Origin of the sequence: Micromonospora craterilacus (genome assembly GCF_003236315.1) — a bacterium.
Lineage (GTDB): Bacteria > Actinomycetota > Actinomycetes > Mycobacteriales > Micromonosporaceae > Micromonospora > Micromonospora craterilacus.
Window position 1 is genome coordinate 57,672 of sequence record NZ_POTY01000001.1, and the last position, 57,671, is coordinate 115,342.

46 protein-coding genes (2 of these 46 cut by a window edge) are annotated in these 57,671 nt (G+C 70.7%); 13 read left to right on the top strand and 33 right to left on the bottom strand.

All coding sequences use genetic code 11. The features are described from left to right. The 3 genes from C1I95_RS00230 to C1I95_RS00240 all read right to left on the bottom strand — a co-directional run. Positions 1–239 carry the 5' portion of an SRPBCC family protein gene (locus tag C1I95_RS00230; RefSeq protein WP_111211670.1) on the bottom strand. Its footprint begins 334 nt before the window's first position, so 239 of the gene's 573 nt are visible here — the first part of the coding sequence; the start codon lies at positions 237–239; the stop codon falls past the left edge of the window. A 156-nt stretch (positions 240–395) separates the two neighbouring features. Then, positions 396–956, bottom strand: coding sequence for a copper resistance CopC family protein (locus tag C1I95_RS00235; RefSeq protein ID WP_111211671.1), 561 nt, complete (start codon positions 954–956; stop codon positions 396–398). Positions 957–966: 10 nt separating this feature from the next. Further along, entirely contained in the window at positions 967–1,566 is a 600-nt protein-coding gene (locus C1I95_RS00240; RefSeq protein WP_111211672.1) for a hypothetical protein, read from the bottom strand. Positions 1,567–1,735: 169 nt separating this feature from the next. Here C1I95_RS00240 and C1I95_RS00245 point away from each other — a divergent pair, with 169 nt between their 5' ends. The 10 genes from C1I95_RS00245 to C1I95_RS00290 all read left to right on the top strand — a co-directional run bounded on the left by C1I95_RS00245 (position 1,736) and on the right by C1I95_RS00290 (position 13,950). Then, on the top strand, positions 1,736–2,944 hold the full coding sequence (locus C1I95_RS00245) for a macrolide family glycosyltransferase (protein WP_111211673.1): 1,209 nt from the start codon (positions 1,736–1,738) through the stop codon (positions 2,942–2,944). A 57-nt stretch (positions 2,945–3,001) separates the two neighbouring features. Continuing rightward, on the top strand, positions 3,002–4,498 hold the full coding sequence (locus tag C1I95_RS00250; protein ID WP_111211674.1) for a B12-binding domain-containing radical SAM protein: 1,497 nt from the start codon (positions 3,002–3,004) through the stop codon (positions 4,496–4,498). A gap of 316 nt (positions 4,499–4,814) precedes the next feature. Further along, entirely contained in the window at positions 4,815–5,765 is a 951-nt protein-coding gene (locus tag C1I95_RS00255) for a helix-turn-helix domain-containing protein (RefSeq protein ID WP_233513165.1), read from the top strand. A gap of 363 nt (positions 5,766–6,128) precedes the next feature. Next, on the top strand, positions 6,129–7,469 hold the full coding sequence (locus C1I95_RS00260; RefSeq protein WP_111211718.1) for a cytochrome P450: 1,341 nt from the start codon (positions 6,129–6,131) through the stop codon (positions 7,467–7,469). Between the two features lie 10 nt (positions 7,470–7,479). Further along, positions 7,480–8,379 carry a terpene synthase family protein gene (locus C1I95_RS00265; RefSeq protein ID WP_111211676.1) on the top strand — a complete coding sequence of 300 codons (900 nt, stop codon included), beginning with the start codon at positions 7,480–7,482 and terminating at the stop codon, positions 8,377–8,379. Further along, a complete protein-coding gene (locus C1I95_RS00270) occupies positions 8,376–9,962 on the top strand; it encodes a prenyltransferase/squalene oxidase repeat-containing protein (RefSeq protein ID WP_233513161.1) in 1,587 nt (528 codons plus the stop codon). Before C1I95_RS00265 ends, C1I95_RS00270 begins: the two co-directional genes overlap by 4 nt. A gap of 182 nt (positions 9,963–10,144) precedes the next feature. Beyond that, the gene (locus tag C1I95_RS00275) at positions 10,145–12,538 is read left to right on the top strand and encodes a sensor histidine kinase (protein ID WP_111211677.1); all 2,394 of its coding nucleotides are present in this window, start codon (positions 10,145–10,147) and stop codon (positions 12,536–12,538) included. Positions 12,539–12,555: 17 nt separating this feature from the next. Beyond that, positions 12,556–12,972, top strand: coding sequence for a roadblock/LC7 domain-containing protein (locus C1I95_RS00280; protein WP_111211678.1), 417 nt, complete (start codon positions 12,556–12,558; stop codon positions 12,970–12,972). 8 nt (positions 12,973–12,980) lie between these two features. After that, positions 12,981–13,358 carry a DUF742 domain-containing protein gene (locus tag C1I95_RS00285; protein WP_111211720.1) on the top strand — a complete coding sequence of 126 codons (378 nt, stop codon included), beginning with the start codon at positions 12,981–12,983 and terminating at the stop codon, positions 13,356–13,358. After that, on the top strand, positions 13,339–13,950 hold the full coding sequence (locus C1I95_RS00290) for a GTP-binding protein (protein ID WP_111211679.1): 612 nt from the start codon (positions 13,339–13,341) through the stop codon (positions 13,948–13,950). The genes C1I95_RS00285 and C1I95_RS00290 overlap by 20 nt, the downstream gene beginning before the upstream one ends. A 366-nt stretch (positions 13,951–14,316) precedes the next feature. On the opposite strand, the gene C1I95_RS00295 is transcribed toward C1I95_RS00290, so the two are convergent. The 8 genes from C1I95_RS00295 to C1I95_RS00330 all read right to left on the bottom strand — a co-directional run bounded on the left by C1I95_RS00295 (position 14,317) and on the right by C1I95_RS00330 (position 28,493). Continuing rightward, entirely contained in the window at positions 14,317–15,381 is a 1,065-nt protein-coding gene (locus C1I95_RS00295) for a M14 family zinc carboxypeptidase (RefSeq protein WP_111211680.1), read from the bottom strand. Positions 15,382–16,117: 736 nt separating this feature from the next. Then, positions 16,118–21,676, bottom strand: a complete 5,559-nt coding sequence (locus tag C1I95_RS00300) for a ThuA domain-containing protein (RefSeq protein WP_111211681.1) — start codon at positions 21,674–21,676, stop codon at positions 16,118–16,120. 99 nt (positions 21,677–21,775) lie between these two features. Continuing rightward, positions 21,776–22,627: a sugar phosphate isomerase/epimerase family protein gene (locus C1I95_RS00305; RefSeq protein ID WP_199523521.1), complete on the bottom strand. Its 852-nt coding sequence runs from the start codon at positions 22,625–22,627 to the stop codon at positions 21,776–21,778. Beyond that, positions 22,624–23,799, bottom strand: a complete 1,176-nt coding sequence (locus tag C1I95_RS00310; protein ID WP_111211682.1) for an ABC transporter substrate-binding protein — start codon at positions 23,797–23,799, stop codon at positions 22,624–22,626. The genes C1I95_RS00305 and C1I95_RS00310 overlap by 4 nt, the downstream gene beginning before the upstream one ends. Positions 23,800–23,831: 32 nt before the next feature. After that, on the bottom strand, positions 23,832–24,848 hold the full coding sequence (locus tag C1I95_RS00315) for an ABC transporter permease (RefSeq protein ID WP_111211683.1): 1,017 nt from the start codon (positions 24,846–24,848) through the stop codon (positions 23,832–23,834). After that, complete coding sequence (locus C1I95_RS00320) at positions 24,845–25,870, bottom strand: ABC transporter permease (protein WP_233513163.1); 1,026 nt, start codon at positions 25,868–25,870, stop codon at positions 24,845–24,847. The genes C1I95_RS00315 and C1I95_RS00320 overlap by 4 nt, the downstream gene beginning before the upstream one ends. Beyond that, positions 25,867–27,369, bottom strand: coding sequence for a sugar ABC transporter ATP-binding protein (locus C1I95_RS36850; protein ID WP_111211723.1), 1,503 nt, complete (start codon positions 27,367–27,369; stop codon positions 25,867–25,869). The genes C1I95_RS00320 and C1I95_RS36850 overlap by 4 nt, the downstream gene beginning before the upstream one ends. After that, positions 27,366–28,493: a Gfo/Idh/MocA family protein gene (locus tag C1I95_RS00330; protein ID WP_111211684.1), complete on the bottom strand. Its 1,128-nt coding sequence runs from the start codon at positions 28,491–28,493 to the stop codon at positions 27,366–27,368. Before C1I95_RS00330 ends, C1I95_RS36850 begins: the two co-directional genes overlap by 4 nt. A gap of 133 nt (positions 28,494–28,626) precedes the next feature. Between C1I95_RS00330 and C1I95_RS00335 the strand changes: the two genes are divergently transcribed. Further along, positions 28,627–29,796: an ROK family transcriptional regulator gene (locus C1I95_RS00335; RefSeq protein ID WP_111211685.1), complete on the top strand. Its 1,170-nt coding sequence runs from the start codon at positions 28,627–28,629 to the stop codon at positions 29,794–29,796. A gap of 49 nt (positions 29,797–29,845) precedes the next feature. Here the strand turns inward: C1I95_RS00335 and C1I95_RS00340 are convergent, their stop codons facing one another. The 11 genes from C1I95_RS00340 to C1I95_RS00390 form a co-directional block, all read right to left on the bottom strand. Further along, on the bottom strand, positions 29,846–30,676 hold the full coding sequence (locus tag C1I95_RS00340; RefSeq protein ID WP_233513164.1) for an amidohydrolase family protein: 831 nt from the start codon (positions 30,674–30,676) through the stop codon (positions 29,846–29,848). Further along, positions 30,673–31,641, bottom strand: a complete 969-nt coding sequence (locus C1I95_RS00345; protein WP_111211686.1) for an aldo/keto reductase — start codon at positions 31,639–31,641, stop codon at positions 30,673–30,675. The genes C1I95_RS00340 and C1I95_RS00345 overlap by 4 nt, the downstream gene beginning before the upstream one ends. An 81-nt stretch (positions 31,642–31,722) precedes the next feature. Beyond that, entirely contained in the window at positions 31,723–32,772 is a 1,050-nt protein-coding gene (locus tag C1I95_RS00350; protein WP_111211687.1) for an ABC transporter permease, read from the bottom strand. Next, positions 32,765–34,282, bottom strand: a complete 1,518-nt coding sequence (locus tag C1I95_RS00355; RefSeq protein WP_111211688.1) for a sugar ABC transporter ATP-binding protein — start codon at positions 34,280–34,282, stop codon at positions 32,765–32,767. The genes C1I95_RS00350 and C1I95_RS00355 overlap by 8 nt, the downstream gene beginning before the upstream one ends. An 81-nt stretch (positions 34,283–34,363) precedes the next feature. Continuing rightward, a complete protein-coding gene (locus C1I95_RS00360; protein ID WP_111211689.1) occupies positions 34,364–35,413 on the bottom strand; it encodes a sugar ABC transporter substrate-binding protein in 1,050 nt (349 codons plus the stop codon). Beyond that, positions 35,410–36,216, bottom strand: a complete 807-nt coding sequence (locus C1I95_RS00365) for an SDR family NAD(P)-dependent oxidoreductase (RefSeq protein ID WP_111211725.1) — start codon at positions 36,214–36,216, stop codon at positions 35,410–35,412. The genes C1I95_RS00360 and C1I95_RS00365 overlap by 4 nt, the downstream gene beginning before the upstream one ends. Next, positions 36,213–37,526: an L-fuconate dehydratase gene (locus tag C1I95_RS00370; protein ID WP_111211690.1), complete on the bottom strand. Its 1,314-nt coding sequence runs from the start codon at positions 37,524–37,526 to the stop codon at positions 36,213–36,215. The genes C1I95_RS00365 and C1I95_RS00370 overlap by 4 nt, the downstream gene beginning before the upstream one ends. Beyond that, the gene (locus C1I95_RS00375; RefSeq protein ID WP_111211691.1) at positions 37,523–38,377 is read right to left on the bottom strand and encodes a fumarylacetoacetate hydrolase family protein; all 855 of its coding nucleotides are present in this window, start codon (positions 38,375–38,377) and stop codon (positions 37,523–37,525) included. The genes C1I95_RS00370 and C1I95_RS00375 overlap by 4 nt, the downstream gene beginning before the upstream one ends. 245 nt (positions 38,378–38,622) lie before the next feature. Then, the gene (locus C1I95_RS00380) at positions 38,623–39,324 is read right to left on the bottom strand and encodes a FadR/GntR family transcriptional regulator (protein WP_111211692.1); all 702 of its coding nucleotides are present in this window, start codon (positions 39,322–39,324) and stop codon (positions 38,623–38,625) included. Between the two features lie 298 nt (positions 39,325–39,622). Next, positions 39,623–40,258 carry a LuxR C-terminal-related transcriptional regulator gene (locus tag C1I95_RS00385; protein ID WP_111211693.1) on the bottom strand — a complete coding sequence of 212 codons (636 nt, stop codon included), beginning with the start codon at positions 40,256–40,258 and terminating at the stop codon, positions 39,623–39,625. Beyond that, the gene (locus C1I95_RS00390; protein ID WP_199523526.1) at positions 40,210–41,511 is read right to left on the bottom strand and encodes a sensor histidine kinase; all 1,302 of its coding nucleotides are present in this window, start codon (positions 41,509–41,511) and stop codon (positions 40,210–40,212) included. The genes C1I95_RS00385 and C1I95_RS00390 overlap by 49 nt, the downstream gene beginning before the upstream one ends. 114 nt (positions 41,512–41,625) lie before the next feature. Here C1I95_RS00390 and C1I95_RS00395 point away from each other — a divergent pair, with 114 nt between their 5' ends. Continuing rightward, positions 41,626–42,663: a fatty acid desaturase family protein gene (locus C1I95_RS00395; RefSeq protein WP_199523522.1), complete on the top strand. Its 1,038-nt coding sequence runs from the start codon at positions 41,626–41,628 to the stop codon at positions 42,661–42,663. 17 nt (positions 42,664–42,680) lie between these two features. Here C1I95_RS00395 and C1I95_RS00400 read toward each other — a convergent pair whose 3' ends face one another. The 3 genes from C1I95_RS00400 to C1I95_RS00410 all read right to left on the bottom strand — a co-directional run bounded on the left by C1I95_RS00400 (position 42,681) and on the right by C1I95_RS00410 (position 46,567). Further along, positions 42,681–44,105 carry a DEAD/DEAH box helicase gene (locus C1I95_RS00400; RefSeq protein ID WP_111211694.1) on the bottom strand — a complete coding sequence of 475 codons (1,425 nt, stop codon included), beginning with the start codon at positions 44,103–44,105 and terminating at the stop codon, positions 42,681–42,683. A gap of 227 nt (positions 44,106–44,332) precedes the next feature. Next, positions 44,333–45,529 carry an NAD(P)/FAD-dependent oxidoreductase gene (locus tag C1I95_RS00405; protein WP_111211695.1) on the bottom strand — a complete coding sequence of 399 codons (1,197 nt, stop codon included), beginning with the start codon at positions 45,527–45,529 and terminating at the stop codon, positions 44,333–44,335. 93 nt (positions 45,530–45,622) lie between these two features. Beyond that, positions 45,623–46,567 carry an RNA polymerase sigma-70 factor gene (locus tag C1I95_RS00410; protein ID WP_111211696.1) on the bottom strand — a complete coding sequence of 315 codons (945 nt, stop codon included), beginning with the start codon at positions 46,565–46,567 and terminating at the stop codon, positions 45,623–45,625. A gap of 213 nt (positions 46,568–46,780) precedes the next feature. Here C1I95_RS00410 and C1I95_RS00415 point away from each other — a divergent pair, with 213 nt between their 5' ends. Continuing rightward, positions 46,781–49,804, top strand: a complete 3,024-nt coding sequence (locus tag C1I95_RS00415; protein WP_158566223.1) for an AfsR/SARP family transcriptional regulator — start codon at positions 46,781–46,783, stop codon at positions 49,802–49,804. On the opposite strand, the gene C1I95_RS00420 is transcribed toward C1I95_RS00415, so the two are convergent. The 8 genes from C1I95_RS00420 to C1I95_RS00455 all read right to left on the bottom strand — a co-directional run. Further along, positions 49,735–50,934 (bottom strand): endonuclease/exonuclease/phosphatase family protein, encoded by a 1,200-nt coding sequence (locus C1I95_RS00420; RefSeq protein WP_111211698.1) that lies wholly within the window; start codon positions 50,932–50,934, stop codon positions 49,735–49,737. The genes C1I95_RS00415 and C1I95_RS00420 overlap by 70 nt on opposite strands. After that, positions 50,931–52,031, bottom strand: a complete 1,101-nt coding sequence (locus C1I95_RS00425; RefSeq protein ID WP_111211699.1) for a glycosyltransferase family 2 protein — start codon at positions 52,029–52,031, stop codon at positions 50,931–50,933. Before C1I95_RS00425 ends, C1I95_RS00420 begins: the two co-directional genes overlap by 4 nt. A 29-nt stretch (positions 52,032–52,060) precedes the next feature. Further along, positions 52,061–53,002, bottom strand: coding sequence for a UbiA prenyltransferase family protein (locus C1I95_RS00430; protein ID WP_111211700.1), 942 nt, complete (start codon positions 53,000–53,002; stop codon positions 52,061–52,063). A gap of 12 nt (positions 53,003–53,014) precedes the next feature. Next, positions 53,015–54,058 carry an NAD-dependent epimerase/dehydratase family protein gene (locus C1I95_RS00435; RefSeq protein WP_111211701.1) on the bottom strand — a complete coding sequence of 348 codons (1,044 nt, stop codon included), beginning with the start codon at positions 54,056–54,058 and terminating at the stop codon, positions 53,015–53,017. Further along, the gene (locus tag C1I95_RS00440; protein WP_199523527.1) at positions 54,052–55,365 is read right to left on the bottom strand and encodes an aspartate aminotransferase family protein; all 1,314 of its coding nucleotides are present in this window, start codon (positions 55,363–55,365) and stop codon (positions 54,052–54,054) included. The genes C1I95_RS00435 and C1I95_RS00440 overlap by 7 nt, the downstream gene beginning before the upstream one ends. A 76-nt stretch (positions 55,366–55,441) precedes the next feature. Continuing rightward, the gene (locus C1I95_RS00445; protein WP_111211703.1) at positions 55,442–56,395 is read right to left on the bottom strand and encodes a lysylphosphatidylglycerol synthase domain-containing protein; all 954 of its coding nucleotides are present in this window, start codon (positions 56,393–56,395) and stop codon (positions 55,442–55,444) included. Next, complete coding sequence (locus C1I95_RS36855; protein WP_111211704.1) at positions 56,392–57,435, bottom strand: glycosyltransferase family 2 protein; 1,044 nt, start codon at positions 57,433–57,435, stop codon at positions 56,392–56,394. The genes C1I95_RS00445 and C1I95_RS36855 overlap by 4 nt, the downstream gene beginning before the upstream one ends. Positions 57,436–57,489: 54 nt before the next feature. Next, positions 57,490–57,671: the 3' portion of a hypothetical protein gene (locus C1I95_RS00455; RefSeq protein ID WP_111211705.1), read on the bottom strand. The gene runs 532 nt beyond the window's last position; the window shows 182 of its 714 coding nt (coding positions 533–714); the start codon falls outside the window, past its right edge; its stop codon occupies positions 57,490–57,492.

Genomic DNA, 57,671 nt, shown 5'->3' on the forward strand with positions numbered 1-57,671 from the left:
CGCTCGCACTGGCGGATCTCGCCACCGGCGTTGCCCTCCAGCTGGAAACGTCCACCGGCCCGCAGGTCGCCGGTGATCGGCAGGAACCAGCGCACCAGACGCTGGGGATCGGTGATGGCGTCCCACAACTCCTCCGGCGACGCGTCGTAGCTGCGCCGAAGCACCAGAACGTGCATGCCGCTCGGGTCGTCCCGCAGCTCGCGGTCGGTGTCCTGGAGGATATCGAATATCTTGTTCATTGCCCTCATGGCCTTCCTGCGGGTGCGCGAGGTCACCGGAGCCCGTCCGGCCGCACGCCGTGGACCTTAGCAGCCATGACTTGCACAACGTCCCATTTGTACCGCGCCGGTAGCCACGAGTCGCCACGCCCGCGCCGCAGGCCGCGCGGGGGCCGGTCAGGTGGCGCCGCGGTTGGGGCGGCGCAGGAGCAGCACCAGCAGGACGAGGAGCACGAGGCCGTCGAGCGCGAGCAGGGCGGCCCCTATCGGGTCCACCCCGTGCGCGTGGGCCGCGGGCTCGGCGGCGCGCGCCGGGGCGTCGGCGGGGGCCGCGGCGCCCGGGGCGCCGACGGTGAGGCGGGCGATGCCGGAGGCGGCACGCCCGTCGCGGGTCACCACGTGGTACGCCACGGCTAGCTGGCCGGGCCGGGAGACGGTGACCTGCTGCCGCAGGCCGTCGTCCCCGTCGGACACGATCGACCCGCTGTCGAGCCGGGTCCGTTCGGCGTCGTACACGGCGATGTGCGAGCGGGTGGGGTCGGGCTGGCCGGCGACCCGGATGCGCACCGTGGTCGGCAGGTCCGGCAGGACCGCGCCGTCGGCCGGCTCCATCGCGAGCACCTCGACCGCCGTCCCCGCACCCGAGTCGGCGTCGATCCGGCCGACCAGCACGAGAACGGCCACCAGCGCCGCCATGCACAGGGCGGCGCCGGCGTAGATCCGTCCGGTGGTGGACATGTCGGGCCGGTCAGTGCCCGGCCACCGGGGCCGGCTGCCGCGGGCCGACCACCCGGTCGGTGCGGCCGGCGCACGAGCAGCGCATCGCGGCCTGCTCGGCGGGGTTGGGGCGCAGGTGCAGGTACATCGCGATCAGCATCGGGATGAAGACGACCGAGTTGTAGAACAGGTGCAGCTCCACCCGGGGCACGACGAGTTGGAGAAGGCTCGTGGGGACCTCAGTGCCGGGGAGCCGGAAGCTGCTGTGCGCCTGGATCAGCAGCAGCGCGTGCTCGATGTGGTGCCAGAACTGCAGGGCGAGGGCGACGGTCCACCACGCCTTGGCCCGGCCAGTGAAGCCGGGCCGGAACAGGAACAGCCCGACCAGCATCACGATCGCGTACCCGTAGTGCAGCCATTCGGAGCTGACCAGCCAGGGGAACGGCATCCCCAGGACGCCGCGCGCCTCCGGCCGCGCCCAGCCGAGCACCCAGATCTGGTACGCCTGCACCAGGTGTTCCGCCCAGTGCGCGACCACCACCGCCATGTAGATGGCAAGTGCGGCACGGTGGTACCGGCCGTTGAGAGACGCGATCAGGCCGGGAGACGCTTTGCTCGCAGCGGTTGCCATGGGTCCTCCACTCCACGCCGGAAGGTGTCCACCACAACGCTAGGAACCTCGACGTCGACGCGTGTCTCTGAGCTTGCCGTGTCTGGCCCGGGCGGTCCCGTACGGCTGGCCCCACTCCCCACACGCTATATACCTTTAAAGCTCATCACCGGATTGCGGGAGTGAGCACATGCACCAGCGGCACATCCTCTTCGCCAACGTCCAGGGGCACGGCCACGTCTACCCCTCGCTCGGTCTGGTGAGCGAGCTCGTCCGGCGCGGGCACCGGGTCAGCTACGTCACGACCCCGCTGTTCGCCGACGCGGTCACCGCCGCCGGCGCCACGGTGGTGCCGTACAAGTCCGAGTTCGACACCTTCCACGTGCCCGAGGTCGTCACCCGGGAGGACGCGGAGACGCAGTTGCACCTGGTGTACGTCCGGGAGAACGAGGCGATCCTGCGCGCCGCGGAGGAGGGGCTCGACGACGACGTGCCGGACCTCGTGGTCTACGACATCTTCCCGTTCATCGCGGGACGGCTGCTGGCCACCCGGTGGCAGCGTCCGGCCGTCCGCCTCAGCGGCGGCTTCGCCGCCAACGAGCACTACTCGCTCTTCGAGGAGCTGTGGAAGAGCCACGGGCAACGCCACCCGGCGGACGTCGCGGCGGTCAACGCGGTGATCGTCGAACTGCTCGCCCGGTACGGGGTCCACACGCCGGTCCGGCAGTTCTGGAACGAGATCGAGGATCTCAACATCGTCTTCCTGCCCAAGTCCTTCCAGCCCTTCGCCGAGACCTTCGACGACGAGCGCTTCGCCTTCGTCGGACCGACGCTGACCCACCGGCCGGTGACCACCGGATGGCAGCCGCCCACCCCGGACACGCCGGTGCTGCTGGTCTCGCTGGGCAACCAGTTCAACGAGCACCCGGAGTTCTTCCGGACCTGCGCCGACGCCTTCGCCGGCACCCCCTGGCAGGTGGTGCTGGCGATCGGCGGGTTCCTCGACCCGGCCACGCTGGAGCCCCTGCCGCCGAACGCGGAGGCCCATGCCTGGATCCCGTTCCACGAGGTCCTGCCGTACGCGGACGCCTGCGTGACCCACGGCACCACCGGCGCGGTGCTGGAGTCCCTGGCCGCGGGCGTGCCGCTGGCCCTGGTGCCGCACTTCGCGACCGAGGCCGCGCCGTCGGCCCGCCGGATCGTCGAGCTGGGCCTCGGCTACGAGCTGACGCCGGACCAGGTCGAGCCGGCCACCATCCGAGCCACTGTGGAGCGGCTGCGCGGCGACGCCGCCCTGCGGGAGCGGGTCGACCGGATGCAGCGCGAGATCCTGGCGGCGGGCGGGCCGCCGAGCGCGGCCGACCGGATCGAACGGCACCTGGAACGGGCCCGGCGCTGACCGTCCAGCACCGACCGTCAACCCTCTTTCCACTTGAAGAAAAGGTAGTATCTGGCCATGGGTCTTCGTGACGTCAGCGTGCTGCTGCTGTACCCACCGAACCAGACCGCGCCGGGCGCTGTGTGCAAGCCGAACGGGTCGCTCGCGTACCCGAACCTCGGTGGCGCCCTGCGGGAGCACGGTGTGCAGGTGCGGGTCTTCGACGCGTGTGTCGGCGATGGCGACGACCCGCTGGACCAGATCTTCGCCAACCCCCGGCCGCTGCCCAGCGGCTTCCTGCGTACCGGGGTGGACGACGAGCGGATCCTCCAGGTGGTGGCCGACCACGACATCGTCGGCATCACGTCGATCTTCACCGACCAGGAGTCGATGGTCCTGCACTGTGCTCGGCTGATCAAGGCCGCGTTCCCGGAGAAGATCCTCGTCTCCGGCGGCGTGAACGCACGGTCCCGGCTACCGCAGTTCTTCGGGGCCGGCTTCGACGTGGTCTGCCTCTCCGAGTCCGAGCACACCATCGTCGACATCGTCGACATCGTCCGCCGGTCGGCCCGCCCGAGCTTCGCCGACCTGCACGGCGTGGCCTTCCTCGACGACGGGCAGATCCGGGTCAAGCCGGCTCGTTCGCAGGACGTGGTGTGGGATCTGGACACCCTGCCCATGCCCGCGTGGGATCTGCTGCCCAACGAACGCTACTGGGCGATCGCCCGGCCGCACTCCGGGCTCTTCGAGCCCGGCAAGGAGCTGCGGTACGCCACCATGATGACCTCGCTGGGCTGCCCGTTCCACTGCGCCTACTGCCACATCGCCGGCGAGCAGGAAGGCAGCCTCAGCGGCCCGATCGGCAAGTTCCGCGTCAAGTCCGACGACCGGGTCCTCGCCGAAATCGAGGCGCTGAAGAACCTCGGCGTCGACAACGTGTTCATCGAGGACGACTCGCTGCTCGGCGACAAACGGCGTGGTCTGCGGCTGCTGGAGAAGATCCAGGGCGCCGGGGTGACCATATGCGACCTCAACGGCATCAACCTCATCCACCTGCTCAAGCGCTGGAAGCCGGATCACGAGGTGCTGGGGGCGCTGGCCGCCGCCGGGTTCACCCAGATCAACATGCCGTTCGAGTCGGGCAACCTGCGGATCATCCGCAAGTACGCCAGCAACAAGATCAATATTGAGAAGGCCGACCTGGTGGGGCTGATCGTCGCCATGAAGGAGTACGGCTTCCAGATCTACGGCAACTACATGATGGGCTATCCGGACGAGACGCTGGAGGAGATCGAGCGGACGATCGCGGTCGCCCGCGAACACGTCTCGTACGGCCTGGACGCGGCGAACTTCTTCCTCGTGGTACCCCTGCCGGGCGCTCCTCTGTTCGAGATGGCGATCGCCGGCGGGCACATCAGCCCGGACTTCGACCCGGACATGATGAACATCTACAACGCCAACATGACCGGCACGCTGGTGCCGTCGAAGGTCCTGGAGGAGCTGCGCGCCCGCGCCTGGGAGGAGGTCAACTCCTCGACCTGGAAGAACGCCAAGAAGGCATGGGCGGCCACCTGACCTCACCCTGGACGCCGAGGGGAAAAGGACCGAGGTTGCCGCACGGGGGGACGGCAACCTCGGTGAGTGCACGATACGTCGATGCCGGCTCGGCCGCCACCGGAACCTTGCACCCTGAATCAGCGGGAAGGCAGAGTGTCCAGAAGAAACTGAATGCTCCTCGTTGGCAGCATTCGTCGCTGCAACGGCCAGGTACGCTCTTGCCGGGCACCTGACCGGCACGCGCCCGAGGAGATGAGCAGCGATCCTCCCCGCCGAGACTCTTGACCTGGCGTACCTACCAGAGCCTGACCGATTCGGCGTCTGGCACGACATCATTTCCCGGGGCACGGCGCCGGCGCGTTTCAGCAGCCCACACGCGGACAATTTCACCGGCTTCGCGCGGGTGGTGGAACTGGGGGTGTCGCGGCTCATCTCGTTCCGCTATCCGGCGATCGAGATGGCCCGTACGGAGCGGATGATCCGGCAGGACGACCCGCAGATGTACGAACTTGCCCTCCCCCTCACCGGCGACAGTGCTCTCATCCAGGAGCGCCGCCAGTGCGTCGTCAAGACGACTGAGTTCACCTTCCTCAGCACCTCACGCCCATACGAGTGCCGGCACTTCCCGCGGCAGGAAGCGCCGACCACGGCGGCATCGGCCGCCGCACAGCCGCCCACGTCGAAGACCATCGCTGTGCTCGTCCCGCAGTCGGCGATCCCGCTGCCGCAGAGCAAGGTCAAGCAGTTGCTCGCCCGACCACTACCGACCGAGGGCATGGCGTCCCTGCTCGCGCAGTTCCTCCTACAGATCACGACGCACCCCGAGCGGTTCCGGGCGACGGACGCCGGGCGGTTGGACGGCATGGCCCTTGACCTGATCTCGGCGACGCTGGCCCAACATCTCGACCTGGAAAGTGCCCTCCCGGTCGAGGTGCAGCAGCAGGCGCTCCGGGCACGCATCGACGCGTTCATCGAGCAGCACCTGGGCGACGTCGACCTGAGCGCACGTACCATCGCCGCCGCCCATCACATCTCCGTGCGCACCCTGTACCGGTTGTGGGAGGGCGAAGACACCACTGTCACCGACCTGATCCGCCGCCGTCGACTGGACCGATGCCGGCGCGACCTGCAGAACCCGCTCCTGGCCAGCCAGTCCATCTACGCCATCGCCGCCCGCTGGGGATTGACCGAGAAGTCCACCTTCGCGCGACTGTTCAAGGCGACCTACGGCACCTCGCCGCAGTCCTACCGACAGCAGCAACCGGCACCCGGGCCGCAACGCTGACGCCGCCGCAGCCGGGCGTCGCTGCCGCCACCGCCTCATAGCAGTCCGACGGGCACCTGCGGGTGTCTCGGGGCCCTGGCATCCGCTGACCCCACCAACCGCCCTGGCCGGTCGACTGTCCGACGGCCAACCGTCCGACTGAGCGGACACTCAGCCGGACGGGTGGTTGAGGTCGAGGTCACGGCCACTTGGCAAGGCCGAGTGACGAAGTCAATCACCCATTGCAATGCTACCCACACGAATTGCACACTGAGGGTCTCTTAAGGCTGACAGTTGCGCGATCCGCAACTGCCAGACCTGGGCAGAAGGGGAGGGTCCACTGTGGCAGTGCCGGAGGCGAGACCAGGAGCCAGAGGCAAGACCATTCCTGTGTGGACGGCGCTGCCTCAGGCGATCCGCGGCGCACACCAAGCGCTTGTCGACGTCGGCAACGCGTCCGGGGGTGAGGTCGTCCGTCTCGGGCTGGGAGTTTCAAGCCCGTACCTCGTGACCAACCCCGAGCACGTACAGCAGATCCTGCAGGACAGGGCGGCCAACTACCCGCGGGGCGACGACACCGCGCTGTGGCGCTCGGTGCGCAAGCTCGTCGGCGATGGCATCCTCGCCGAAGGCGACACCTGGATGGCCTCTCGCAAGACGTTGGCCCCGCTGTTCCGGCGGGGTCGCATCGACGGGCTGACCGACACGATGGCCGACGCGATCGACGAGGCGACCAGCCGGCTCGACGAGGTGGCCGGTACGGGCACCGTCGTCGACATCGGCGCCGAACTGTCCCGCATCGTCTGCGCCGCCATCATGAGGGTGTTCTTCGACTCCCGGGTGTCCGTCGACGACGCGCTCCGCATCATGGCGGCGCAGGAGGCCATCGTCACCGCCATGGCGCCACGGATCCTCGCCCCCTTCGTGCCGTGGTGGGTTCCGATGCCGGGCGACCGTCGTTTCCACCGCGCCGTGCAGACCATCGACGACATCCTGCTCCCCGTCCTCCGTGAGGCGCTGCGCCAGCCAGGCGACGGCGACGATGTGCTGTCGACCCTGGCCCGCGCCCGACGCGACGGGCAACCGCTGACCGAGCGGCAGATGCGCGACGATCTGGTCTCCATGGTCGCGGTCACCACCGAGACAAGTTATGTCGTGTTGACCTGGCTGTGGCCGGTCCTCGCCAACCATCCGGACGTCGCGAGCCGGCTGTACGCCGAGATCAACGACGTCGTCGACGGCGGCCCGGTCCGCGCCGAGCACCTGCCTCAGCTGACGTACACCAAGATGGTCCTGGACGAACTCCTGCGTCTGTACCCCGCCGGCTGGATCGTCCCGCGCCGCGCGGTGGCGGCGGATGTGCTGGGCGGCGTGCGGATCGACAAGGGCGCAACGGTGATCCTCTCCCCCTACGCCACCCAGCGCATGACGGCCTACTGGGGTCCAGACGCCGAGGACTTCGACCCGGAACGGTTCGCCCCGGGGCGCGCCGACACGGAGCGGCACCGCCAGGCCTACTACCCGTTCGGCATCGGAATGCACCGGTGCCTGGGGGAGCATCTGTTCCACCTGGAAGCTTTGTTGATCGTGGCGAGCTTGTTGAGTAAGTTCGATTTCACGCTGACCGACGAGTCAGTGCCGGGACCAAGGGTCGCCGCGTCGCTGCGTCCACGACGGAGGGTTGAGCTGACCTTGACACGTCTTGAGCGTTCCGTCGCGCGGTAGGAGCCCATACATGCCCCCATACCCCCCGGCTTCCGCGTTCGCGCAAGCCGCCGAACAGGGACGCGTCTGTGTCCTGGCGGCCAAGGGCCAACGTGACCTGCAAGAGCGCGTCGCCACCTACCGCAGCCTCTTCCCCGACCCGCCGGTCGACGGGGCGATGCTGAGCGCGCTGGCGATGTCCACCGCGTTCATCGCCCCGTGGTGCAGCGCCGCCGACCTGCGCACCGCGAACCGCACCTCGCTGTGGGTCACCGCCGAGGACTGGCAGATCGACTCCGTGGCCACCTCGATGGAGGCGGCCACCGCCGTCGCCAAAGCCTGCCTGTCCGTCGCGGCCGGAGCCGAACCGGCCACCGACGACCTGCTTGGACGGTTCCTCGCCGACATCCGCGACGATCTCGCGGCCCGGCCGGCATTCCACCGTCTCGGCCAACTGTGGCAGGACGAGCTACGGCGGATGCTCGATGCCGAGCTGCGGGAGTGGCAGTGGAGAGCTGCCCGGGAAGCCGACCCGGCAGATCTTCCCGCCGCTGACGACTACCTGGCCAACGCCGCCGGCTACGGTGCGACCTGGGTGAACGTCTCCCATTGGATCGCCACCGGCGCCGTGGACACCGAGGCCCAGCTCACCGAGCTGGTCACCGCGAGCAAAGAGGTGGAGCAGGTACTGCGTCTGGTCAACGACCTGGCCAGCTATGACCGCGACGTCAAGGCCGGCGACCTGAACATCCTGCTGCTGGGCGTCGACCGGGAGGAGGTGCGCCAGCAGGTCACCGACCGGCTCGACCGGTGCGAGAAGCTGCTGCACCCGCTTGAACGCACCTGCCCGCAGGAGGCCGTCTACCTACGGCGTGAGCTCGGCTTCACCACCGGTTTCTACCACGGCACCGACTTCTGGGGCGCACCGTGACAACCGTTGACGGGTGGGCCGTCGCGCAGACCCCGACCGAGACCCGCGCTGACGTACATGGTGCGGCCGACGACCTCGTCGCCGAGATGATGCGCGAGCCGGATGGGCGTACCTCGCCCTCCGTCTACGAGACCGCGCGGCTGGTGAGCCTCGCCCCGTGGCTGGCCGGTCATGCCGAACGGGTGTGGTACCTCCTCGACACCCAACGCCCGGACGGCGGCTGGGGGCCGCCCGGAGGCTACGCCCTCGTCCCCACCCTGAGCGCGACGGAGGCCCTGACCACGGCTCTGCGGTCGCCGCCCTCAGCGGACGTCCCGACCCTGGCGCGCGCCGTCGAGCGTGGGCTGGACGTGCTGTCCGGCCTGCTGCGCGATACCACTCCCCTGCCGGACACGCCGGCAGTCGACCTGATCGTGCCGGCGCTGATCGACGGGCTCAACCAGCACCTGACGGCCGAGCCGTGGCGATGGCCGGGTCACACCCGACTGGACCTGCCGCCCGGGATGAGCCGCAGGCGGATCGATGCCGTCCGCCAGTTGGTGGCGAGCGGCGCACCGGTGCCCGACAAACTCCTGCACGCCCTGGAGGTGGTGGCCGACCTCGCCCCCCGCGCCCGGCGGGTGGCCCCGGTGCCGCCCGGCACCGTGGGTGCCTCGCCGGCGGCGACCGCGGCATGGCTCGGCGGACCCGACCGCCCTGACGGCAGCGAGGCCTTGGCGTACCTGGAGGACACCGTCCGCTGCTACGGCGGCCCCGTGCCGTGTGCGACGCCGGTCACCGTTTTCGAACGCTCCTGGGTGACCAGCACGCTGGCCCGCTCGGGCATCGCCCTCACCGCTCCCCCGGGCCTGATCAGCAGCCTGACTGCCAACCTCGGTGCGGCGGGAACAGCGACCGGCCCCGGGCTGCCGGCCGATGCCGACACCACCTCCGTCACGCTGGTCGCGCTCGGCCGGCTCGGCGCCCCGGTGCCCGGCGACTGTCTGTGGTCCTACGAGACCGACGAGGGCTTCTGCACCTGGCCGGGTGAGGACGGGTTCAGCGTCACCACGAACGCCCACGTTCTCGACGCGCTCGGCCACCTGGCTGCCCGCGGCGAGGCGGAGCCACGGCACCACGCTGCCGTGCGGCGGCTGGTGACGGCTCTGCCGGAACGCCAGGATCCTCAGGGCAGCTGGTCGGACCGCTGGCATGCCTCGCGTCTCTACGCCACCGCCTGTTGCGTGCTGGCCCTGGCGGAGTTCGGCTCGGCGCATCCCACCACGGCGGAGGCACTCGCCCGTGCCGTCGACTGGACGCTCGCCACCCAACGCGGCGACGGCTCGTGGGGTACCTGGGCCGCCACCGCGGAGGAAACCGCATACGCTGTGCAGATTCTGATGACCGGCGGCCAGCAGCGACCAGCAGTGGTCGAAGCGGTCCGGCGTGGCTACGCGTACCTCTGCCGGACAGACGGGCAGGACGGGCCAGCGCTGTGGCACGACAAGGACCTCTACCAGCCGACGCTGATCGTCCGGGCAACCGTGATCGGGGCCAGGTACCAGGCCCTGGGTTGGCTTTCGTCGCTGCCCGTGTCCGCATGACCGCTGACGGGCACGTCGGAAGGCATGCCCCCAAACAGTTGTCCCTTGTGCACGCGGCCGTTAGCTCCGGTCTTGAGCCAATAGTCTGACAACTGCTAGCGTGCGTCGGTCTGCCTACACCGGCGGCTTGTTCGGCATGCTCCTGCCGGCAAGTTCCTCTCTGCTCGGCATCGGACGGTCAAATGCGGTCTCGCACCACGAATCTGCGCACAAAGGTAATTGCGCTCCTCGCATCGCTCGTTGCTCTCTGGGCGTTCGCCGCGTGGGTGACCCTGCGAGAGGGTGTCAGCCTTCTCGGCGTGCAGACGATCGACAGCCAGATCGTCTCACCCAGCGAGCCGTTGCTGCTTGACCTGCAGGTCGAACGCCGTCTCGCGGTCGCCTACCTCGGCGGCCCGAACGCCGCCCGCAAGGAGGCGCTCGACGCCGCCCGTCAGGCCGTCGACGAGAACGCCGCCGCCTTCAAGAGCAGCGCGCGCAGCTGGCGTGCCAGCCTGGCCGCCGGCGCCACCGCCGAAGAACGCGTCGACGAAGCAATTGCCGAGCTGGACGACCTCGTCGGCGTCCGTGAGTCCATCGACGCGCGCTCTATCGACCGTGCGACCACCGTCAAGACCTACAGCACGCTCATCGAATCGCTGTTTGAGATCTACGACGTCGTCGGCACGCTCGACGATGTCGAAATTCAGCAGGACACGCGTAACCTCATCGAGCTGTACCGCCTCCGAGAACTGATCTCACAAGAGGACGCGCTGCTCTCCGGCGTGCTCGCCGCCGGCCGAATGACGCCTGCGGAGCAGTTCCAGTTCACCGAGCTCGTCATCGCACAGCGGTTCCTCTCGGCTCGGACCCCGAGCCAACTCAACGAGACTGACCGGGCCGACTTCAACCAGGTCATCACCGGGCCGGCGTTCGTGCAGCTGCGCCAACTCGAGAACCGGATACTCGACAGCCGCGACACGACCCGGCCCCCGGTCACCGCCGCCGACTGGAACGACGGCTCCGGCGCCGCACTGACCCACCTTCAGGAGATGGTGCTCGGCAGCGGTGACAACGTGGTGCAACGGGCGGTCCCGGTCGCGGTCGGTGTCATCGTCCGGCTGGTTCTGGCCGCCGGCCTGGGCCTGCTCGCGGTTATCGCGTCGATCATCGTTTCGGTCACCACCGCGCGTGCCCTGGTGGCCCAACTCCAGCGGCTCCGCGACGCGGCCCACCAGCTGGCCGACGACCGGCTGCCCGCGGTGGTGGAACGACTTCAGCACGGCGAGAAGGTCGACATCGCCGCAGAAGCCCCACCTCTCGACTTCGGCGCCGACGAGATCGGGCAGGTGGGTCAAGCCTTCAACCGGGTCCAGGAGACGGCCATCCGTACGGCGGTCGAGCAGGCTGAGCTTCGCCGCAGCGTACGCGATGTGTTCCTGAGCCTGGCCCGGCGTACGCAGGCACTGGTCCACCGCCAACTGACCCTCCTCGACGAGATGGAGCGCCGCGAGCAGGACGCCGACGATCTGGAGAACCTCTTCCGCGTCGACCACCTGGCCACCCGTATGCGGCGCAACGCCGAGAACCTCATCGTCCTGTCCGGTTCCACCCCGGGCCGCGCCTGGCGTCGCGAACTGCCGATGGTCGACATCGCCCGTGGCGCGGTCCAGGAGGTGGAGGACTACACCCGGGTCCGGGTGCTGCCGTTCGGGCAGGTACGAATTGCCGGCCGCGTCGCCGGCGACGTCATCCACCTGCTCGCCGAGCTGATCGAGAACGCCCTGTCCTTCTCGCCTCCGCACACCGAGGTGGAGGTCAGGGGCCAGTCGGTGGCACGCGGCTTCGCCATCGAGATCGAGGACCGCGGCCTGGGCATGAGCGAGGAGGACCTCGCCGCCGCCAACGAACGCATCGCCACCCCCACCGAGTTCAACCTCGACGACGCAAACCAACTCGGCCTGTTCGTCATCAGCCACCTCGCCGTGAAACACGGAATCAGCGTGCGGCTGAAGGCATCTCCGTACGGCGGCACCACCGCCGTGGTACTCATCCCGATGGACCTGGTGAACGACGCCGAGGACGCCACCACGTCGAGCACCGGCGGCGGCAACCCGGGCAGCACCGCCGACCCGGCCATCGCTGGCCATGGCTCACGCGCCGCCGCGCTGAACCCGACGTCGGTCGCCGTCGCGGAGCAGCCCCTGAACCCCCCGACGGTGGAGTTGCCGGCTGTTGCCCGCCCGGCGCAGCTTCGCAAGGCGGCGGATGCCGCCGCCAGCCGCGTGGATGAGCCGGCCAGCGGCACCATCCCCACGGCACAGCCGCCGGCCCCCACCGCAGCGCACACCGAGGGCGGGCTGCCCATGCGGCGCCGTCAGGCCAACCTTGCACCTCAGCTGCGCGACGGTGCCGCGCAGGAAGAGCAAACCCCGGGCGACGCTGACGAGGGTAGGTCGCCGGATGCCGTGCGTAACCTGATGAGCTCCTACCAGAGCGGCACCGTTCGCGGCCGCCGCGACGCCGCGCGTTCGCTCGGCGACGCGGAGCCACACCCTGCCGTCGACGATTCGTCGGCGACCGAAACCGATCGGTAAGAAAGAGGAACGGGCAAGTGCAGCAGAACACTGCGGGGTCCGATCTGACCTGGCTGCTCAACGACCTGGTCGGGCGCGTCAAGCAGACCAAGCATGCCGTCGTGCTGTCAGTCGACGGCCTGCCCATGGCGTCCTCGGACGAGCTCAGCAAGGACGACGCCGACCACCTGGCCGCGATGGCCTCCGGCATTCAGAGCCTCGCCAAGGGCGCAGGCAAGCGGTTTGGCGGCGGTCCGGTGCGCCAGACCATCATCGAGATGCAGTCGTCGTTCCTGTTCGTGTCGGCTGCCGGGAGCGGTGCGTGCCTTGCCGTCCTCGCGGCCGAGGACGCCGACGTCGGCCTGGTCGCCTACGAAATGGCGATGATCGTGACCCGGGCCGGCAAGTTCCTCGCCTCACCATCCAGGTCGAGCATTCAGCCCACCAACAACTAGGGGCCGCCATGACGAAGCCAGACGCCGATCCGCGTTGGATAGACGAGGACGCAGGACCCGTAGTCCGGCCATATGCCATGACCGGCGGGCGGGCCAAGCCGACCAACCGCTTCAACGTGGTCGCGCTGGTGTTCGCCGCACGGCCGGCACCGCCGCTGGAGGTGTGGATGGTGCCGGAGCACACCCAGATCATCGACCTCTGCCAGCGCCCGCTCGCGCTGGCGGAGGTCGCCGCCCACCTCCGGCTACCGCTCGGCACCGTCAATGTCCTGCTCGACGGACTGGTCGCGCGCGGGCTCGTGCAGGTCACCGACCCCCGTCCAGCCGCCACACTTCCCGACGACAGCGTATTCGAGGCGCTCATCCATGGACTACGTAACCTCTGATCGGGAGGGTCAGCGGACTCTCCCCACCGCCGTGAAGATCCTCGTCGCGGGTGGCTTCGGCGTCGGCAAGACCACTCTCGTCGGAGCGGTCAGCGAGACCAAACCCCTGCGTACCGAGGAGGTCCTCTCCGAGCAGGGCGTCGGCGTCGACGACATCACCGGCGTCGAGGCGAAGTCGACCACGACAGTGGCGATGGACTTCGGCCGGATCACGATCAGCGACGACCTTGTTCTGTACCTGTTCGGCACTCCCGGCCAGGACCGGTTCTGGTTCGTCTGGGACGAGCTGGCTCTCGGTGCCCTGGGCGCTGTCGTCCTTGCCGACACCCGTCGGCTCGACGGCTGCTTCCCGTCCATCGACTACTTCGAGCAGGCGGGGCTGCCATTCATCGTCGCCGTCAACTGCTTCGACGGTGCGCGCCGCTACGGGCTGGAGGAGGTGCGGTTGGCGCTGGACCTCGATCCCGGCGTTCCGGTCGTGCTGTGCGATGCGCGCAGCCGACAGTCCTCCAAAGACGCCCTCATCGCCCTGCTTCAGCACGTCATGAAGGGGCGAGGCCTGTCCCGCACGCCGGAGCCGGTGGGTTACTGACCGGGCCTCGGGATGACAGCCCACGGTTGGCGCAGTGCGCACCCTCGATGGCACAAAAAATCAACAGCCTGCGGCAGGCCGACGGAGACCATTGATCGACGAGTGGTCCCGGAGCCAGAGCGAGGAGTCGCGGAACGGGAAGAGTCGACGGGGGTTCGCTCAGCACCGGAACCACGCGCCGCAGCCGCTCCCCGGCGTGTAGCTCGTCACCGCGATCCCCGCCCTGGGGCCACACCTCCCGGGGCGGGGAGCGGCTCCCACCGCGTGCCCGGCAACCGGCGCGTCGTGTCCAAGCCCTTCCGCACAGCGGGGGTCCACCCTCCGGATGGAAGGGTGGACCCCCGCTACCGTCAACTGCGGTCGAGATCAGAACTCACACTGGTTGGGGAACTTGTCACAGGTGGAGATCGTGGCACCCCGTGCCGGGATCTCGTCCCACCGGTCGGCGTCCACGTTCGCGAGCGAACCGTCGCTCATCGAGTCGATGATGGCCCAGAGCCCGTTGACGTTCTGCTTGACGATGTAGCCACTGCTCTTGTGGCCGATGCCGCCGCGCGACTCGAAGAACATCGCGTTGCTACGCCAGTTGACGTACTCGCCCTGCGGCCCCGGCGCGTTGAGCATCGCGGCTGAGGTGACGCCCTCCGGGATGTTGATGTACGGGTAGCGCGTCACGTTGACGACGCCGCTCTTGCCTGCGGCGTCCGCGGCCACGACGCTCATCCGGCGGACCGTGTCCCACTGCTGGGAGGTGAGCATGCCGGGGTCGAGCGAGATGCCGACCGAGAACGTGGTCATCTCGTCGGTGTCGCCGACGTAGTACGTACCCTGGTGGTGCAGGTCGATCATGTGGTGCGGCAGGAAGTCGGCCCAGGCGTACCAGAATGCCCGCGACTCGACGGCGCGGTGCTGGGTGTAGCTGGTGAAGGTCCGCTCAGGAAGCGGGGCCTGACCGAGGCCGGCTCGGACGGAGTTGAGCTGGTCGAAGATCCGGCGGTCGACACCCCAGTCGCGGTTGAGGTCGACGTTGTGGATGCTGTCCTGCCGGCGGAATGCCTCGAAGCCGTCGGGGTTGTAGATCGGGATGATCGCGAAGCTGATCTCCTTCAACACCTCCCGCGCGTGCTTACCACCGGCCACCAGGGTCTTCAGGAAGTCCAGCGACGCTTCGGCGCCATACGGCTCGTTGCCGTGGATCCGACCCTGGATCCAGACCCGGGTGTTGCCGGTGCCGATGTACGCGACGTGCAGTGGACGGCCCTGGCCGCTGCGGCCAACCTCCTCCACCCGGAGTGCGCCCTTGCTGCGGGCCTCCAGCGAGCGGAGTTCGGCGGCAACCTCCGCGGCGCTGAGCATCGAGGAGCGGTTGACGGCCCCCTGGCTCGGCGGCACGAACGGCCCGTCGGCGTTGGCCACCCCCGGCGCGGCCATGGGGGCGATGAGTAACGCGGCAAGCAGGGCAATGTAACGGCGGCGAGGTCTGGACACTTGTGACGTCCCTTCTGGCGGCGACTTTCCTATTCGGAAGGTCAGACGGTCCGATCATTCAACAAGCGACGTTCTCCCAGGTCAAGGGCCAACATCAACTCCCATCGGCGCTCCGCGCCGGTACCGCCGACGCCGCGATGTGGGCCGAAGTGAACCGACTTGTAGTGAAAGGACCGAGGCGCTCAGAGGTCGTTACGGGCCAACTCGGTGGGGATTCTCCGCTTGTGTCGCGGCGGATGGGCGGCGAGGACACCGGGGATCGCTGCAACAAATGTCTGTTGTTCGGCCGCCGCCGGCAGGCCGTCGATCCCGCCCGTCCAGCGGACCAGGACCGCGCACTAAGCGCTACGGTTCAGCGGCGGTGCGGGCCCCGGAAGGCCCAATGCCGGAGCACGCCACGCGTGCTCCGGCATCGGTCGGGAGCCGGCCGGCACCGGCTCGCCGTCCTCCGCTCACAGCTCGGCCCTCAGTTATGCGCCGGCTGCGAGCAGCTAGTGCGGACCGATTCGTCGGGTCTGAGAGCGACCGACAACAGGACTGGCGGGGGCTGCGCCACCACCGCCCTATTGCCGGTCGGTCTTACTCGAACAGGGACAGGGTCAGCGTCGAGGTGTACGCACCCGCGGCGAGCCGCTTAGGACTCCATGTATTCATTCGATCTCTCCGTTGCTGCGTTCAGTTACTGGGCGGCACGCGGGTCGGCGCAGTTGACGGCCGCGTATTCCTTGGTGACCACACTCGTCACGGCCTCACCGTTGAGCGACCCGGTGGCACGGGCCGTCGCCGAACCCGCCGAGACCGCGGTCGCCCGGGTGTTGAACTGCTGGAACGCGTTCCCACCCGGCGCGACGTTGGCGGCGGCCTTGGAGCCGTACGCGCTCTCCAGACCGATGCTCACCGCCGCGTTGTGCTCGTTGTTCGCCTGCACCGCCACGTACGCCTTACCCGCCACACACCGCACCTGCGCGGTCACCGTCAGCGGCAACTCCGTCGCGCCGATTACCCGGAAGTAGTCGAACGCGACGTTGACCGGCTGCGTCTGCTCCGGCCCCAACGCCATCAGACCGAAGGAGGTCATCACGGCGTCGTTGGTGACCGGCTGGCCGAGCGAGGTCCAGTTGATCCCGCCATCGCTGATCTGGGCCGAGTAGGTGTTGCCACTGCGGCTCAGTCGCAGGTGGTACCAGCCGCTCTCGGTCGAATCGGGGATGTCGATCGACCGGTTACCGCCGTTGCCGAACTGTGCGTTGCGTTCCGAGACCAGCTCGGCGCGCAGGTCGGTCGGCGAACCGGCGGCGTTGTTGGCCACCACGTCGAACTTCACGTAGTTGTCGTCGTTGTTGTAGACCAGCAAACCGGCCAGCTGCCACCGGTGCAGCATCGTCGGCGTCAGCCTGGTCTCGATCGTCCAGTCGCCGGCGGCGATGTCAGCGGGGATCTTCTGCAGGATGAAGTTCCGCGGCGAGTTGTCGGTGCCGTTGATGTCGCCCTGCTGGGTCTCGATCCGCAGCGCACCGTTGCTCACCGCGACCTTGGTCGAGTCGTACCGGACCACGGCGTTCCAGCGGCAGCCGTCGACCCCGCTACCGTCGAACTCGTCGCTGGGCGCGCGGACCCCGTCGTCCGTGCCGTCCGGCGTGCTGGTGAAGTGGTCGAACACGGCGTTGGCCTGCGACGTCCCGATGTCCCCGGCGGCCATGGGGCCGACGGTCGCGTTCGGGATGACGGTCGCGGTGCCGGCGAGCGCGGTCCAGGTCTGGCCGTCGGCGGAGTAGGCCGCGGTCAGCCGCTGTCCGTCGCTGACCAGCCGCAGGTGCGCGGTGGTGGGGAAGCTCGCCGGTACGCCCACGTTGGCGTGCCAGGTCCGGGTCCCACCGGCCTCGGTCTGGAACTCCATGATCCGACCGCCCGACGCGTTGCGGGTGAACGCCAGCTTGACGTAGTCGTTGTCACTGCCGTGCATCAGCAGGCCGGCGTGTTGCCACTCGCGATCGTGCGGGATGGTCACCTTCGTGGTGATCGTCCACGGCCCGGTCCGGGCGCGCTGACCGACGTAGCTGATCGGCCCGACGTTGGCCTCGTTGATGTCACCGTTGGTGACCGGCAGCACCAGCCCGCCGTTGGTGACCCGCACCGGCAGGTTCGGCGCGTTCCGTACCGTGGTCCATCGGGTGGTGTTCAGCGTGTCACCGTCGAAGTTGTCCGAGCCGCGGATGGCGCAGCCCGGCGCGGCCTCCGGTGGTGCCGGGTGAATGGCCTCGTTGACCAGCGAGAATCCGGTGAACTTCACCTCGCTGATGGCCGATGCGTGGTGCGCGGTGACCGCGAGGCCGATGTCCTGCTGGCCGGCCGCGCCGGGCAGCGTCACCGGGTCACCGACCGGGGTGAACGACCTCCCGTCCTTGCTCCAGTACCCGTAGTACCTCCCGCCGTCCCGCACGATCCGCACCCAGGACGGGTAGCTCGTCGTGCTGGCACCGGTGCTGGCGTCGAGTTGGCCGTTGCCGTCGGTGTCGCGCAGCCATTCGAATCCGGAGCCCGCCCGCAGCGTCATCGCCGCGTACCCGGGTGAGCTGCCGGGCCGGGTGACGTCGTTGCGGACGATCAGACCGGCCTTGGCGGAGTTGTTCGTGTTCGTCTGGCTTTCGATCTTCACCGTGGCGGTCCAGGTGTTGCCGGCCGCCGCCGGCAGGTACGCCGAGCCGTACTGGTCGGTGCCCTGCCACATGTTCGCGCCGCCGGCCTTGACGATCCAGGTGTCCTGGTCCGGTCGGTCGAACGTGGCGGTGGTGTTGGCGAAGGTCTGCCAGGCGCCGTAGAGGTCACCGACCTCGACCTGGACGATGCGGGACTTCGTCTGGTGGCCCTTGTCGTTGGTCGCGACCGCGGTCAGCTGGTAGCGCTTCTCCGAGGGCGCGTTCCAGGTCACCGAGTACGGGGCGGTGGTGTCGGTGCCGACCGACGTGCCGTCGACGAAGAACTCGACCTTGGTGATGGTGTTCTCCGCGTCGCTCGCGTCGGCGGTCACCTGGATCTCGCCCGGCTCCAGCGGGTCGGCCGGCGTCGGGGAGGTCACCGCGACCTTCGGCTTGCTGGTCGGTGAGACGCCCTTACCGTCGGCCTCGATGAAGTTCAGGCGCCGCTCGCCCGCGCCCGGGAAGACCACGAACAGGGTGAACGTCTCGCCGGGGTCGGACACCTGGACCGGGACGTCGACGTAGCCGCCGCTGGTGGTCGCCGGCACCTGCGCGGTGCCGAGCAACTCACCGTCCGGGGCGTCCCGCCGCAACTCGATCCGGCTCGCGCCGGCGGCCGACGCGCGCAGGATCAGCCGGTCCACGTTGTACAGGCTGACCGGTTCGTACGACGCCCAGGCGCCGTTCTGGCCGGTGATGGAGTCCGTGTGTCCCTCGACGTCCCGTGACGGGGCGACCGTCACGTTCGACGAGTTGGCGAAGAACTCCGCTTCTCGCAGCTTCGGGTACAGCAGGGTGATGTCCGAACCGGTCAGGCTCGGGATGCCCCCGGCACCGCCGGAGTCGGCGTAGCGGCCGTCGAGTACGTAGAAGACATTCATGTCCTCGCCGTGCCCGCCACCGAGGGCGGTGACCACGGAGCCGGTGCGCCCGTGCAGCGGTTCGGCCGGGTGCGCGTGCTCGTCGTGGCCCAACGCCGGCTGGATCACCACGTCGGCGTCGTTGATCTGGGTGTCCTCGGCGTCGCTGACCGACAGGTTCCAGCTGATCTCGTCACCGAAGTCGAAGAACGCCCCGCTGGGCGGCAGGTTGAACTTGACCTCCGGCCGGGTGTTGCCGACCGTGATCGGCACCGTGCTGGTGCCGGTCTTGCCGTGCGGGTCGGTCACCGTGAGCCGAGCGTTGTAGACGCCGTTCGTCGTGTAGGTGAAGGTCGGCTTCAGCTCGGTGGAGTCGACCACGCCGTCGCCGGTGAAGTCCCACTCGTACCGCAGTTGTTCGTTCTCGGGGTCGGTGCTGCCCGAGCCGTCGAACCCCACCTTGAGTGGCGCCTGCCCGGAGTCCGGCGAGGCGTTGATCTTCGCGGTGGGTGAGCGCGATCCGGAGATGTAGTCGATCCGGTACAGTCCCGAGTTCGGGTTGTCACGGCCGAAGCCGCCACCCCAGTCCAGCACGTACATCGAGCCCTCGGGGCCGAACTTGGAGTCGATCGGCGCGAGGAACTGCTGCTGCGGCAGGAACGGGTTGACCTTCTCGACCCCGCCCTGCCCGTTCGGGATGATCGAGTACATCTTGTTCCGCGCCCACTCGTAGAAGAACGGCTTGCCGTCGTAGTACTGCGGGAACTTGGTGTCCGACTCCAGGTCCGGGTCGTACTGGTAGAACGGGCCGCCCATCGGGGCCAGGCCGCCGCCCTGCGGGATGACCGACGGCACCGAGGAACGCTTGTAGCCGTACCACATGTTCGCCGGCTTGGCCGGCGGCAGCTCGGTCAGGCCGGTGTTGCGCACCGAGTCGTTGATCGGGCGGTTGCAGTCGAAGTACGCACCGACGGTGACCGGGTTGGTCCGGTAGTCCACGTCCCGGAACGGCTCGTTGTTGCCCATGCACAGCGGCCAGCCGTAGAAGCCGGGTTCGGTGATGAGGTTCCACTCGGAGATGCCGGCGGGCCCGCGGTCGGGGTTGTCGTTGCTGTTGTCCGGCGAGTAGTCCGCCATCCCGACGTCCCCGGTCTTCGGGTCGACGGAGAAGCGGAACGGGTTGCGGAAGCCCATCGCGTAGATCTCCGGCCGGGTCTTCGCCGTGCCCGGCTCGAACAGGTTGCCCGCGGGGATGGAGTAGGTGCCGTCCGGCTCGGGGCGGATCCGCAGGAGCTTGCCGCGCAGGTCGTTGGTGTTGGCCGAGGTCTCCCGCGCGTCGTGGAAGGTCCCGTTCCGTTCGGACAGTGGCGCGTAACCGCCGGACGGCTCGGAGTGCGGGTTCACGTCGTCGCCGACGCCGAGGTAGAGGTTGCCGTCCGGGTCGAACGCGAGACCGCCACCGGTGTGGCCCGGCTCGTCGGGCAGCCGCCGCGCCGGCACCTCGAGCAGGACCTTCTCGCTGGCCCGGTCGATCTGCGAGCCCGGCCCGACGGTGAGACGGGACAGCCGGTTGAAGAAGTTCGCCGGGTCGCTGTCGTTCGCGCTCGCCGGTGCGTAGTAGATGTAAAGGTGGCCGTTCTCGGCGAAGTTCGGGTCGAGCGCGATGCCGAGCAGGCCGTCCTCACCGCCGGAGTACACCGGGATCGTGATCGCGGTCTTGGTCGTCCTGGTCTGCGGGTCGTACACCCGGATCTGGCCGCGCACCAGCTCGGTGAAGAAGACCCGGCCGTCCGGCGCGACGTCCATGGCGAACGGGGCGCTGGTGTTCTGGTCCAGCGGGACCCGCTCGTAGGTGTTCCAGCTGGTGCCGGAGCAGTCGCCCGGCGCCACCCCGGCAGCCCACTGCACACCACCGAGGATGTGCTTCACCAGCTGGGTCTCGCCGGTGTAGTGGGCGCCGAAGTGGCCCATGCCGGTCATCCAGGCACGGCCGCCGTCGTACGGCTTGCACCAGGAGATCGGGTGGTCGTACCCCATGGCGTTGCCGCCCGGGTTGTAGGTCGTCTCGTCCATCGTCGCGAGCACGTGCGCGTTGCCGCGGACGTTGAGCGAGTAGTTGTACCACTCGTCGGCGCGCTGCCACCGCTGCGGCAGGTGACTGGTCGACGGGTGGCTCTGGTCCTCGACGCGGACGGTGCCCGGCAGGCCGGGGCTGCTGCCGGTGGCGGCGTGACCGGGCATCAGCGCGCCGATCATGTTGTCCCACCACGTGTAGTTCCCGCGCATGTCGGTCGCGTTGTGGATGGCGACGATGCCGTTGCCGGCCTGCATGTAGCGCTCCATCGCCGCCTTCTGGTCGGCGGTCCACGGGTCGCCGGAGGCCTGGAACATCACCAGGGCGTCGAACTGCGCGAGGTCGGCGTCGTTGAAGATCGACGAGTCCTCGGTGTGCTGCGAGGTGATGCCGGCCTCGGCAAAGGCGGCCCGCAGCACGGGTACGCCCTGGTCGATGGCCTCGGTGTGCCGGAATTGGGTGGTCTTGGTGAAGATCAGGACATGGGCTTGGTCTTGCTGGTTCTGTTGGGCGGCCGCCGGCGGTGGGCTGACCATGGCAAGCGCGAGGGCGCCGACAAGGGGTAACGCGAGTATCCGTCCCCACCGGGGACGCCAGGCCACGTTCATGAGATGGGGGACCTCTCTGGGACGCGAGGATCTACTGGTGTTGGCGTGACCGTGCGGCGTGCCGGCGCCGTCGGGCTGGTGTGCAGTTGGCCGTCGGCGTTAGGGCATCACCGCCCTCAGGAACGTCAGGCCGTCCACGGCGATCGCGTCCTGACTTGCGGCGAGTGGACGCCAGATGGAGGCGGCGGTCGCGATCGTCGCGTTCTCCGCGGTGAACGACTCGATGCACAGCGGGCCGGGGTAGCCCGCCTGGTCGAGCGCGGCCAGGATCGCCGGCCAGTCCAGGTGGTCGGCGCCGGGAGTGCCGCGGTCGTTGCCGCACACCTGGACGTGGGCCACCCGGCCGGCGGCCGCGCGGATCGCGGCCGGGATGTCCGTCTCCTCGATGTTCTGGTGGTAGAGGTCGAGCGCGACGCCGCAGTGCGGCAGGTCGCCGATCGCGTCGAGGGTCTGGCCGATGGTGTTGAGCAGGCTCGTCTCGTAGCGGTTGAGCGGCTCGACGGCCACCGTGACGCCGGCCGCGCCCGCGTACTCGACGACGGGGGCGAGGCTCTCCCGCAGCTGCGCGTACGCCGTGGCCCGCTCGGCGGGCGACAGTCGCCAGGTGCGGCCGACCGACGCGTACGCCGGACCGGCGATCACCGGCGAACCGACCGTCGCGGCGGCGTCCACCACGCGCATCAGATAGTCCTGTGTGGACCGGATGGTCTGCGGATCGGCGGCGACCAGCTCACGACCGGGTGGCATGACGAGGCACACGGTGGCGCCGAGTCCGTGGTCGGCGAGCACCTGGGCGGCCCGCTCCGCCGCCCAGTCGCCCGGATTCTCCACCGGGAGTTCGAGCACGTCGAAGCCCCACCCCGCGACCTTGGCCGCGAGGGCGGCCAAGGTCGCGTCGGTCAACGGTGAGTTCCACACCCACGTGTTGACCCCGAGCAGATGCTTGCTCACTTCCACGGCCCCGGGTAGCCCGGCATCTCCTCACAGCCGCACATGGCGTAGTGCAGCGGCGGCATGTCCTGCTTGACGTAGGTGGTGACGTTGTCGCTGGTGATCCGCGGCTGCGGCAGCACCCACTCCTTCGGCACCTGCTCGCCCTTGAGGATCTTCAGCGCCGCGATGACCGGGGTGCGCCACTGGTAGGTGGGATAGGTCGGCGCGACGGCGGTCAGGTTCTCGTCGACCCACAGCCGCAGGAAGTCCTGCTGGTCCTCGCCGACGATGGGGGGTACGGCGACCCCGGCGTCCTGGAACGCCTCGACCGCGGCGACGGCCGTCGCGCCGGCGTCCATCCACACGCCGTCGATCTGGCCGGCGCGCTGGAGGTAGTCGGACACGATGCTCTTGGTCTTGGCGGCGTCGCCGTCGGTGAACTCCACACCGGCCACGTCGAGCTCGCTGCCGGCGAAAATCTCGTTGGCGGCCGCCCACCGCTGTTCGAGCACGTCCACGCCGGGCAGGATGCGCAGGGCGAGGATCTTGCCGCCCGGCTTGACCTTCTCCTTCAGGAACTCCGCACCGTCGGCGCCGAAGGCGAAGCCGCCGATGGGGTGGATGAAGGTGACCGGGCAGGTGGTGTTGACGCCCCGGTCGAACACGATCACCGGCACGCCGGTGCCGCACGCCTGCTCGACGGCCGGCGTCAGCGTGGCGGTGGTGTTCGGCGAGATGATGATCGCGGAGCAGTTCTTGGCCGACAGCGACTGGATGTCGCTGATCTGCTTGTCGTCCTTGGCCTCCGCGTCCAGCACGGTGAACGTGCTGATCTCCGGGTGCAGCTTCACCTCCTCCTGCATGGTCTTGTAGCCCACCTGCCGCCAGGGGTTGTTCACCGCGGCGTTGGAGAAGCAGAGGGTGTAGTTCCCGCCGGGCTTGGCGAACTTCGCGGTGTCGACCAGCTCCGGCTGGAGCATCTGCTCCCACGGCTTGCCGTCCGGGCCCTCCGGGGTGGCGCTGCGGAACGCCAGCTGGCGCTCGTATTCGGCCTGGTCGAAGAACTCCGACTTGGCGGCCTCGGACTTGGACGGCGAGTCGCCGGGGGTGTTGTCGGCGGGCAGGTCGCTGGAGCACCCGGCGAGCGCGAGCGCGCCGGCCACGACCACCACGGACCATCTCTTGGTCATTATCGTTGATCTCCTTACTAGCTGCGCGGACATCAGGAGGAGGAGGCGGGTTGCGCGGGTCGTACGTGGTTCCGCTGTTTCGGCCACAACCGCAGCCGTTGCCGCACACCGCCGCCGAGTGATGCGTAGGCGACGGCGACGATGATGATCACGCCCTGCACGGCTGACTTGAGGGCGCCGCTGACGCCGAGCAGGTTCAGCAGCGTGAACAGGGACTCCAGCGACAGCGCGCCGGCGGCGGCGGCGACCACCGACCCCCGGCCGCCGCCGAGGAGCACGCCGCCCAGCACCACGGCCGTGATCGCCCGGAACTCCAGGCCGTTGCCGACCTGCGCCGAGACGCCGGCGAACCCGCCCAGCAGGATCGCGGCGACCGCGGCGAGCAGCCCGGACAGGGCGAAGGCGAGCAGCCGGAGCCGGTCCACCTGGCCGCCGGACAGTCGTACGGTGGCCTCGTTGTCGCCGACCGCCACCAGGGCCCGACCGGTGCCGCCACGCATGAACAGCACCGCGGCGACCAGGATCGCCAGCAGGATGAGCACCGACCACGGGACCGCGCCGAGCAGCGGAACCTCCGCCGCGCCGCGCCCGAACATCCGGAACCCCTCGGACAGGGCGCCGCGGGGGGCACCACCGGTCCACAGGAACGTCGCGCCGTCGAGCACGAGCAGCATGCCGAGCGTGACGATGAACGACGGGACCAGGAGTTTCGTCGTGATCAGCCCGTTGACCAGGCCGACCAGCAGGCCGAACCCGAGCACGAGCGGGATCACCCAGGCTGCCGCCGACTCGTCACCGTCGATGAGTCGTGCCGCGATGACCACCCCGGCGGTCACCAGCGCGCCCACCGACAGGTCGAATCCGCCGGAGACGATGACGAGGTACTGCCCGATGGCGAGGATCATCAGCGGCGCGGCACGTTTGAGCAACGCCAGGTAGCCGGCGGGCTCGCTGTAGGCCGGTCCGACGATCGCGAGGCCGATGAGCAGCAGGAGCAGGAAGACGAGGGCCGGTGCGGTGCCCTCGGCCAGGCGGGGACGCCAGGTCATGTCAACCTCCCGTGGGCGCGGTTGGCGGTCATCCGCCGGGCGTAGAGCGCGACCGCGGTCACGAGTACGACTCCGCGCACCACGTCCTTGAAGAACGGGTCGACCTCGAGGGCGTCGAAGGTCGTGTCCAAGGTGGCCAGGATGAGGACGCCGCCGATGGTGCCGGCGATGCCGCCCCGGCCACCGGCGAGCAGCGTCCCGCCGAGCACGACGGCGGCGATCGACTCCAGGTCGTAGCCGGCGTCGGTGCCGACGTACGGGGCGCCGGACCCGAGTCGGCTGGCGAGGTAGATGCCGGCGAGGCCGGCGGCGACCGAGCACAGCACGTGCGCGGTGACGATGGTCCGGCGGGTCCGTACCCCGGACAGCCGGGCCACCTCGATGTCGCCGCCGACGGCGTACATGTGGTAGCCGGGGCGGGTCCGCGTGAGGTACCACCAGGCCAGGGCGGCGACGGCAAGCATGAGCAGCGCCGCGACCGGAACCGGGCCGATCCGGTCGTAGCCGAGGTGCTGGAATGCGCGCGGTACGTCGCCGGCCGGCCCGGTGTAGTTGTCCTCGAGGTAGCCGCGCAGGATCAGCGCCACGCCGAGCGTGGCGATGAACGCGTGGGCCTTGAGGACGGTGATGACCAGCCCGTTGACCAGACCGACGCCGGCGGCCACGGCGAGGGCGAGCAGCACGCCGGGCAGGATCATGCCGTCCTGCCCGGCCATCGTCTGTGCGGCGATCAGTGAGGTGAGACCGACCAGGTAGGCGACGGACAGGTCGAGGGATCCGGTGAGGATCACCATCGTCTGTCCTATCGCCACCAGGCCGAGCGCGGTGGCCCGGGTGAGGATGTTGAGGATGCCGTTCTGGTCGAGCAGGACCTCGCCGCGCAGCCCGACGAGCACGCTGCCGACGACCAGCAGCGCGACGAGGGCGAGGTAGACGATGACGGTCGGGTGGAGGCGCCGGTGCACCGCCGCCCGGGTGGTTCTCTGCCTGGCCGGTACGGTGTTCTCCTGAAGTGTGCTCACGCCACCTCACCGATCCCGTGCCCGGTGGCCAGCGCCATCACGGCCCCCTCGCTCGCGCCGGCGGGCAGTTCACCGGCCGGCGCGCCGTCGTGCATGACAAGGATCCGGTCGCTCATCCCGATGAGTTCGGGCAGCTCCGAGGAGATCATCAGCACCGCCACGCCGCGCCGGGCGAGATCGCGCAACATCTCGTGCACGGCCCGCTTCGCGCCGACGTCGATGCCGCGGGTCGGCTCGTCGATGAGCAGCACCGTCGGCTCGACCGCCAGCCACTTGGCGAGCACGACCTTCTGCTGGTTGCCGCCGGACAGGAAGCGCACCTCCTGGTGCTCGCTGCGGGCGACCACGTTCACCTTGTCGAGCAGCGCCGACAGGTCGGACTTCACGCGGGAGCGGGCGCCGCGCAGCGCGGCGCGGCGGACCAGCAGCGTGTTGTCGCGTACGGATTGGCGAAGGGCCAGCCCGTCGCCCTTGCGGTCCTCGGTGACCAGGGCGATCCCGAGGCGCACGGCGGTGCGGGGTCGGGTCACCCGTCGTGCCGACCCGTCCACCTCCATCGCGCCGCGGGTGAACGGCTCGACACCGAACACGGCCCGCGCGACCGCCGAGCGGCCGGAGCCTTGCAGCCCGGCCAGGCCGACGATCTCCCCCGCGCGTACCTCGAGGTTCAGGTCGCGGACGCGGGCGTTGCCGGCGCCGCGCAACGCGAGGCGGACCGGCCCGAGGTCGTCGGGGGTGGCCCGGTCCGGGTAGTACTCGCCCAGGTCGCGGCCCACCATGTGCCGGACGAGGTCCTCCGAGGTCAGTTCGCTGGTCGGGGCGCAGGTGACGAGCTGGCCGTCCTTGAGCACGGTGATCCGGTCGGAGAGGTCGAACACCTCGCGCATGCGGTGTGAGACGTAGAGGATCGCGATGCCCCGCTCGCGCAGTCGGCGCACCAGGTCGTAGAGCAGTTCGACCTCGTGATCGGCGAGCGCGGCGGTGGGCTCGTCCATGCCGAGCACCCGGGCGTCGGTCGACAGCGCCTTGACGATCTCCACGACCTGCCGCTGGGCGACCGACAGCGCCGAGACGGGGTCGGCCGGGTCGATCCCCTCCTCGCCGAGCCAGTCCAGCAGTTCGCGGGTGTCGGCGATCATGCGCCGCCGGTCGACCTGCATCCGCCGTACCGGCTCGCGGCCGAGGTAGACGTTCTCCGCGACGCTGCGGTGCGGCAGCAGGGTGAACTCCTGGTGGATGATCGCGATGCCGGCCCGCTGCGCGTCGGTGGGACTGGCGAAGGACACCTCGCCGCCGTCGACCTCGATGCTGCCGCTGTCTGGTTTGTGGACCCCGGCCAGCACCTTGAGCAGCGTGGACTTGCCCGCGCCGTTCTCGCCCATCACGGCGTGCACCTCGCCGCCGCGCAGTTCCAGGTCCACCCCGTGCAGCACCGGTACGCCGAGGAAGGACTTGGTGATTCCGGTCAGCCGGACGCTGGTCGTTGTGCCGGTTGTCATGCCGGCACCTCGCGCCACGCACCGTCGGTGGCCGCCGAGGCCAGCACCGTGTCGGTGATCCGGACGGCGCGCAGGCCGTCCGCGAACGTGGGCAGACCGTCCGGGGCGTCCTCGCCGTGTACCGCTCGGTAGGTGTCGGCGACGAACGCGTCGAAGCAGTCCTGGTAGCCCTGTGCGTGCCCGGCGGGCAGCCGGACGTAGCGCGCGGCGGAGGGGTGCAGCGTGGCGGGGTCACGCAGCAGCGTCTGGCCGCCCTCGCGCCGGCCGACCCACAGTCGCTCCGGGTCCTCCTGGTCGAAGCCGAAGCTCGCGTCGGTGCCGGAGAGCTCCAGGTGCAGCCGGTTCTTGCGGCCGGCGGCGACCTGCGACACCACCAGTGTGCCGACCATGCCGGCGGCGGTGGTGAAGTGCACGGCGGCCAGGTCCTCGGTGGGTTTCCCGTTGTTGCGGGCGCGTTCGTGCACGACCGCGGTGCGCGCGGACAGGCTGGCGATCCGGTCGCCCGTGACGAACTCGAACAGGTCGCACCAGTGTGAGCCGATGTCGGCGAACGCCCGTGAGGGCCCGCCGAGGGCGGCGTCGACGCGCCAGTCGTCGTCGGACGGGCGGGACAGCCAGTCCTGCAGGTAGCCGCCGGTCACGCTGGCGACGACGCCGGCCTCGCCCGCGGCCAGCCGGGCCCGCAGTTCGCGCACCATCGGGTGGAAGCGGTAGACGAAAGGCACCGTGGCCACCCGGTCGCCGGCCGCCGCCGCGAGCGCCACGGCCTCGGCGCTGTCGGTGGCGAGCGGCTTTTCGCAGATGACGTGCACGCCGGCGGCGAGCGCGGCGGCGGCGACGGGGGCGTGCGACGCGTTGGGTGTGCACACGTGCAGCACGTCGATCTCGGCGTGGTCGAGCAGGGCCGCCAGGTCCGGGTAGCCCTCGTCCGCGCCGACGGCGCGAGCCGCGGCGGCGGCCCCTTCGGGGCGCGATGCCATTGCGGCCACGACGGTCGCCCCGGCGCGCCGGGCCGCTTCCGCGTGCACCTGCCCCATGAACCCCGCGCCTACAACCGCCACGCGCAGCGTCTGCTGCTCGGCTTCGAGCCCGCCAGACGCCGTTATTAGATCGGTCACAGACATGTGACGACGGTAAGGCCGACTTATGGCGATGGTCAACAAAAGTTTGGCCGCCGTCGCCCATAGTGGGATGGCCGCAATCCAAAAGTGGGCCGTCCCGAGCGGCTGGAAGCGCGCGTGCCGCTTTAATTGAGAGATGAACCTTCGGCAGAACGCCGCCCCGACGTCGCCCGGTGAGCTGCTGGGACTGCTGCGCGACGGCCAGGCGCGCACCCGTGCCGAACTGGCCACCGAGACCGGACTGGCCCGGTCGACGGTGCGCCTGCGGCTCGACGCGCTCATGCACGCCGGCCTGGTGAGCGGGGGCAACGACGCCGTCACCGGTGGCCGGCCCGCGAGCCGGTTCGTGTTCAACGCCCGGGCGCGGGTGGTGCTGGCGGCCGACGTCGGCGCCACCCACGCCACCATCGCCGTCACCGACCTGACCGGTGAGCCGCTGACCATGGAGAGGCTCGCGCTGGACATCGCCGACGGCCCCGACGCGGTGCTCGGCCTGCTCATCGACACCTGGCGGCGGATGCGCGCCAGCCACCTCCCCACCGTCCCCATCGCCGGTGTCGGCATCGGGCTGCCCGGCCCGGTCGCGCACTCCACCGGCAAGCCGACCCACCCGCCGATCATGCCGGGCTGGAACGGATACGACGTGCCCGCGCGGATCGCCGCCGACTTCGCCGTGCCGGTCCTGGTGGACAACGAGGTCAACCTGATGGCGCTCGGGGAACACGTCCGCTGCTTCCCCGACGAAGCGCACATGGTCTTCGTCAAGGTCGCGACCGGCATCGGCTCCGGCCTGATCAGCAACGGTCAACTGCACCGCGGCGACGTCGGCGCCGCCGGCGACCTCGGGCACATCCTGGCCCCGCACGGGGGCGACGTGCGGTGCCGCTGCGGCAACAGCGGGTGCCTGGAGGCCGTGGCCAGCGGCCCCGCCATCGCCGCGAAACTGCACGCCGCCGGCCTCGACGCGACGAACAACGCGGACGTGGTGGCTCTCGTGCAGGCCGGCAGCCCGATCGCCGGCCAAGCCGTGCGGCAGGCCGGTCGGGACATCGGTGAGGTGCTGGCCACCTGCGTCAGCCTGTTCAACCCGTCGCTGATCGTGGTCGGCGGGGCGATCGCGGAGGCCGGCGAGATGCTGCTGGCGGGCGTCCGGGAGTCGATCTACCGTCGCTCGCTGCCGCTGGCCACCGAACGCCTGCGCATCGTCACCTCACGGGCCGGCGCGAACGCGGGCGTCGTCGGCGCCGCGTCGATGGTCGTCCAGCATGTGCTGTCCCCGAGCGTGCTGGACCGCGAGCTGGCCTGACCGGGTGCGCGGCGCCAGGTCCTGCGGCTCGGCGGTCCGCACCGGGCGTTCACGGCAGGGCGTAGACGCGGCGGGCGGTGCCGCCCAGCACGGCCGCCCGCTCGGTCGCCGTGCAGCCGGCCAGCAGTTCGTCGGTGAGGGTGAGCACGTCGCGGTAGTCGCCGGCCAGCTCGCACACCGGCCAGTCGGATCCGAACATCACCCGGTCGGCGCCGAAGGTGGCCAGCACGTGCTCGGCGTACGGCCGGATCCGCGCGGTGTCCCAGTCGTCCCAGTCCGCCTCGGTGACCAGCCCGGACAGCTTGCAGACGACGTCTTCGCAGCCGGCCATCGCCACGATCCAGGACGCCCACGGCTCCCACTCCCCCGCCGCGATGGCGGGTTTGCCCGCGTGGTCGACCACGAACCGGACGTCGTCGTGCCGCCGTACGGTGGCGAGGGCGGCGGCCCGTTGCGGGGCGCGTACGAGGAGGTCGTACGCCAGCCCACGAGCGCCCAGCGCGGCGAGTCCGCGGGTGACGTCGTCGCGGAGCAGCCAGTCCGGGGCCGGCTCGTCCTCCACCTGGTGTCGTACCCCGACGAGCGGACCGGCGCGCAGGCGGTCGATCTCGGTGCCGACGTCGGTGCCGGTCAGATCGAGCCAGCCGACGACGCCCGCGACCAGTCCCCCGCTCGTCGCCGCGGTGGCGAGGAACTCCTCGGTCTCGGCCACCGACGACACGGTCTGCACGAGCACGGTCGCGCCGACCTGGTCGCCGGCCGCGGCGCGCAGGTCCGCCACGGTGTAGGCGCGGCGGATCGGGGCGAGGGCGGCGCCGGCCATCCACGGGTAGGGCCGTACCGCGGGATCCCACAGGTGGTGGTGCGCGTCGACGATCACGGCTCGATCAACCCCTCGGTCGTCAGGTCGTCCCAGAACGCGTCGGGCACCGGCTTGGCGAGGAGTTGCGCGTTGCGGACGACCTGCTCGGTGGTCTTCATGCCGACGACCACGGCCGCGACGGCGGGATGTCGGGCCACGAAGGCCATCGCCGCCTGCGGCAGCGTCACCCCGTGGCGGCGGCACACCTCGGCGATCCGGGCCGCCCTTGCGTGCACCGGGTCCGGGACCGGGTGGTAGTCGTACATCCGGCCGGGTGCCTCGGTGGCGAGCACGCCGCTGTTGAAGACACCGGCGGCCAGCACGGACACCCCGCGTTCCTGGCAGCGGGGCAGCAGCCGCTCCCCCGCCGACTGGTCCAGCAGTGTGTACCGTCCGGCGAGCATGACCGTGTCGATGTCGGTCTCGGCGACGAGCCGTTCCAGCATCTGCCACTGGTTCATGCCGGCGCCGATCGCGCCCACCACACCCTGGTCGCGCAGCTCGTGCAGCGCCGGGTACGCCTCGTCGACGGCCTGCCGCCAGTGGTCGTCGGGATCGTGGAGCAGTACGACGTCGACCCGGTCGAGTCCCAGGCGGTCGAGACTGGACTCCAGCGACCGGCGTACGCCGTCGGCGCTGAAGTCCCACCGGCGGGCCTGGTCGGCCGGCACGTCGAACCCGCCCGCCTCGTCGCGCAGGTGCGCGGTCTCGGGCGAGGGCACCAGCACCCGGCCGACCTTCGTGGAGATCGTGTACTCGTCGCGCGGACGGCCGGCCAGCGCGACACCCAGCCGACGTTCGGACAGTCCGAGCCCGTAGTGCGGCGCGGTGTCGAAGTAGCGGATCCCCGCCTCCCACGCCGCATCGAGCGCGCCGTGCGCCGTCTCGTCGTCCACGACCCGGTACAGGTTGCCGATCCCCGCCGCGCCGAACCCGAGCCGGCTCACCCGTACCCCTGACCCACCCAGCCGGGTGCTCCTCATGGCAACCTCCGTGCCTTCGCGATGCGGTTGTCTGCGGACCAGTCGTCGGTGGTCCCCAGCAGTTCGGGCCGGCGGGGCGGCTCAGTCCTGGGCCTTGCCGCTGGTGAGTCTGGCCAGGACGAGGGCGACGAGGATGACCAGGCCGTTGACCGCCTGGATCTGGTCGGGTCTGACCTGGGCCAGGGTGAGCACGTTCTGGATCAGGCCGAGCAGGACGACGCCGGTGAGCGCGCCGACCAGGGAGCCCTTGCCGCCGTCGAGGCTGATCCCGCCGATCACCGCCGCGGCGAACACAGTGAAGATCATCCCGCTGCCCTGGTTGGCGGCCACCGAGCCGAGCCGCGCGGACAGCATCAGCCCGGCGAGGGCGGCGAGCGCGCCGGCGACGATGAACGTCACCCAGATCACCCGCTCGACGCGGATGCCGGCGGCCCGCGCCGCGTCGGGGTTGCCGCCGACGGCGTAGATCGAGCGCCCGAACCGGGTGTAGCCGAGCACGACGACGCCGACGGCGAAGGCCAGGACGACGATCCAGATCGACAGCGGCACGGTGAGGATGCGCAGGCTGCCGAGGTTGTCGATGGTGGGGATGCGGTTGGCCAGGTTGGAGATGGTGGCGCCGCCGACGATCGCCAGTTGCAGGCCCCGCAGGGCGATGAGCATCGCCAGTGTGACGATGAACGCGGAGAGTTTGAACCGTACGACCAGCAGCCCGTTGAACACCCCGATCAGCGCGCCGAACATCAGCGCCACCGGTAGGACCGTCCAGGTGGGCCACGGCGCGCCGAGCATCGAGGTCTGGCCGACCACGAGGAAGATCGCCACCGCGGGGGCGATGCCGACGATCGACTCCAGCGACAGGTCGAACTTGCCGACGATCAGCACCAGCGCCTCCGCTAGCACCACGAGCGCCAGCTCGGTCTGGTACTTCAGCACCGTGTCGACCAGGTACGACTTGGTGAGGAACACGTCCGGCCGGAGCGTGTAGCCGTAGATCAGCAACGCGATGATCGGTGGGACCAGGGCAAGGTCGCGCAGCCGCGCCAGTCGCAGCCGGTTGAACGGGCGACCGGTGGGCTTGGGCGGTCGCGGCGGTGCCTCCGGGGCGCCGGCGGCAAGCGTCTCAGACATCCTTTTCACCGATTCCTTCGATCTCGGCCACGAGCGTGGCCTCGTCCCAGCCGCGCGGGTGCTCGGCGACGACGCGGCCGGCCACCATCACCACCACCCGGTCACACACCCGCAGGTCGTCCAGTTCGTCGGAGACCAGCAGTGCGCCGCGACCGCGCCGGGTCTCCGCGTCCACCACCCCGAGCAGGGACTCCTTCGACCGCACGTCCACCCCGACGGTCGGATGCACCAGCACCAGGACCCGGGGGTCGCGGGCCAGTGCCCGGGCCATCACCACCTTCTGCGCGTTGCCGCCGGACAGCTCACCGACCGGCTGATGGGGGCCGGCGGTGTGCACTTCGAGGTCGGCGATCGCCTTGCGGCCCCGGGCGTCGCGCTGCCTCGGCAGCACCATGAAAGCCGGGCCGAGCCGGTCCGCGACGGTCATCGTGGCGTTCTCCGCGACCGAGAGCCCGGGTACGAACCCGTCGGCGTTGCGGTCCGCGGGCAGGTACCCGATGCCGGCGCGCAACGCGGCCGGGACGCTGGCCGGCTTCACCGCGGCGTCCGCGACCCGCACCCGGCCGGTACGCGGGCGGAGCCCGACCACCGCCTCGGCGAGTTGCCGCTTGCCGCTGGCGGCGGAGCCGGTCACTCCGACGATCTCGCCCTGCCGCACGGTCAGGTCGATCGGCCCGGTGAACCCGGGTACCCCGACGGCGTCGAGGGTGAGCACCGGCTCGGCCGAAGCGGGCACCGACGGCCGGTCCTGCCCGACCTGTACCAGCCCGCGTGCGTCGCCGATCATCGCCTCGACGAGCTTGGCGTGGTTCATCTCCGCCACCGGCGCGGTGACGATGTGCCGGGCGTCCCGGAACACCGTCACCCGCTGGCAGATCTCGTAGATCTCCGGCAGGTGGTGGGAGATGAACAGGAACGTCACGCCCTGCCGCTGCAGGTCGGTGAGGCGGTCGAAGAGCCGTGCGATGGCCCGGGCCTCTAGCTGCGCGGTCGGCTCGTCCAGGATGACGAACCGGGCACCGTGCGACAGCGCCCCGGCGATCTCCACCAGTTGCCGCTGCTCGACGGTCAGCTCCCGCGCCGGTGTGTCCGGGTCGACCGGCACCGCCCACGACTCCAGCAGGTCCGTCGCCGTCCGCCGCAACCGCGACCGGGACAGCAGGCCGAACCGGCCGCGTGGCTGGCGGTCGAGGAAGAGGTTCTCCGCGACCGACAGCTCGCCGACCACCGACGGCTTCTGGTACACGCAGGCCACGTGCTGGCGCCAGGCGACCCGGTCGCCCAGTGGTGGGGCCGGGCGGCCCGCGAAGCGGACCTCACCGGCGTCCGGCTTGAGCAGCCCGGTCAGGACACCGACCAGGGTGGACTTGCCGGCGCCGTTACGGCCGACGAGCGCGTGCGTCTCGCCGGGCAACACGGTCAGGTTGCCCTCGGCGAGCGCCACGGTCGGGCCGAACCGCTTGGCGATCCCGATCGCCTCGACCACGGGTCTGGACTCGTCGTCGACCATCACACAGTCCTCCGGTTCCGGCCGCGAGGGCGGTGTGACGCCGAACGGCCCGAGGGTCGTCCGGCGTCACACCGGCCCGCATTACTGCTTGTTGCCCCAGAGGGCGGGGTCATCGACGTTGTCCTTGGTGATCAGGGGTGCGGGCAGCTGGTCCTCGAAACCGTTGGGCAGCTTGATCACGGTGCTGCCGTGGTCGGTGGGCCCTTCCTTCGGCACCACGCCCTCCATCGCCTGCTTGGCCCAGTACAGGCCGTACTGTGCGTAGGCGTCGGCCGGCTGGGAGACGGTCGCGTCGATCTCGCCCTTGCGGATCGCGTCCAGTTCCTGCGGGATGCCGTCGTTGGAGACGATGAAGATGTGCCGCGGGTCGTCCGGCGGGAAGAGCAGCTTGCGCTGCTTGAGCACCTGCAGGGTCGGGTCGAGGAACACTCCGCCGGCCTGCATGTAGACGCCCTTGAGGTCCGGGTCGGTGGACAGCCGGGTCTCCAGGGCGGCCTGCGCCTTGCTGCCCTCCCACTCGGTGGGCTCCTCGAACACCGTGATGCCGGGGAACTTCTCGGTCATGCACTGCTTGAACGCCTCGGACCGGTCCCGCCCGTTGATCGAGGAGAGGGCGCCCTGGAATTCGATGACCTTGCCCTTGCCGCCGAGCTTCTCGCCGAGGAACTCGCAGGCCTTGGTGCCGTACGCCCGATTGTCGGCGCGGACGACCATGTAGACGTTGCCGGTGTCCGGCCGGGTGTCGACGCTGACCACCGGGATGTTCTTCTGCGTCAGCTCGTCGAGCTTCGGCCCGATGGCACCGGTGTCCTGCGGGGCGATCACGAGTGCCTTGGCCCCCTGGGTGACCAGGCTGTCGACATTGCTGATCAGCTTCTGGACGTCGTTCTGCGAGTTGGTCGGCCCGGTGATCTGGACACCGACCTCGGCTGCCTTGGGTGCGATGTAGCCCGCGTACGCGTTCCAGAAGTCGGAGTCGGCGCGTGGGAGATCGACGCCGACCGCGCCACTACCGCCTCCGCCGGGGGCGGCGGGCCCGGGGGAATCCTTGCTGCAGGCGGCGGTGGACGCGGCGAGTGCGACGGCCATGGCCAGGCCGAGCACCCCCCGCGCGGTTGTGCCCTTCCTCATGGTTTCCTCAATTCGCTGGTAGGGACGGATTCACTGGGCGAGGCCGTGGGGGCGGCCTGGCGCAGACGGAGTCCGTGCATGCCGCCGTCGACGGCGAGCACGGTCCCGGTGGTGGACGCGGCCAGCGGACTGGCCAGGTAGGCGATCGCGGTGGCCACCTCGGCGGCGGAGACCAACCGCCCGATCGGCTGACGTGCGCGCAGGGCCGTTAGTTCGGCGGCCGGGTCGCCGGCGGAGTCGAGCAGCCGCCGTACCCACGGTGTGTCGACCGTGCCCGGGTTCACGCAGTTGACCCTGATGCCCTCGCCGACGTGGTCGGCGGCCATGGCGAGGGTCAGCGACTGCACGGCGCCCTTCGTCGCGCTGTACAGCGCCCGGTTGGGCAGGCCGGCGGTCGCCGCGATGGAGCAGGTGTTGACGATGGCGGCGCAGGAGGAGGCCCGCAGGTAGGGCAGCGCCGCCCGGGTTACCCGGACGATCCCGACCACGTTGACGTCGAGCACCCGGTGCCACTCGTCGTCCGAGTTCGCCTCGACGCTTCCCTGCGCGCCGATCCCGGCGTTGTTGACCAGGACGTCCAGTGCGCCGAGTCGGTCTGCGGCGAGCGTCACCGCCTGGGTCACCGAGCCCGCGTCGGTGACGTCGCACTCGACGCCGAGCAGCGGGTCCGGCACACCGGACGGGTCCAGGTCCAGGCAGGCGACGGCGGCTCCCCGATCGGCGAGCAGCCGGGCCGCGGCGAGGCCGATGCCCGAGCCGCCGCCGGTCACCACCGCGACCAGCCCGGCGAACTCCCCGTTCATGACGCCTCCGTCCCGGTCCACACCGGACCGTCCGGGTAGGCGTAGTCGATCAGCGTCTGCGGCCGCAGGGTGGCGCTGAACCCGGGTGAGGTCGGGGCGAGGTAGTTGCCGTTTCGGATGGTGACCGGGTGGACGAAGTGTTCGTGCAGGTGGTCTACGAACTCGATGACGCGGTTCTCCATCGAGCCGGAGACCGCCAGGTAGTCGAACATCGACAGGTGCTGCACCAGCTCACACAGGCCGACGCCGCCGGCGTGCGGGCACACCGGCACACCGAACTTGGCCGCCAGCAACAGGATGGCGACGTTCTCGTTGACCCCGGCCACCCGTGCGGCATCCAACTGCAGGTAGGAGATCGCGCCGGTCTGCAGCAGCTGCTTGAAGATCACCCGGTTCTGGACGTGTTCCCCGGTGGCCACCTTGACCGGCGAGATCGCCCGGGCGATGGTGGCGTGCCCGAGCACGTCGTCGGGGCTGGTCGGCTCCTCGATCCACCACGGGTCGAACCTGGCCAGTTCGCGGACCCAGGCGATCGCCTCGCCCACGTCCCACCGCTGGTTGGCGTCGACCGCGATCCGGACGTGGGGGCCGACGGCCTCCCGGGCGATGGCCATCCGCCGCACGTCGGCGGCGAGGTCGGCGCCCACCTTGAGCTTGATCTGCGTGAAGCCGTCGGCGACGGCCTCTTTGCAGAGCCGGCCCAGTTTGGCGTCGTCGTAGCCGAGCCAGCCGGGAGTGGTGGTGTAACCGGGGTAGCCATGCTTGAACAGATGCGCCTCACGTTCGGCCTTGCCGTCTGCGGCGCGGCGGAGGATGTCCAGCGCCTCCCCGCGGGTGAGCGCGTCGGTCAGGTAGCGGAAGTCGACCAGGTCGACGAGTTCCTCCGGGGTGAAGTCGGCGAGCAGCTTCCAGACGGGCTTGCCCTCCCGCTTGGCGCGCAGGTCCCACAGGGCGTTGACCACGGCGGAGATCGCCATGTGCATGACGCCCTTCTCCGGGCCGAGCCAGCGCAGTTGGGAGTCGTGCACCATCTCGCGCCAGACGCGGCCGAGGTCGTTGAGGGTGGCGTCCAGGGGACGTCCCATCACGTAGGGCTCGAGCGCGGAGATCGCGGTGGTCTGGATGTCGTTGCCTCGCCCGATGGTGAAGGCGAAACCGTGCCCCTCGTGTCCGTCCGCCGCGTCGGTGGCGATGATGACGTAGGCGGCCGAGTAGTCGGGGTCCGGGTTCATCGCGTCGGATCCGTCGAGGTCCCGCGAGGTGGGGAACCGGATGTCGTACGTCCGCAGGCTGGTGATCCGGGCGGTCATGACGCGTCCACGACCGTCTGGCGCTGCGTGCCGAGACCGTCGATCTCGACTTCGATGACGTCCCCGGCCCGCAGGTAGGGCTTCGGCTCCGGCAGCCCCAGGGCCACGCCGGCCGGTGTGCCGGTGTTGATGACGTCGCCCGGTTCGAGCACCATGAACTGGCTGACGTAGCGGATGATCTCGGCAACGCCGAAGATCATGTTTTTGGTGTTGCCGTCCTGACGGCGGGTGCCGTTGACGCTCAGCCGCAGCCCCAGCTGCTGCGGGTCCGGGACTTCGTCGGCGGTGACCAGCCAGGGGCCGAGCGGGTTGAACGTCTCGCAGGACTTGCCCTTGTCCCACTGGCCGCCGCGTTCGAGTTGGAACTCGCGTTCGGAGAGGTCGTTGGAGATCGCGTAGCCCGCGACACAGGCGAACGCCTCCGCGTCACTGGCCAGGTAGCGGGCGGTCCGGCCGATGACGACCGCGAGTTCGACCTCCCAGTCGGTCTTGACGCTGCCCCGAGGGATGAGGACCTGATCGTTCGGTCCGACCATTGTGTTCGGTGCCTTCATGAACAGGATCGGCTCGGCCGGCAGTTCCGCGCCGGTCTCGGCCGCGTGGTCGGAGTAGTTCAACCCGACGCAAACGATCTTGCCGGGGCGCGCGAGCGGAGCACCGATCCGCACTTCACGTTCCACGGCGGGCAGTTCGCCGCGCTCGACCGCCGCGCGCACCACGTCGATGCCGTCGCCGGACAGGAACGCCCCGTCGATCTCAGCCACCAGGTCGGAGAGGTCGAGCAGCCGGCCACGGGTGTCCAGTACCGCTGGACGCTCCTGGCCGGCCGCCCCCACTCGAAGTAGCTTCACTCCACACCCCTCCGGCCAAACATCGGATCTGTTGCCTGGTTGTATAGTGGAGTTACGGGGGTGTTGCAAGACCTTACGGAGAAGTGGTCGGCAATAGGTCCGATGACCAGGGCGGCCACCGTATGGTCCGACCGGCGGCCCTGCGGACGACCGGCGCCACTGGCCTCACCGACCGGGCACGAGCCCGGGTACGAGACGAGGCACCTCGCCGAGGTCGGCGAGGTGCGGCAACGCTTCCCGGATGGTCAGGCCGACGGAAGCTCCGACCCGGCCTCACCGAGTGCGTTGCGAAGCCACTGCTCGACGCCGGCGATGTGGACGGTCGCCCAGGCCCGCGCCACCCCGGGTTGACGCGCCTCGATCGCCTCGCAGATCGCCTCGTGCTGCTCCCGGGTCCGCCGCACCGCGCCCTCCTGCGTCAACCCGCGCCAGACCCGGGCACGGGTGGTCGGGCCGGACAGGCCGTCGATCAACGAACACAGCACCTTGTTCCCGGAGCCGGCGGCGATGTGGTTGTGGAACCGGAGATCGTTGGCCACCAGCGCCTCGACGGACGGCGAGTCGCCCAGTTCGGCGAGAATGGCGCGCAGCCCGGCGATCTCCTCGTCGGTCATCCTCGTCGCGGCCAGCTCGGTCGCGGCGGGCTCGAGGACTCGCCGCACCTCAAGGAACTGCAGCACCGTGTCGTCCTGGTGGAAGTCGACGACGAACCCGATCGCGTCCAGCAACAGGTCGGGTTCCAGGCTGGTCACGTAGGTGCCGTCGCCTTGGCGGACGTCCAGCACCCTGATCAGCGACAACGCCTTCACCGCCTCCCGCAGGGAGTTGCGGGACAGCCCCAGCCGCTCGGCGAGGTCGGCCTCTCTGGGCAGGCGCGAGCCCGGGGCCAGCTCGCCCTGGACGATCATCGCCTTGATCTTCTCGATCGCCTCGTCGGTGACCGGCACCGCACCTCCCCTGGTAGGACATCCGATGTCTCTCAGCGTACCTGCGCGCGGCGTCTCCTCCGGATCCGGCCACGTCCACCGAAACGTCGGGTCGCCCGTCGGCCCTTCGGCCGACGTAACGCCCACGGAGAGTGGACCCTCCCCCGGCAGTCGTAGCGCACTGCCGACCGCGCCGACACCGGCCGCACAGCGACATCGGCGGCACAAACATTGGATCTTCTCGGCCCCGGACGGCCTGGCCGGGCTCCCCCGGGTGTCTCCGGCGGAGGTTCCGGTCCCTGATCGCGGCCGGCCGCCGTCAGGCGTTGAGGTATGCCAGGACGGCAAGCACCCGCCGGTTGTCGTCGTCGGAGGGCGGCATGTCAAGTTTGGTGAGAATGTTGTTCATGTGCTTGCTCACCGCTTTCTCGGTGATGCGGAGCTTGGCCGCGATCGCGGCATTGGAGCGGCCTTCAGCCATCTCACCGAGCACTTCCCGTTCCCTGGCGGTGAGCACCGCCAGGGGCTCCCGGCGGGCGAGGAGCTGTGAGATCACTTCCGGGTCCATCGCGGTACCGCCGGCGGCGACCCGGCGGATCGCATCGACGAACTCGCCGACGTTGGACACCCGATCCTTGAGCAGGTAGCCCACCCCGCCGTGGGGAGTGCCGAGCAGCTCGCGGGCGTACATGGGCTCCACGTGCTGGGAGAGCACGAGGATCGGCAGGCCGGGTATCTGGGTGCGGGCCGCGATCGCGGCTTGCAGACCTTCGTCGGTGAACGTGGGCGGGAGCCGGACGTCGACGACCGCCACCTGAGGTTGGTGGGTGACCAGGGCGGGCAGCAGGGCCGGGCCGTTGTCGACGGCCGCGACGACGTCGAAGTCGAAGGCCCGCAGGATCCGGGTCAGCCCGTCCCGGAGGAGTGCGTGGTCCTCGGCGATGACAACGCGCACGGCAACTCCATGGTGATGACGGTGGGCCCCCCGGGCGGGCTCGACAGGGCCATCGTGCCATCGAAGGCGGCGAGGCGGCGTTCGATGCCCCGCAGACCGGTACCGGCGACGGGGTCGGCGCCACCCGCCCCGTCGTCGGTGACCACCATGGTCAGCGTGCTGTCCGCGTGTCGCAGGGACACCGATCCGGTGTGGGCGCGGCTGTGCCGGACCATGTTGGTCAGGGTCTCGGCGACGGCGAAGTACGCGGCCGACTCGACAGGTGTGTCGAGTCGGCCGGGTAGGTCGACATCGACCGTGATCGGCACGGGCAGGCTGAGCGCCAGCGCCCGCACCGCGCCCCCCAGTCCACGTTCCGCCAGCACGGGTGGATGGATGCCGCGTACCAGGTGCCGCAGCTCGACCAGTGCGGTGCCGCTCGCCTCACGCGCTTCGGCGAGCATCTCGTGGGCTGCGCTCGGGTTCCGGTCGATCAGTTCGTCGGCGAGACCGATCATCATGCCCAGCGAGACGAGCCGTGCCTGGATGCCGTCGTGCAGGTCACGCTCGATCCGGCGCAGCTCGGCCGCCTGGGCGTCCACCGTGTCGGCGCGCGTCACGGTCAGCTGGGTGACGCGCAGGCGGAGTTCGGCGGCCCTGGTCGGCGCGAGCAGTAGCCGGGCGAAGTACGCGTCGACCCGCCGTAGCCACGGCGCCGCCCACAGACCACCGGCGAGGATGGCGGCGCCCTGCGGCAGGCTGATCAGGCCCTCGCTGAACGTGTCGATGGACCAGACGGCGCCGTAGCCGTACCAGTCGGTGCCGAGCCAGATCCACAACGGCGTCAGCGTCAGACCCGCGATCCCGTACAGCGGCACGGCCAGCGAGATCAGGCCGAGGGTGATCGCGACGATCGCGCCGGGCAGGAGCCAGGCGAGGTCCCGCCAGGTGGCCGGGTCCGTGACGATCCACCGGAAGCGCCGCCAGCCGCCGGGGATGGCCCGTTGCGGGGGCGGCTGGTAGGGACGTGGCACCAGCACGCCGGCCCGTGCGGCACGCCGACGTTCGAGGTCCGCCCGCTTGCGGACCAGCGTCATCGTCCACGGCACCAGCGCCATGCCGAGGAACGGCACCGGAACCAGGGCAAACACCACGACCGTTACGCCGAGCAGCGCGATGTTGGTCAGTGCCAGGCCGATCGCGGCCAGGCCGGCCAGCACGGCACGCACACCTCGCCAGACCCACCCGTACGTCGCATTGCCCGCCCCGGCCATGTCCACACGTCGTATTGTGCCGGCGACGTCACCGTTCGGCGGTGGTGCCAGCACCCCTTCTCCGGAGGGGTTAGCGCTCCTGACGACGCCGCCGTCGGGCGGTCTGCTGGAGTCATGACGACCACCACGACCATGACGCCGTCGCCGACGACGGCCGGCAGCGACTTCGCCGTCCTGTCCCGCCGGATCACCAACGCGGGGTTGATGCGCCGCCGGCCCGCCTACTACATCTTCCGGCTGAGCGTCGTCACGCTCATGTTCCTCGGCGGTTGGACAGCCTTCTTCGTCATCGGCTCCTCGTGGTGGCAGCTGCTCACCGCCGTGTTCCTCGCCGTCACGTTCGCCCAGGTCGCACTCGTGGCGCACGATCTGGCGCACCGGCAGGTGTTCCGCACCAGACGCCCGAGCGAGGTCGCCGGGCTGCTGGCCGGCAATCTCGGCGTCGGGATGAGCTACGGCTGGTGGATGGACAAGCACACCCGTCACCACAACAACCCGAACCATGACGACCTCGATCCGGACGTGGCCCCCGAGGTGCTGGTCTGGGCCACCGAGTCGGCCGCTGGCCGGCGCGGGCTGAAGGGCTTCATCACCCGGCACCAGGCCGCGCTGTTCTTCCCGCTGCTCACGCTGCTCGCCGTCAGCCTGAAGGTGTCCAGCGTGAAGGCGTTGCGCAACGGCACGGTGAAGCGGCGCGGTGTGGAGAGCGCGCTGCTGATCCTGCACGCCGTCGGCTACCTGGCAGCGCTGCTGGTCGTCCTCTCGCCGCTGCAGGCGATCGCTTTCCTGCTGCTACACCAGGCGTTGTTCGGCGTCTACCTGGGTATGACGTTCGCTCCCAACCACAAGGGCATGCCGCACCCGACCGGTGCCGAGGACTATCTACGCAAGCAGGTACTGACCTCCCGAAACGTCCGCGGCGGCTGGTTGACCGACGCGGCGCTCGGTGGGTTGAACTATCAGATCGAGCACCACCTGTTCCCCGGCATGCCGACGCCCAACCTGCGCAAGGCGCAACCGATCGTGCAGGCCTACTGCGCCGAGATCGGCGTCGCATACGAGCAGACCAGTCTCGTCGCCTCGTACCGCCAGGCCCTGCAACATCTGCACGAGGTGGGCGCACCCGCCCGCGCCGAACACGCGGCACGCTGACTCAGCGGTTGCGGCAGCTACCTGGTGCCACGGGCGGAACCGAGCCGGCTCCCCGCGGAGAAGGCGACCACCCCGGATGCTCGTCGCGTCGAGGATGCCGCCGGGTTTCGACCACTGCCGGCCGTACCCGACTCGCGTGCCCGGGTCTGCCGCGGCTCGGGCGCAGGCTGGCCGGCGGATCCGCGGCGCCGGGCGCGACGCGGCGCCTTCTCCCCCGTCCGGCCGCCGTCCACCGGAGCCGGGACCGGCGCGGGGACGAGCGTGCGGGGGCCCGGGGCGATCTCGTCGAGCAGTTGGTGCCCGGGCCGCAGTCGGGTGGTCGTCGGCGCGATGCCGGCCTGGCGGGCGAGTTGGCGGACCCCGGCGACCTGGTCGGCGGTCATGAGGGTGACCACCGTGCCGGTCGCGCCGCCCCGTGCGGTCCGCCCGGACCGGTGCAGGTACGCCTTGTACTCGGCCGGCGGGTCGGCGTGCACGACGAGCGCGACGTCGTCGACGTGGATCCCACGAGCGGCGATGTCGGTCGCGACCAGCGTCGTCACGTCGCCGTTGGCGAACGCCTGCAGATTTCGGCTCCGGGCGCCCTGCGCCAGGTTGCCGTGCAGCTCGGTCGCGGGAATGCCGGCCGCGACGAGCTGGCGGGTCAGCGTCTTCGCCCGCCGCTTGGTGCGCGCGAAGACCAGGGTGCGGCCCGGTGCGGCGGCGAGGTCGACGAGGACGGCCAGCCGGTCGCGGTCGTCGATGTGCAGCATGTGGTGCGGCACGTCCACCGGCGCGGCGGCGGAGTCGACGCTGTGGGTCATCGGGTTGGTGAGGTATCGCCGGACGAGGACGTCGACGCCGGCGTCGAGGGTCGCCGAGAAGAGCAGCCGCTGACCCTGCTTCGGGGTCCGGTCGAGCAGCCGCCGCACGGTCGGCAGGAAGCCGAGGTCGGCCATGTGGTCGGCCTCGTCGAGCACGGTGATCTCGACCGCGTCGAGGCTGGCATGGCCGCTGTCGACGTGGTCGGCGATCCGGCCCGGGCAGGCGACGACGATATCCACGCCCGACCGCAGGGCGCTGATCTGGCGACGGGGGTCCGTACCGCCGAAAACGGTCAGGGTACGCAAGGACATGGCCGCTGCCAGCGGGGCGATCGACGCCTCGATCTGGGTAGCGAGCTCACGGGTCGGCGCGAGTACCAGTGCGCGGGGACGTCCCGGCCGGCGCGGCGCGGCGCTCGCGGCGAGCCGGGCCACCAGGGGCAGCGCGAACGCGTAGGTCTTGCCCGACCCGGTGCGTCCTCGGCCGAGGACGTCGCGTCCGGCGAGGGCGTCGGGAAGGGTCGCGGCCTGGATCGGGAACGGCGCGGTGACGCCATTTTCGGCCAGCGCCCGCACGAGCGGGACGGGTACGCCGAGTTCCTGGAAGGTGGGAGTGGTGCGAGGGCGGCGTGCCGCCATGAATTCTCCGAACGTGGAAGTGTCAACTGCCCGGCGCTGGCCGGTGCCGTTTGCGCTGGTGACCGGAGTCGAATCCGGCAGGGGCAGAGCGGAACGGTGGAACATGTCCAGGCTACCTGACCGAGATCCGGGCCGTGCCGGACGGCGTGGCCGCCCGGCACGCGAGGCCACCCGCCGGCGGCGAAGTGGGCGCCCTCGCGTCGCGGGCGCCCACTTCACGCCGTGCGCTATGCCTGCGCCTTGACGGCCGAGCCCACGGCGGCCCCTTCGCGGGTGACGCGGCGGCGCCGGGTCGGCAGCCCCAGCGTCGGGTTGGCAACGCCCCAGGCGGCGCCCTTGCAGACCAGCTCCTTGTAGACGGCGGCGAGCCGGCCGGTCAGCACCGCCGGCACGGCGCGGTCGTCGGCGGTGACGTACTGGATCAAGCCTTCCTTGCGGCCCAGTGAGATGCACTGGTTGAAGTAGCGGATCGGCGTGTTCGGGGGCTTCGCGCCGGTCAGCCGGGCCGCGATCGCGTCGGCGGCCTGCCACGCGGTCGGGGTGCCCGAGGCGCACGACATCCGCAGCGCCTTGTCCCCGGGGCCGATCACCATGGCGGCGTCGCCGACGGCGTACACGTCGGGATGGGAGACCGAGCGCATGGTCCCGTCGACCACGATCTGGCCGGTGTCGGTGATCTCCAGGGCGGTCTTCCTCGCGATCGGGTGGACCGCGAAGCCGGTGGTCCACACGGTGACCGCGGCCGGGATGGCCCGGCCGTCGGCGGTGCTGACACGGTCGGCTCCGACGCTGGTGACGGCGGTGTGCTCGTGCACGGTGATCCCGAGCGTGCCGAAGACCTTCCGCAGGTGCTGGCGGCCCTTGGCCGAGAGCCAGTCGCCGAGGCCGCTCCGGGCGGCGAGGGCGACGTTCAGGTCCGGGCGGGCCTCGGCGATCTCGGTCGCGGCCTCCAGGCCGGTGAGGCCGCCGCCGACGACGACCACGGTCTGCCTGGCGTCGAGGCGGGCCAGGCGCTCGCGCAGCCGCAGTGCTCCGGGGCGGCTGGCGATCTCGTCGGCGTGCTCGGCGGTCCCGGGAACGCGTCGGCTGTTCCAGCCGCTGCCCAGGGCGTAGACGAGCGTGTCGTAGGCGAGTTCTTCGACGCCGTTCGGGTCGGTGACGGCGACGGTCTTGCGGTCGACGTCGATGCCGGCGACCTTGGCGAGCCGCAGGTCGACGCGGGTTCCCGCGAACATCTTGCTGAACGGCCGGGGCTTGAGGTCCTGGCCGGTCGCCAGCTGGTGCAGGCGGACGCGTTCGACGAAGTCAGGCTCGGCGTTGACGAGGGTGATGGCGACGTCCTCGCGGCGAAGCCGCTTGGCGAGGCGGCCGGCGGCGACGGCTCCGGTGTATCCGGCTCCGAGGACGATGATGCGGTGCCGCATGTCCGTGCTCCTGTCCTGCCCGGGTTTGCCACCTGAACCGGGCAGCCCGCCGTTCCCTGACAGGAGCGCGGTGTGAAGCACCTCATATCGCGGTCAGTCGGCGTTGAACAGGGGCTCCCCGTGGTCGACGTCCGCCCAGCGCGCGGTCGCGCGGTCGAGCTTGTCGGGGTTGACCTGGTTGCGGATCGCGACGATGCCACCGGCGGTCAGTTCCACGCACATGACGCCGACGACCCGGCCGTGCACGACGACCACGGCGGCGGGATCGCCGTTGGCGGTCCACGCGTAGACCTCGGGCGGGCCGCCGAGCAGGGCCTGCTTGGCCACGCCGGGTTTGAACAGGCCGCGCAGGAACTTCGCGACCGCGACGGCGCCCTCGAATGCCTTGGCCCGGGCCGGTATTTTCCCGCCGCCGTCGCCGATCGAGATGGCGTCCTCGGTGAGCAGGCGTACGAGCGGCTCGATCTGACCGCTGGCGGCGGCCGACAGGAACTCCTCGACGATCCGTCGGGCGGCGGCCTGGTCGACCTCGGTGCGGGCCTTGCCGTCCGCGACGTGCTTCTTCGCGCGGTGGAAGATCTGCTGGCTGGCGGCCTCGGTGAGGTCGAGGATCTCGGCGATCTCCCGGTGCGGGTAGTCGAAGGCCTCCCGCAGCACGTAGACGGCCCGCTCGTTGGGTGAGAGGCGCTCCATGAGGGTGAGGACCGCGTACGAGACCGATTCGCGCTGTTCGGTGGTGTCGGCCGGGCCGAGCATCGGGTCCCCGCCGAGCAGCGGCTCGGGCAGCCATTGGCCCACGTAGGTCTCGCGGCGTGCCCGCGCGGAGGTGAGCTGGTTGAGGCACAGGTTGGTGAGCACCTTCGTCAGCCAGGCCTCGGGGACTTCGATGCGGTCGATGTCGGTGGCCTGCCAGCGCAGGAACGTCTCCTGCACGGCGTCCTCGGCTTCGCCGGCGGAGCCCAGGAGGCGGTAGGCGATGGCCTCCAGACGCGGCCGGGCGGCCTCGAACCGGTCGACGTCGTTGGCCGTCAGGGGCATGTCCCGATCGTAGGCGTCCGCGACGACCTGACCGCCGGACGGGCCGGGACACCCGCACGCATCGACGTTGATGGACGTCAAAGCATGATACAGACTGTCCGTGGCTGCCCTGTGCTCTTGCATGGCAACGGTAAGTATCGGTAAGAATCTTAACTGTGCGCCCCCGCAGGGTCGCCCGCCGGAATCACGACGAAACCGCGAGGACGCATGGACGTGCAGATTCTGGGACCGCTCGAAGTCGTCGTCGACGGCACCCCGGTGCCGCTCGGCGGCCGGCGGAACCAGATGATCCTCGCGGTGCTCGCGGCGGAGGCCAACCGCGTGGTACTGGTGGACCGGCTGGTTGACGCGGTGTGGGACGAGCAGCCGCCGCCGACCGCGCGGAGCCAGATCCAGATCTGTGTCTCCGCGTTGCGCCGCTCGCTGTCCCGCGCCGGCGCGCCGGATGTCATCGCGACCCGCCCACCCGGGTACCTGCTCCGGGTCGAGACCGGTCACCTCGACGCCGATGTCTTCGACGACCTGGTGACGTACGCGAGGGTCCTGGTCGACAACAGCCGCGACGCCGATGCCGCCGTCGAGCTGCGGCGCGCGCTCGGACTCTGGCGCGGTCCGGCGCTCGGCGCCCTGCCCAGCCGGGTGCTGGAGGCCACCGCCGGCCGGCTGGAGGAGCGCCGGCTCGCCGCCACCGAGGAACTCGTCCGCATCGAGTTGGCGCTGGGAAGGCACGACGACCTCATCGACGAACTGACCGCGTTGGTGGCCGAACACCCGCTGCGGGAACGGCTGCACGGTCATCTGATGCTCGCGCTCTACCGCGCGGGCCGGCAGGCCGAGGCCCTGGGTGCGTACCGTCGGGCGCGGGCCCTGTTGGTCGAGGAGTTGGGCATCGAGCCGGGGGGCGAGCTGCGCCGGCTGGAGAAGGCGATCCTGATGGGTTCCCACGAGCTTGACCTGCCCGCCCGCGCTCCGGTCCTGGCCGCGCCGGCCCGTGTGGCCGCGCACCCGGTCGTGCCGGGCCTGCTTCCCGCGGCCATCGCCGATTTCACCGGACGGCGGGACGAGACGCGCGGGCTGGTGGCGCGGCTGTCCGAGGTGACCACGATGGCCGCACCGGTGGTGGTGGTCACCGGCGCTGCGGGCACCGGCAAGACCGCGACCGGCGTACATGTGGCGCACCGGGTTCGCGGCGCCTTTCCCGACGGTCAGCTCTACGCGAGTCTGGCCGGCTCAGGTCCCATCCCGACCGCGCCCAGCGAGATCCTGGTGCGGTTCCTGCGGGCCCTGGGAATGAGCGGGACGGCGATCCCCGACAGCGTCGAGGAGCGCGCCGAGCTGTACCGCAGCCACCTGGCGGACCGGCGGGTCCTCGTCGTGCTCGACGATGTCGGGGACGAGTCCGAGGTGCCGCCGCTGCTACCCGGCAGCGTCAGCTGCCGGGTGCTGGTCACCAGCCGGTCCCGACTGCCCGGTCTGCCCGGCGCCGAGCGGGTCGAGCTGGGTGCCCTGGACACCGGGTCGGCCGTGGAGCTGCTGGGCCGGATCGCGGGGCCGCACCGGGTCCGTCAGGAGGCCGGGCCGGCCGCGACCATCGCCGAGCTGTGCGGCGGTCTGGCGCTGGCGCTGCGGATCGCCGGAGCCCGGCTGGCCGCCCGGCCGCACTGGCGGCTCGCCCGGCTGGCCGAACGGCTGGCCGACGAGACCCGACGTCTCGATGAGCTGGAACACGGCGAGCTGGGCATCCGGGCCAGCCTGGCGTTCAGCTTCGACGCCATCCGTGAGGCGGACCGTCGAATGCTGCTGCGCGCGGTCCTCGCCGACGTACCGGAGATCACCGCGTGGATGGGGGCGGCTCTCGCCGACACCGACCACGCCGAGGCGGAGAAGTCGTTGGAGCGGCTGGTCGACGCCCAGTTGCTGGACGGAATCGCGGACGACGGTGGGCCCAGCCGGTACCGGGTGCCGGAGCTGGTACGCGTGTTCGCCCGGCACCGGTCATCCCGCAGCGACAGCCCGGCCGAGGTGGCGGCGGCCCGTCGGCGCTTCCTCGGCGTCCTGCTGCACCTGACCGACGAGGCGCACCGCCGTGAGTACGGGGGCGACTTCACCATCCTGCATGGTCCGGCCCCCCGCCGGCGTCCGCCCCAGGAGCTGGTGGACCGGTTGCTCGCCCGCCCCGTCGACTGGCTCGACACCGAGCGGATGACCCTGGTCGCGGCGGTCCGTCAGAGCGCGGCGCTGGGCTGGTCCACCTACTGCTGGGATCTCGCCCTCGGCGCGTTGACGCTCTTCGAGTCCCGGGCGCACTTCGACCTCTGGCACGAAACCGCCGGGTTGGCGCTGGTCTGCGCCACCACGGCCGGCGATGTCCGCGGCGAGGCCGCCATGCACTACTCGGCCGGCACCCTGCTGCTCTTTCAGCGCCGGATGGACGCCGCCGCAGAGCGCCTCGACGCGGCGCGGGCCGGTTTCGAGCGCTGCGGGGACCGGCACGGACTAGCGCTGGTGCTGCGCAACCTCGCGCACGTCGACCGGCTGGCCGACCGTCCGGATCGGGCGCTGCGGCGGTACACCCAGGCGCTGGCCGGGCTGCGGGGCGTCGGCGATCTCGTCGGCCAGGCGCACGTGCTGCAGAACCTCGCGGGCCTGGCGCTGGAGTCCGGCGACGCCGACCGGGCCCGCGCCCTGCTGGACGAGGCGCTGGGCCACTGCCGCACCGCCGGCGCCCGCCGGGTGGAGGCGCAGGTGCTGCACCGCATCGGCGACCTGGCGCTGCACGAGGACGACTCGCCCCATGCCGTGGAGGCGTACGCGGCGGTGCTGCGGTCGGTCCGGCACGTCGGCGACCGGATCGGTGAGATGTACGCGCTGCTCGGGCTCGGCCGGGCGGCCTGCCGGCTCGACCAGCACGACACCGCCTCCCGTCGGCTGTCCGAGGCCCTGCACCTGGCGCGGGAGGTCGGCGAACGGTTCGTCGAGGGGCGGGCGTTGCACGCGCTGGCCGACCTGGATCTCGCCCGAGGGCGTACCGACCTGGCGGTGGGCCGGCTGACCGAGGCGGCGGAGATCTTCGAGGCCATCTCGGCCAGGCGGTGGCGGGCGCGGGTCCTGGCCGCGCTCGCCACCGCACGGCAGCGGGAAGCCGCGGTCGCGGTCGCCGTGCCGGTTCAGCCCAGCGACACCCACACCTCCTGGAGCCGGTGGTCGGAGAGCCGTTCCGCGGAGCGGAGATCGTAGCGGTGCACCTCGACCGGACCCCGGGTGAAGGTCCAGTCGACCCGCCAGAAGGGAAGTGGCCGGTCCAGCACGCTGTCCCAGTCGAAGCCGGTGGGGCTGTCGAACTTCCACGTCATCGGCAACAGGTCCCGACTGGCGCGGGTGGCGTCGTCGGTCAGCTCCCGCAGTCGGTCCATGTTGCCCATCGCCGAGGTGGAGTTGAAGTCGCCGGAGATCAGTGCCGGGTTCGGGTTGGCGGCCAGGTCCGCCTCCAGGCCGCGGATCTCCTCCTGCCGCCAGTCGAACTTGCGCCGGTAGTAGCCGTCGAAGTCGAAGTCGGAGAAGAAGTTCAGGTCGACGGCGGTCTGCACGGTGATGTGGACGTTGTAGGCGCTGAGCACCCGGTCGCCCACCCGCAGGTCGGTCCGCAGCACCTTGGCCCGGTCGAACACCCGCTTGAACGGCGTGTCCGGGTCGGCGGCGAGCGCCACGTCCGGACCGACCGGCGGCTGGGCGACGATCGGGTAGCGGGACAGCGTGAGCAGTTCGCCCCGACGGGCGATGTGGTAGTCGGGGAACTCGCTGCGGAGCCGGTCGTCGTCGGCCAGCGGGTAGTAGCCGGCCTCACCGGTGCCGGCGACCCAGATGACGTGCTCCTGCAACAGGTACACGTCGGCGGACTGGCGCTTGAGGTACGCGTAGAGCGCCTCGGTGTCGTCCCACTGGTCCCAGTACTGGGTGTTCCACGACACGACGTGCAGCGCCCCCGCCGGCACCGGCCGGTCACCGGTCCGCAGGGCGTGCCAGTTGAGGCCGCTCTGGTCGACGCCGAGCGCCATGCCGGCGACCGCGAGCAGCACCGCCCACCGCCGGGCCCGTCCTCGGGCGGCCGCCGCGGCGAGCAGCCCGAGGGCGGGCAGCACCAGCAGCGCTATCGGCGGGACCGCGTCGAGCAGCAGCGACCAGTGCCAGTGGCCGCTGACCGCGCGGCGTACCAACGCGTACGCCAACCAGAGTGCGACCCCGGCGAGCACCAGGACGCCGTACGCCCCGCGGGCCCGGGCCATGACCCGCCGCCAGCGCGGTCGCGCGGCGGCGGCCGCGATGGGCGTCGTCGGCTCGCCCGGCCTCGTCGGTGCCAGCGCGGTCACCGGCCCGCCTCCTTCGGCGTCCCCGCCGCCACTGCCGACGACGCGCCGGCGGTCACCGGCGCCGGCCCGATGTCGCGGGGTGTCGGTTCCGCTACCTCGGCCGGGGCCCGGTAGAGCCGACGGAACCGCGGGCTCACCGCCCATTGGAGCAGGCCGACCGTCAGCCCCGCGGTGACCGCGGTGTTCACGCTCAGGTGGGCGAGGACGAAGAAGGCCAGGAACGCCCACCCGCGTTCCCGGCGGACGAAGCGGTACTGGCCGGCGTCGGCGGCGACGGTGCCGGCCAGCGCGGCCAGCGGGACCGCCGCGGCCGCGGGCTGCCACGCCACCAGCGGTACGGTCGCCACGGCGAGCGCGCCGAGCAGGGCGGCCGCCGCCCGTCCGCCGGTCTCCATCCCCTGCATCGCCCGGCCCCGGTCGAGATAGAACGGGACCCGGAGTCTGCTGCGGACGAATGCCTTGCGCAGCAGCGGGCGCAGTCGACTCTCGTCGCTGAGCCGACCCCGGATTCGGGAGGTGAGCAGCATCGGGTGCCGGCGGGCGAGGCGCTCGGCATGGTCGATCTCCTCGGTCTGGCGCAGCGCCGGGTTGAACCAGCCGGCCTCCACGAAGGCGCTGCGGCGGACCGCTCCCAGGGCGTAGAAGCCACCGCTGACCAGTCCCTCGGCGCTCTTGCGCCAGTAGTGGTACTGGAGGATGCGGTACTGGCCGATCAGGGTCTCCGGGAACAGCGGTTCCGCGTCCGGCACGCCGAAGACCGCGCCGTAGCCGGCCGGGTCGGCCAGCAGCGCCACCGCCTCGCTGATCGCGTCACGGTGCAGGGTCAAGTCCGCGTCCAGGAAGAAGATCACCTCGCCGCGGGCGTGGGCCACGCCGAGGTTGCGGGCGGCGCCGGGTCCGCCGTTGCGGACGGCCCGGATCAGCGTGCAGTCGTGGCGGGCCGCCCGTTGCGCGCTGTCGTCGGTGCTGGCGTCGTCGACCACGATCACCTCGATCGGCCGGTACCGCTGGGCGGCCACCGACCGCAGGCAGAGATCGACGGTACGGCTGTCGTTGTACATGGGGACGACCACCGACACGAGTGGTGCGTACGTCATCGGGGCAGCTTCCTTCTCGGTAGGGGGAGTCATCGGGCGGCCAGGTGTCCCAGGGCGGCCACGCCGACCAGGAGCAGGCCCCATACGGCGAGGTTCACGACCATCGTCCGGTCCCGCAGCAGGACCCGGACCGGATCACCGCCACCTCGCTCGACGAGCACGACCTGCAGGTAGCGGAACACCGCGAACAGGGCACACGGGGCGGTGAGCAGGGCGGCCACCCCGACGCGTGCCTCCGCGTGCAGGTACATCAGATAGGAGACGACGGTCAGCGTCGCCGACAGCACCAGCAGCTGGTCGAGGAACTGCACGGTGTAGCTGCGTAGCGCGGGCCGGTGGCCGGCGCCGGCGGTCTGCACCTCGTGCCGACGTTTGCCGAGGATCAGCACGAGGCACACGGCCAGGACACAGATCACCAGCCAGCCGGCGACCGGGTGGCCGGTGGCCAGGTAGCCCTGGAGCAGACGCAGCACGAAACCGGCGGCCACCACGAAGACGTCCACCAGCGGCACGTGTTTGAGCCCTGCGCTGTAGACGCCGTTGAGCAGCAGGTAGCTGAGGACCGGCCACCAGGACAGCGCCGACGAGACGGCGACGAAGGCGCCGAGCCCGGCCGCGAGCAGCACCGCGCAGAGCACGGCGACGGGTACCGGCACCAGCCCGGCGGCGATGGGCCGGTGCCGTTTCTGCGGGTGCAGCCGGTCCCGATGCCGGTCGGCGATGTCGTTGACCACGTAGACGAGCGAGGAGGCCACGGTGAAGGCGAGCAGCGCGGCGGCCACCCGCCCGATCGTCGTCATCCCCCAGGTCGGCGCGTCCAGCAGGGGCAGCGGGACGACGAACAGGTTCTTCGGCCATTGGCCGGGACGCAGCACGGCGACCAGGTGTCGCACCGAGGTCGGCCGGACGCGGTGTCCCGACGCGGACGGGGCGACCGGTTCGACCGGTGGGTGGGTGTCCAGCAGTGACATGTCTCCCCCGCCTCAGAAGAAGATCTTCGCCATGGCGAGGGCGCCCTGCCGCCACGGCTCCCGGCTGGTCCGGCCGGTGACGCCGGCCGGTGACGCGGTCGCTCGTTCGGCACGCCACCACTCGTAGGTGCGCAGGATGGCGTCCCGGTTGGACAGTCGGGGTGTGAAGCCCAGGCGGTCACGGGCCTTGTCGATGCTCACGTACGAGTCGGCCATGAGCTTGTGCAGCAGCCGCCCGTACACCGGGGACAGCCCGACTCGTTGCAGCGTGGCCAGCACGGCCAGGGCGGGACGGGCCGGCAGGCCGATCACTCGCCGCCCGTGACCGGCCGCGTCGAGCACCGCCTGGAAGTCGTCCCGCCAGGTGCCGAATTCGGCGGCGGCCAGGTTGTAGGTGTCGTCGGCGACCGCCCGCGGCGCGTGCAGGACGGTCACCACCGCGTCCACCAGGTCCTCCAGCGCGAGCATCTGCACCCGCACGTCGCCGCGGCCGAGCACCGGGAAGTTCCGGCCCTCCTCGGCCCATTCGAAGAGCATCGCGAACAGACCCATCCGGCCGGGACCGAGGAAGGTCTTCGGGCGCAGGATCGACACGCAGTGCCCGTCGGCGCGGTACTTCTCGACGACCTCCTCGGCCTCGATCTTGGCGGCGTTGTACGCGTCGACCTCCTCGCGCGGGTGCTCCTCGGCCGTGGGCACGATCCGGGGCAGCCCGTAGACGGCGGTCGAGGAGATGTGCACCAGGCGCGGCACGCCTGCCGAGGCCGCCGCGCCGAACACGGTCCGCGCGCCGCCGACGATGATCGAGCGGATCTGCGCGGACGGGTAGCTGGGCAACGCCGAGGCGCAATGCACGACGGCGGCGGCGCCGGCCAGCGCGGCGGCCATGGCCGCCGGGTCGCGTACGTCCGCGACGGTCCAGGCCAGCCTCTCGGCGGTCGTGTCGGCCGGACGCAGGTCGATGCCGTGGACCCGGTGGCCGTCGGCGAGCAGCCGCCGGACCAGGTGCGAGCCGAGCATGCCGCCGGCGCCGGTGACGACGATGGGTCCTACCACAGCGAGCTCACCTTCTCCTTGACGAAGCGGGCCACCAGCCGGGTGAGGCCCTGTTCGAGGGTCTTGTCGAGGCAGGTCACCGCGTACTCGACGTCGGTGGGGTCGGTGACCAGCGGGGGCGCCAGCACGAGCGGGTTCTCCCCGTTGAGGGTGTAGTAGGTGTAGATGCCGTGGTCGCGGTAGAGGGCGTCCACCACGGCGCAGGTGATGAGCTTGAACCGGAACCGTGGGTCGCGGGCCAGCCCGACCGGTGCCAGCTTCCCCACCAGGTCGAGCACCCTGGGCCCGCCGTCGAGGAAGACGCCCCACAGGGCGCCGCAGCCGTCGACTCGCGCGACCGCGTCCCGGTGCCGCTCGGCCAGCCGGGTCAGGCCGGCGTCGAGAACCCGGCCGATCTCCCTGGCCCGGGTCGGGTAGTCGTCGTCGAGCGCGATGTTGACCGCCTCCAGCGCGGTGGCGGTCTCCTCGCCGAAGCCGTAGTAGGTGGTGCTGGTGCTCTGCAGCAGGGCGTCGGTGAGGTTGTCGTACGCCCGGCGGAACACCGGCTCGCGGGCGACGAACGCGGAGATCGACGACTTCCCACCGCCGAACGACTTGGAGGTGGTCAGTACGTCCGGCAGCAGGCCCGGGTAGCGCATGAAGTGGAACAGACTGCCGGTCTTGCCCCAACCGGTGTAGATCTCGTCGAAGATCAGCACGATGTCCTCGGCGTCGCACAGCTCCCGCAGTCCGCGCAGGAACTCCTCCGAGCAGGCCTGGATGGTGGAGGCGCTGAACGGTTCGATGAGGACGGCGTAGACGTCGTTCCGGTGCCGGCGCACCGCCTCGCGGACCGAGGCCAGGTCGTTGTAGCGGAACGTGTCGATGCCCGGGATGGTGGGGAAGGCGAAGGTGCGGGGCGCGCCGGTCAGCCCGCCGGAGCCGAGCAGCTTGCCGTGGAAGGCGATGTCGGCGCGCAGTACGGTCCCCCGCTTCCCGCCGTGGTACTTGTAGGCGAGCTTCACCGCCCCCTCGACCGCCTCCGCGCCGGAGTTGGGCAGGAACGACATGTTCAGGTCTCCGGGCAGCACCGCGGCCAGGTTGTGGCTGAGCGCCGCCAGGTACGGCGAGAAGTAGGTCTTGTGGACCTCCATCCGGCGCTCCCGCGCGAAGCGCTCTCTGGCGGCCAGGATCCGGGGATGGTTGTGGCCGTGGCTGAGCACCCCGACACCGCCGGTGAGGTCGAGGAGCCGTCGGCCGTCCCGCAGGGTGATGTGGGCGCCTTCGGCGTGCGCGACAAGTTCCCGGCCGAAGCCGAACGAGGTCATCAGCTTCACCTGGCTGCGGTTGACGTAGCGGCGGTACAGGTCGTGCACCTCGTCGACGTCGAGCCGTTCGGCGTCGTCAAGGGTGAACAGGTTGGGGGGCATGGTTCTCTCCCGTCGGTTCGGTGGAGGGGACGGACGTACGGGTGCGGGCCCAGGCGAGCACCACCAGCGAGGTGGTGATCTCGACGAGGACGCAGACGACGCGGCTGGCGACGGCGGCGGCGCCGGCCACGCCGAGCGGAAGGACGGCGGCCAGGGCGGCGAGGATGGTCACCTCGCGGACTCCCCATCCGTCGGGCACCAGGAGAGCGAGGCTGCCGGCGACCGTGGCGAGGGCGAATGCGCCGATGGCCGGCGCCGCGGCCGCCATCGGCGGCGCGCCGAGCGCCACGGCCAGGGCCCACAGGTGCAGACCGGAGACCAACCAGGAGAGGGTGGCCAGCGCGAGCGCCCGCCGGACCAGCCGGGCGGCCGGCGGCTGCACCGGGTGCCGCAGCCGCCGGCTCACCGCCGTGACCGGTGCCGTGACCAGCGCCGGTACGGCAGCGCAGGTCACGAGGAGCAGCAGCGGCACGGCGATCCACCACGCCTGCTGGCCGCCGAGGGCGGCCGGGGCGGCGAGCAGGCCGACACCGGCTCCGGTGAGCAGGGTCAGGGCGAGGCTGATCAGGTACGCCGAGGCCATCCGGGGGCCGGGCACCCCCGCCGTGCGGCCCAGTTCGATGTGGGTGAGCACGCCCCACACCCGTCCGGGCAGATACTTGCCGAGTTGGCCGAGGAAGAAGATTCGGGCGGCGGTGGCCCCGGTCATCGGTCCGGTGTCGGCGAGCAGTACCTGCCAGGCGTACCGGCCGAGCATCAGGCCGGCGAGGTTCGCCAGCACCGCCGCCGCCAGCAGCGGGGCCGTCTCGGGGCGGAGCAGGGTCCGGGCCGCCTGTGCGCCGTCGTGGCGTAGCACCAGCACCAGACCGACCAGGGCCGCGCCGACGAGGATCGGGGTGAGTAGGCGGCGGAGCCGCTCCCGGTTCACGGTCCGTCACCGGAGGGGGTGGACGGGACGAGTCGACTCCGGGGGCGTACCGCCGGTCGGTGTCGGCGGGTCAGCCAACGGGCCCCGCCGACTGCCGCCCCGGCCAGCAGGACGAGATGCACCAGCAGGTGCACCGCGAGGAAGTAGCCGAGGAAACGCACCCCCCGGTGGCGGGCGACGAACCGGCACAGGCCGGGATCGGCGGCGGCGAACACGGCCAGCAGGGCGACGGGCAGGAGGGCCGCCACCGGCGCGACCGTGACCAGCGGAAGGGTGGCCACGGCGGCGGCGACGGCGGCCACGCCCAGCGGGCGGTTCGCGGTGAGACTGGCGCTGCCCGGCCGGCGGGCCGCCAGCACGGTCGGCACCAGCAGTTGCGAGCGGCGGAACTGTTCGGCCAGCAGCGGGCCGAGCCGGTCCACCTCGTCGTGACGTGCGACGACCCGGTCGGTCAGCAGAATCCGGAAGCGAGGGGCAAGGCGGTCGCTGTACTCGAGGTCCTCGGAGTCGCGCAGTCGCTCGTCGAAGGGGCCGACGTCGTCCAGCACCGTACGGGGCACGGCGGCCTGGGCGAAGAAGGCGGTCCGTACCTCGCCCACCGCACGCCGCCGCCACCAGTACGCGTGCAGCACCCGGTACCACTCGACGGGGCCGTCGTCGATCAGCGGCTCCGGGGCGATGATGCCGTGTACGCAGCCGAGCGGGACGTCCGCGTCCGGGCGGTCGGCCGCGAGCAGTTCGAGCGCGTTGGCGATCGCGTCCGGTGCCAGTGCCTCGTCGGAGTCGAGGAAGAACACGATGTCGCCGCTGCTGGCGGCGATCCCGGCGTTGCGGGCGGCGGAGACGCCCCGGTTGCCGGGCAGCTCGATCAGGGTGCAGGGCAGACGCCGTGCGATGTCGCGGGACGAGTCGGTGCTGCCGTCGTCGACGACGATCACCTCGTCGGGTCGGCGAGTCTGTTCGAGCACCGAGCGGATACAGAGGGCGAGGGTCTTCTCGTAGTTGTGGTTCGGTATGACGACCGAGACGGTCACGCTCATGGCCGGCAGTCAAGGTGCGCCCGCTATCGAGTCGTTATCGTCCGGCCGGTGCCGTCAGCGGGGCAGCCACCTGCCGACCCTTGCCTCCTTCGCCTCCCGGTACACCTCGGCCGCGAGCGCGTTGGTGGCGATCTCGACCTCCGCCCTGGTCACCCGGTGACTCAGGCCCGGCCAGGTCGGGAAAGCCGGCCCGGCCGCGGTGGTGACACCGGTGGCGTCCAGCAGCGCGGCACCCG

Excerpts from the sequence above, each read along its gene's own strand:
- C1I95_RS00315 (WP_111211683.1), bottom strand. The coding sequence starts at position 24,848 with ATGACCTGGCGTCCCCGCCTGGCCGAGGGCACCGCACCGGCCCTCGTC.
- C1I95_RS00405 (WP_111211695.1), bottom strand. The coding sequence starts at position 45,529 with ATGCGGCACCGCATCATCGTCCTCGGAGCCGGATACACCGGAGCCGTC.
- C1I95_RS00275 (WP_111211677.1), top strand. The coding sequence starts at position 10,145 with ATGCGGTCTCGCACCACGAATCTGCGCACAAAGGTAATTGCGCTCCTC.
- C1I95_RS00250 (WP_111211674.1), top strand. The coding sequence starts at position 3,002 with ATGGGTCTTCGTGACGTCAGCGTGCTGCTGCTGTACCCACCGAACCAG.
- C1I95_RS00295 (WP_111211680.1), bottom strand. The coding sequence starts at position 15,381 with ATGGCCGCGCCGGGGGTGGCCAACGCCGACGGGCCGTTCGTGCCGCCG.
- C1I95_RS00240 (WP_111211672.1), bottom strand. The coding sequence starts at position 1,566 with ATGGCAACCGCTGCGAGCAAAGCGTCTCCCGGCCTGATCGCGTCTCTC.
- C1I95_RS00400 (WP_111211694.1), bottom strand. The coding sequence starts at position 44,105 with ATGGCGGCACGCCGCCCTCGCACCACTCCCACCTTCCAGGAACTCGGC.
- C1I95_RS00410 (WP_111211696.1), bottom strand. The coding sequence starts at position 46,567 with ATGCCCCTGACGGCCAACGACGTCGACCGGTTCGAGGCCGCCCGGCCG.
- C1I95_RS36850 (WP_111211723.1), bottom strand. The coding sequence starts at position 27,369 with ATGACAACCGGCACAACGACCAGCGTCCGGCTGACCGGAATCACCAAG.
- C1I95_RS00290 (WP_111211679.1), top strand. The coding sequence starts at position 13,339 with ATGGACTACGTAACCTCTGATCGGGAGGGTCAGCGGACTCTCCCCACC.
- C1I95_RS00245 (WP_111211673.1), top strand. The coding sequence starts at position 1,736 with ATGCACCAGCGGCACATCCTCTTCGCCAACGTCCAGGGGCACGGCCAC.
- C1I95_RS00330 (WP_111211684.1), bottom strand. The coding sequence starts at position 28,493 with ATGTCTGTGACCGATCTAATAACGGCGTCTGGCGGGCTCGAAGCCGAG.
- C1I95_RS00360 (WP_111211689.1), bottom strand. The coding sequence starts at position 35,413 with ATGAGGAAGGGCACAACCGCGCGGGGGGTGCTCGGCCTGGCCATGGCC.
- C1I95_RS00310 (WP_111211682.1), bottom strand. The coding sequence starts at position 23,799 with ATGACCAAGAGATGGTCCGTGGTGGTCGTGGCCGGCGCGCTCGCGCTC.
- C1I95_RS00430 (WP_111211700.1), bottom strand. The coding sequence starts at position 53,002 with ATGTCACTGCTGGACACCCACCCACCGGTCGAACCGGTCGCCCCGTCC.
- C1I95_RS00265 (WP_111211676.1), top strand. The coding sequence starts at position 7,480 with ATGCCCCCATACCCCCCGGCTTCCGCGTTCGCGCAAGCCGCCGAACAG.
- C1I95_RS00235 (WP_111211671.1), bottom strand. The coding sequence starts at position 956 with ATGTCCACCACCGGACGGATCTACGCCGGCGCCGCCCTGTGCATGGCG.
- C1I95_RS00300 (WP_111211681.1), bottom strand. The coding sequence starts at position 21,676 with ATGAACGTGGCCTGGCGTCCCCGGTGGGGACGGATACTCGCGTTACCC.
- C1I95_RS00350 (WP_111211687.1), bottom strand. The coding sequence starts at position 32,772 with ATGTCTGAGACGCTTGCCGCCGGCGCCCCGGAGGCACCGCCGCGACCG.
- C1I95_RS00425 (WP_111211699.1), bottom strand. The coding sequence starts at position 52,031 with ATGACGTACGCACCACTCGTGTCGGTGGTCGTCCCCATGTACAACGAC.
- C1I95_RS36855 (WP_111211704.1), bottom strand. The coding sequence starts at position 57,435 with ATGAGCGTGACCGTCTCGGTCGTCATACCGAACCACAACTACGAGAAG.
- C1I95_RS00285 (WP_111211720.1), top strand. The coding sequence starts at position 12,981 with ATGACGAAGCCAGACGCCGATCCGCGTTGGATAGACGAGGACGCAGGA.
- C1I95_RS00365 (WP_111211725.1), bottom strand. The coding sequence starts at position 36,216 with ATGAACGGGGAGTTCGCCGGGCTGGTCGCGGTGGTGACCGGCGGCGGC.
- C1I95_RS00345 (WP_111211686.1), bottom strand. The coding sequence starts at position 31,641 with ATGAGGAGCACCCGGCTGGGTGGGTCAGGGGTACGGGTGAGCCGGCTC.
- C1I95_RS00440 (WP_199523527.1), bottom strand. The coding sequence starts at position 55,365 with ATGACCTCGTTCGGCTTCGGCCGGGAACTTGTCGCGCACGCCGAAGGC.
- C1I95_RS00335 (WP_111211685.1), top strand. The coding sequence starts at position 28,627 with ATGAACCTTCGGCAGAACGCCGCCCCGACGTCGCCCGGTGAGCTGCTG.
- C1I95_RS00370 (WP_111211690.1), bottom strand. The coding sequence starts at position 37,526 with ATGACCGCCCGGATCACCAGCCTGCGGACGTACGACATCCGGTTCCCC.
- C1I95_RS00355 (WP_111211688.1), bottom strand. The coding sequence starts at position 34,282 with ATGGTCGACGACGAGTCCAGACCCGTGGTCGAGGCGATCGGGATCGCC.
- C1I95_RS00395 (WP_199523522.1), top strand. The coding sequence starts at position 41,626 with ATGACGACCACCACGACCATGACGCCGTCGCCGACGACGGCCGGCAGC.
- C1I95_RS00390 (WP_199523526.1), bottom strand. The coding sequence starts at position 41,511 with ATGGCCGGGGCGGGCAATGCGACGTACGGGTGGGTCTGGCGAGGTGTG.